Raw genomic sequence first — 41,466 nt, 5'->3', positions numbered from 1 at the left:
CCGGTGCTCCACGGCACCGGGGGCCGGCCGTTTCGCGTGGCCGTGCGGAAACCTGTTGCGGCCGGGGGAGCGGGGGTCGGAGAGTGACCGGATGACCCTCACCGTACGACCCGCCGGGCCCGGGGACGCGGCCGACATCTGCGCCCTCCTCAACGCCGTCGACGTGCTCGAGATCGGGCGTCCGGAGACCGATCTGGGCACCGTCGAGTCGGACCTCAACGCCCCCAACGTCGACCTGGCCACCGACTCGTGGCTCGCTTTCGAAGGCGGCCGGCTCGTGGCCTACGCCCTCGTGTGGGCGGACTCCGGGCCGGGTCGTGTCGACGGGGACCACTACGTGCTGCCCGGCCACCGGGAGGCCGCCGTCCGGCTGCTGGAGCACATGGAGGCCCGGGCCCGGGAGCTGGCCGCCGGGCCCGGCGTCCTGCGACTCCAGCTCAACGTGAAGCCCACCCTCGACCTCTCCCTCCTCACCGGTCGCGGCTATCGCACCATCCGCCACTACCAGGTCATGACCCGCTCCCTGTCCCCGGCCGCCGACCGGCCGCCGGCCCCGCCCGCAGGGCTCACCCTGCGTCACTGCGGTGACGACGAGGCCGACCGCCGACGGGCGCACGCCCTGGTCGAGGAGACCTTCGCCGCACACTTCGGCCATGTGGACCGCCCGTACGAGACCTGGCTGGACCACATCGACGGCCGCAAGCTCGACTGGTCCCTGGTGTGGATCGCGAGCCTGCCCGGACACGGCGACGCGGGCGTGCTGCTGACCCGGGACGACCGTACGAGCATGGGCTGGGTCAGCCACATCGGCGTACGCAAGGACGTGCGCGGACGCGGCCTCGGCGGGTTCCTGCTGCGCCACGGCTTCGCCGCCTACGCGGCGCGCGGCCGTGACACGTTGGGCCTCGGCGTGGACACCCGCAACGAGACCGGCGCACTCGCGCTCTACGAGGCGCACGGCATGGGCCTGCACTACGCCGTCGACACCTGGGAGCTGCCTTTGCACTCGCAGGGGTGACAGGCGCGTGACGCACGGGTGCAATCGGTCCAACCATGCGTGTGTGGTCCCGTACATAGGGTGACATTGGCCCCTAAGCGAGTCTTGGGATCCCTAGGAGGCACTCCATGCGCGGAGCCACCCACGCCAAGTGGGCCGCATGTGCGGTGGCCGTCGCCCTCGTGGCGACGGCCTGCGGCGGTGGAAGCGACAGCGGCGCAGAGCGCGACGGGGGAATCGTCAGCTCGTCGTGGGGTGATCCGCAGAACCCGCTGGAGCCCGCCAACACCAACGAGGTGCAGGGCGGCAAGGTCCTCGACATGCTCTTCCGGGGCCTCAAGCGCTACGACCCGAAGACCGGCGAGGCGGTGAACATGCTCGCCGAGAACATCGAGACGACCGACAGTCAGAACTTCACCGTCACGCTGAAGGACGGCTGGAAGTTCAGCAACGGCGAGCCCGTGACCTCCGCGTCCTTCGTGGACGCCTGGAACTACGGCGCGGACGTGCGCAACAAGCAGAACAACTCGCCCTTCTTCTCCGACATCGTCGGCTACGAGGACGTGCACCCGCAGTCCGGCGAGCCCAAGGCCAAGACGATGTCCGGACTGGTCGTCAAGGACGACAAGACCTTCACCGTCGCGCTGAAGGACAAGTTCTCCACCTGGCCCGAGACCCTCGGCTACCAGGCCTTCTCCCCGCTGCCCAAGGCCTTCTTCACCGACCACGCCGCATGGCTGAACAAGCCCGTGGGCAACGGCCCGTACCTGGTGGAGTCGTACACCAAGGGCACCGGCATGCAGCTGCGCAAGTGGGACGGGTACACCGGAGCGGACAAGGCGCAGAACGGCGGCGTGGACCTGAAGGTCTACACGGACAACAACACCGCCTACACCGACCTGATCTCCGGCAATCTCGACCTCGTCGACGACGTCCCGGCGCAGCAGCTGAAGAACGTCAAGAACGACCTCGGCGACCGGTACATCAACCAGCCCGCCCTCATCATCCAGACCCTCACCTTCCCGCTGTACGACCCGCAGTGGAGCAAGGGCGGCATGGAGAAGGTCCGCCTGGGCATCTCCCGGGCGATCAACCGCGACGAGATCACCAGGCAGATCTTCCGGGAGACCCGCACCCCCGCCAAGGACTGGACCTCGCCGGCCCTCGGGGAGAAGGGCGGCTTCTCGGAGACCATCTGCGGCGACGCATGCGTCTACGACCCGGCCGAGGCCAAGAAGCTCATCCAGGAGGGCGGAGGACTCCCCGGCGGCAAGGTCACGCTGACCTCCAACGTGGACACCGGCTCGCACCGCGACTGGATGGACGCCGTCTGCAACAGCATCAACAACGCACTGGGCGAGGGACCGGTCTGCACGGTCAACCCGATCGGCACCTTCGCCGACTTCAGGAACCAGCAGAGCAGCTTCAAGCTGACCGGCCCGTTCCGCTCGGGCTGGCAGGCCGACTACCCGCTGATCCAGAACTTCCTTGAGCCGCTGTACTACACCGGCGCCTCCTCCAACTACGGGAAGTTCAACAACGCCGACTTCGACCGGCTCGTCGACGAGGCCAACCGGGAGAGCGACACGGCCAAGGCGACCGCCACGTTCCAGGAGGCGGAGAAGATCCTCGCCGCCCAGATGCCGTCCATCCCGCTCTGGTACCAGAACGGCAGCGCCGGCTACTCCGAGCGGGTCTCCGACGTGGCCCTCAACCAGTTCAGCGTCCCGGTCTACGACCAGATCAGGGTCGTCTGACCCGACCCCGGATCAGGGCCCCCGTCCCGCGGGGGCCCGCCGCGCCCCCCGACGCGAGCCCATCGACAGGCATGGAGCACTCCATGGGACGTTATGTGATCCGGCGGCTGCTCCAGATGATCCCGGTGTTCATCGGCAGCACCTTCCTGATCTTCTTCATGGTGTACGCGCTCGGTGACCCGGTCGCGGCCCTCTTCGGCGACAAGGCTCCCGACCCCGCCACCGCCGCGCGCATCCGCAAGGACCTCTACCTCGACCAGCCCCTGTGGAAGCAGTACGTCCACTACATGGGGCAGATCTTCCAGGGCGACTTCGGCACGGCCTTCAACGGTCAGTCGGTCACCGACCTGATGGCCACCGCCTTCCCGGTCACCCTGCGCCTGACCGTCGTCGCGATCGTCATCGAGGTCGTGGTCGGCATCACGCTCGGGGTGATCAGCGGTCTGCGCCGCGGCAGAACCGTCGACACCTCCGTCCTGGTGATGACGCTCGTGGTCATCTCGGTGCCCACCTTCGTCACCGGCTATCTGCTCCAGTACCTCTTCGGCGTCAAGTGGGGATGGGTACGGCCCACCGTCTCTCCGGACGCCCCCTTCAGCGAGCTGATCCTGCCCGGGATCGTGCTGGCGCTGGTCTCCCTCGCCTACGTCACCCGCCTCTCGCGCACCTCCATCGCCGAGAACGTCAAAGCCGACTACGTCCGCACCGCCGTCGCCAAGGGCCTGCCCCGCCGCCGGGTCGTCACCCGCCACCTGCTGCGCAACTCCCTGATCCCCGTGGTCACCTTCATCGGCACCGACATCGGAGCGCTGATGGGCGGCGCCATCGTCACCGAGCGGATCTTCAACATCCACGGCGTCGGCTACCAGCTCTACCAGGGCATCCTGCGCAACAACTCGCCCACGGTCGTCGGTTTCGTGACGATCCTCGTCATCGTCTTCCTGCTGGCGAACCTGCTCGTCGACCTGCTCTACGCGGTCCTGGACCCGAGGATCCGTTATGCCTGATCCCGAGCGCCCCGAAGGCCCCGGCGGCTACGACCCCGTCGGCCCCCGCCCGCACGAGGCGATCTCCCCCACCGGCCAGGGCGGACCGATGGATCTGGCCCTGGAGGAGGCCGAGAGCCTGGAGGGCGTCGAGAAGACCGGGGGCCCCGCCGGCCCAGGGGAGAAGGCCCGCTCGCTGTGGTCCGACGCCTGGCACCAGCTGCGCCGCAACCCGGTCTTCGTCATCTCCTCCCTGATGATCCTCTTCCTGATCGTCATCTCGATCTGGCCCCAGCTCATCGCGAGCGGCGACCCCCTGCAGTGCGACCTGTCCAAATCACAGGAGGGCTCTTCCCCCGGCCACCCCTTCGGCTACGACACCCAGGGCTGCGACGTCTACACCCGCACCGTCTACGGAGCCCGCGCCTCCATCACCGTGGGCATCTGCGCCACCCTGGGCGCCGCCCTGCTCGGCTCCGCGCTCGGCGGGCTCGCCGGCTTCTTCGGCGGCTGGGGCGACGCGCTCCTCTCCCGGGTCGCCGACATCTTCTTCGGAATCCCGGTGATCCTCGGCGGTCTGGTCTTCCTGTCCGTCGTCACCAGCACCACCGTCTGGCCGGTGGTCGGCTTCATCGTGCTCCTCGGCTGGCCGCAGGTCGCCCGTATCGCGCGCGGCTCGGTGATCACCGCGAAACAGAACGACTACGTCCACGCCGCCCGGGCCCTGGGCGCGGGCAACGGCCGGATGATGATGCGGCACGTCGCGCCCAATGCCGTCGCCCCCGTCATCGTCGTCGCCACGATCGCGCTCGGCACGTACATCGCTCTGGAGGCGACCCTGTCCTTCCTCGGCGTCGGCCTGCGCCCGCCCACGGTCTCCTGGGGCATCGACATCTCCAACGCGGCCTCGCAGATCCGCAACGCCCCGCACATGCTGCTCTGGCCGGCGGGCGCGCTGAGCCTGACCGTCCTCGCCTTCATCATGCTCGGCGACGCGGTGCGCGACGCCCTCGACCCCAAGCTGCGCTGAGGAGCCCGCACATGCTGCTCGAAGTCCGCGACCTGCACGTGGAATTCAAGACGCGCGACGGCGTCGCGAAGGCGGTCAACGGAGTCGACTACTCGGTGGACGAGGGCGAGACCCTCGCCGTGCTCGGAGAGTCCGGCTCCGGCAAATCGGTGACCGCCCAGGCCGTGATGGGGATCCTGGACATGCCGCCGGGCCGGATCGCGGGCGGTGAGATCCTCTTCAAGGGCCGGGACCTGCTGAAGCTGAAGGAGGAGGAGCGGCGGAAGATCCGCGGCGCCGACATGGCGATGATCTTCCAGGACGCGCTCTCCTCCCTGAACCCGGTCCTGAGCGTGGGCGCGCAGCTCGGCGAGATGTACGAGGTCCACCGCGGGACGTCCCGCAAGGACGCCAGGGCGAAGGCCGTCGAGCTGATGGACCGGGTGAAGATCCCGGCGGCCAAGGAACGGGTGGGGGACTACCCGCACCAGTTCTCGGGCGGTATGCGCCAGCGCATCATGATCGCCATGGCACTGGCCCTGGAGCCCTCGCTGATCATCGCGGACGAGCCGACGACGGCCCTGGACGTCACCGTCCAGGCCCAGGTGATGGACCTGCTGGCGGAGCTCCAGCGCGAGCTGAACATGGGCCTCATCCTGATCACCCACGATCTGGGCGTGGTCGCGGACGTCGCCGACAAGATCGCCGTCATGTACGCGGGCCGGATCGTCGAGGCGGCGCCCGTCCACGAGATCTACAAGGCGCCCGCGCACCCGTATACGCGCGGTCTGCTGGACTCGATTCCGCGCCTGGACCAGAAGGGCCAGGAGCTGTACGCCATCAAGGGCCTGCCGCCGAACCTGGTGGCCATCCCGCCCGGCTGCGCCTTCAACCCGCGCTGTCCGATGGCGCAGCCCGTGTGCCGCACCGACGTCCCCCCGCTGTACCGGGTGACCGAGTCGCCCGTGGAGCGGACCAGCGCCTGCCACTTCTGGAAGGAGTGCCTCCATGGCTGAGTCCCTTCTGGAAGTGAAGGACCTGGTCAAGCACTACCCGCTGACCCGGGGCATCGTCTTCCGCAAGCAGATCGGCGCGGTCAAGGCCGTCGACGGGGTCTCCTTCGACCTGCGCGCCGGCGAAACGCTCGGCATCGTCGGCGAGTCCGGCTGCGGGAAGTCGACCGTGGCCAAGATGCTGGTCAACCTGGAGCGGCCGACGGCGGGCGCGATCTCGTACAAGGGCGAGGACATCACCCGGCTGTCGGGGCGAGCCCTGAAGGCCGTGCGCCGCAACATCCAGATGGTGTTCCAGGACCCGTACACCTCGCTGAACCCGCGCATGACGGTCGGCGACATCATCGGCGAGCCGTACGAGATCCACCCCGAGGTCGCCCCGAAGGGGGACCGGCGGCGCAAGGTCCAGGAACTGCTCGACGTCGTGGGCCTGAACCCGGAGTACATCAACCGCTACCCGCACCAGTTCTCCGGCGGTCAGCGCCAGCGCATCGGCATCGCCCGCGGCCTGGCCCTCCAGCCCGAGATCATCGTCGCCGACGAACCGGTCTCGGCGCTCGACGTCTCCGTCCAGGCCCAGGTCGTCAACCTGCTGGAGCGGCTGCAGAGCGACTTCGACCTGTCCTACGTCTTCATCGCGCACGACCTGTCGATCGTGCGGCACATCTCCGACCGGGTCGGCGTCATGTACCTGGGCCGGATCGTCGAGATCGGCACCGACACGCAGATCTACGACCACCCGACCCACCCGTACACCCAGGCGCTGCTCTCGGCCGTCCCGGTCCCCGACCCGGAGGCCCGCGCACACCGCGAGCGGATCATCCTGACCGGCGACGTGCCGTCCCCGGCCAACCCGCCGTCGGGCTGCCCCTTCCGCACCCGCTGCTGGAAGGCGGAGCCGCGCTGTGCGGTGGAGGTCCCGCTGCTCGCGGTCCCGCAGGTCTTCCCCTCGGGCCCGGCGGCCCACCCGTCGGCCTGCCACTTCGCGGCGGAGAAACAGGTGGTGCCCCCCTCGGCCCCACCGCCTCCCCCTCCGTCGGCCCCGCCGCCTCCGCCTCCGCCTCCCCCTCCGCCTCCGCCTCCCCCTCCGCCGTCGCCACCCACTCCGCTGACGAAGGATTAGCGGACAACCGATCATTTCCGGCCACCGCACGCACGTCCGGTGCGACAACGGCAGCCCGCCCCCAACGCGGTTTACACGGTGGCAACTTGACCGTTTCTGCCCCGAGATCTGAAGCATGCAGCCTGAGCGGCGTGCGGCCGTGCGGGTGCCGACAGCCGGCCGGGGAGGCGCACAGCCCCTCCGGCCGGCCTCCCCGTGACCCCGCACGCGCGCGGCATGCGCCCCTCGTGCTGCCGGATTTCGATCGATGCGCTGGCACGGATAGTTATGATCCGTAGCGCACGGTGGGTATGACTCTCGCCGAGCACGAATACGCGTACCGATATCCGCTCGACGTGGAGGTGAAACGCCGTGGCACTCTCGATCTCTGCCGTGGTGCTGCTGGCGATCATCGTCTTCCTGCTGGTCCGAAGGGCGGGCCTGAAGGCGGGACACGCGGTGGTCTGTGTGCTGCTCGGCTTCTACCTGGCGAGTTCCACCATCGCCCCGACCCTCAGCCAGCTCACCTCGAACGTGGCGAGCATGATCAGTGGCATCAAGTTCTAGGCCGCCTCGTAGGCTAGGCCCATGAACGGTCTTCCCGCCCGTCGTCTGCTGTTCGTGCACGCGCACCCCGACGACGAGTCGATCAACAACGGCGCCACCATGGCCAAGTACGCGGCCGAGGGCGTCCATGTCGCGCTGGTGACCTGCACCCTGGGCGAGGAGGGCGAGGTCATCCCGCCCGGACTCGCCCATCTGGCGGCCGACCGCGATGACACCCTCGGCGCCCACCGCGTCGGCGAGCTCGCCGACGCCATGGCCGAACTGGGCGTTCGCGACCACCGGTTCCTCGGCGGCCCCGGCCGCTACCGGGACTCCGGGATGATGGGCGCCCCGCAGAACCACCGGCCGGAGGCCTTCTGGTCCGCCGAGGTGGACGAGGCGGCCGCGTACCTCGTCGAGGTGCTGCGCGAGCTGCGTCCCCAGGTCCTCGTCACGTACGACCCCAACGGCGGATACGGGCACCCCGACCACATCCAGGCCCACCGGGTCGCCATGCGCGCCGCCGAACTGGCCGCGGAGACCGCGTACCGGCGCGACCTCGGGGAACCCCACGAGGTCGGGAAGATCTACTGGAACCGCGTCCCCCGCTCCGTCGTAGAGGAGGGATTCGCCGAGCTGCGCGCCACGGAGGGCACGCCCCCCTTCCCGGGGGTGGCCTCGCCCGAGGACGTGCCGGGGGTCGTCGCCGACGAGCGGATCACCGCCGAGATCGACGCCGACGAGGCGTTCGTGGCGGCCAAGGCGGCCGCCATGCGGGCCCACGCCACCCAGATCGCCGTGGACGGGCCCTTCTTCGCCCTCTCCAACGCCTTGGCGCAGCCGCTGTTCACCCGCGAGTACTACGAGCTGGCCGAAGGGCGGCCGGGCGTCCCGGCCGGCCGCCGCGAACACGACCTCTTCGCGGGGGTGGAGGCGTGAGCGCCCCGCTGACGGCGGGGCGGATCGCCGCCTGCCTGGGCCTGCTGGTCCTGGGCGCGCTCACCGGCGCGGCCGGCTGGCTGGTGGTGGACCTGTGGTTCCCCGGCGGCCTGCTGCTCGGACTGCTGGCCCTCTTCGGGCTGTTCCTCGGGGGCCGGATCGCCCTCGGCACCGGCCTCGGGGTGGGCGGGGCCGTGGTCGGCTGGTTCCTCGCGTACGTGATGCTCGGCGTCCCGCGCGCCGAGGGTGACTTCCTCCTCAGTTCGTCCGGAATCGGTATGTACGCCTACCTTTTGGGTGGAACGGTTCTCGCTGTGATGTGCGCCACGATGCGCGGTCCGCTGGATCGGCCGGTTTCAGCCGCGCCGCCTGCCAAGTGACGTGGTGTCGGACCCCGTAGGGAGTTCGGTGCAGGGGGTCGCGAGGGGGCACGCGGGCCGCTTCAGGGGGGTTTGGCGGGCGCTATGAGGAACCCCTGATTCCCGGCCGTCAGTTGCGCGCGGGCGTCGGCCAGTATGGTGGACGGGCCGCCGAGCTGCCCGCGCACGGTATGACGGGCGGCGGAGCCAACCGGGAGAACCTGCCTTGAGTCGTGAAACCGACAGTTCGTCCTCCGGGCCCACGGGGCACGGTGGAGCCGCATACCCCTCGGGTACGCCGCCGTATGGAACCGGCCAGTACCCGTCCACGGCTGTGCCAACCGGGCCTGGCGCGGCGACCGCTCCGGAGGAGAACCCTGTGACCTCGAAGCCGTCCACGCCCGACTCCGACGGGCCCAAGACCGAGACCACCCTGACGACCCGGATCCGGATCAACATCCCGGGTTCGCGGCCGATCCCGCCGGTGGTCGTACGCAAGTCGATGGGCACCAACTCCGGCTCGGCCGACACCGGGGCGCAGACCCCGCCGTCGCCCCAGCAGGGGCCCGAGCCGACGCCCGCGCCGCCGCTCTCGCAGCGCCCCCAGCCCCGGCCGACCCGGATCGAGGCCGAGCCGGAGCCGGCCCGGCCCGAGGGCCCGGCCGAGGCCGGCGAAGAGGCCGCCAGCAACTGGTTCGCCCCCCGCAAGCCGCCCGCTGCCGCCCCGGCGCAGACGCCGCCGGCCGCAGCCGCGCCGCCGCTCGCGCAGCGGCCCGTACCCAGCCCGACGCCGCCGCCCCCGGCCGGGCAGGGAGCGGGCTTCGCACCGCCCCCGCGCACCCAGGCCCCGCCGGTGGCGGACTCCGCCTACGCGCCGCCGCGCACGGCGCAGCCGCCCGTGCCGGAGTACGGCCAGGGCTTCGCCCAGGCCCCCGCGCCCGCCCCCGGGGCGCCGATGCCCGGCGGCCCGGGCGTCGGATCGACCCAGGGCTTCCCGGTGTACGGGAACGACCAGGGCGACGGCGGCCCCTCCACCGAGGCGTTCCCCGTCTACGGAAGCCAGCCCGGCGGCCCCGCCGGCCCCACCGGTTACGGGACCGGCCCCGTCGGCGGTCCGCCCGTCGGCGGTCCGCCCGTCGGCGGTCCGCCCGCCGAGGAGGAGCCGCGCTGGCCCGGCCCCGAGCTGGACGACCCGCTGCCGACCCCGGTACCGGCCCCCGCCCCGGCCGCCCCCCGCCCCGCGCCCGCCCGGCAGAAGGCCGCGGCCAAGCCCGCCAAGAAGGGCCGCTCCAAGCTGGTCCTCGTCGGCGGCGGCATCGTGGCCCTGATCGGCATCGCCTACGGCGCCGGCCTGCTCCTGAACCACTCCGACGTCCCCAAGGGCACCACCGTCCTCGGCGTCGACATCAGCGGCAGCCGCGACGAGGCCGTGTCCAAGCTCCAGACGGCCTTCGGCACCCGCGCCGCCGCCCCGATCCAGCTCAGCGTCGGCGGCAAGCAGGTGGAGCTGAAGCCCGAGAAGGCCGGCCTGACCCTGGACAGCCAGACCACCGTCCGCAACGCGGCCGGCAGCGACTACAACCCCGTCACGGTCATCGGCTCTCTCCTTGGCAACGAGCGCGTCGCCGACCCCGTGATGCCGGTCGACGAGGAGAAGCTGCAGGTCGCGCTGCAGGAACTCGCGGGCACGGCGGGCTCGGTCACCGAGGGCACGATCAAGTTCGACACCGGCAAGGCCGTCGCCGTCCCCGGCAAGCCCGGCACCACGGTCGACGTGGACGCCTCCGTCGAGCAGGTCACGAAGGCCTTCCGCGACCAGGTCGCCACCGGCAAGGCGGCCGTGGCCGAGCTGCCGACGACCACCAAGGCGCCGGTCATCGACCAGGCGGAACTGGATCGGGCCATGAAGGAGTTCGCCGAGCCGGCGATGTCCGCCAACGCCACGGTCAAGGCGGGGGGCAAGGTCATCGCCTTCGGCAGCAAGTCCCTGCCGAAGATCCTGAGCATGCAGCCGGTGGAGGGCCGCCTCACCGAGAAGTTCGACCTGGAGGCGCTCAAGGCGACCTACGGGAACACCTTCGACGGGGTCCTGATCACCCGCGGCACCGGCGACAAGACGGCGGTCACCCCGCAGGACGTCGCCGGCGCTCTCGGCAAGGCCCTGCGCGGCAAGACCGCGGCCGAGCGGACCGTCGTGATCGACACCAACCCGAGCTGACCCACCGCGTCCGTGTGCGGCGCCGCGGCGGGGCCCCCGCCCCGCACCGCCGCACCCCGCACCCGCAGTGCCTCGAACGCCGGCGGGGCTGAGCCCCGGCCCCGCCGGCGTCCGAGGCACGGGTTCCCGGGCGGCGCCCCGTCGGGCGAGGGTCAGTTCAGCAGAGCGCGGGCGGAAACGGCCTCCGCACGGATGCGGGCCGCCGCCTCGGCGTCCACCGCGGACACCACGGCGGCGTACGCCTCCAGCTCCGCCGCCCCCTCGCGGAAGGAGCCCCGCTCCACCAGCAGCCGCGCCCGCTCGTACCGCAGCGCCGCAGGGTGCGACGGCAGCAGCAGCGACAGCTCCAGCGCCCACAGGGCGACCCCCGAGTGCTCCGGGCGGGACGACGCCCACGCCCGGATGTTGGTCAGGATCCGCAGCCCGATGTCCAGCGTCCTGGCCGGCGTCCGCGGCCCCGACGCGAGTTCCGCGGGCCCGGCGCCCAAGGACGCGCCGCCCGCGAACGGGTCCACCACCACACCCTCCTCCGGGTCCCCGAAGCCCACCACGAAGTGCCCCGGCAGACCCAGCCCGTACACCGGCGCCCCGGCCCGCCGCGCGACCTCCAGCCACACCACCGACAGCAGGATCGGCAGCCCGCGCCGCCGCCGCAGCACCTCGTGCAGCAGCGAGGAGGACAGCCGGTCGTAGTCCGCCGGGGTGCCGTGGAAGCCGAGGCGCCCGCCCAGCAGCTCCGTCACCGCCGAGGCCCAGGCCCGCCCTCCCCGCAGCCCGTACGGCAGCATCCCGGCCAGCCGGTCCAGCTCGATCTGCGCCCAGTCCATGGCGCGTTCGTCCAGCTCCGGGTCGCCCTCCGTGGCCAGCAGCAGGCACAGCAGCGCAAGGTCGGGCCGCTCCGCCCGCGCCTCCGCGGCGAACTGCTCCCGCCAGGACGCCGAACTCACTGCGCCGCCCCGCGGTAGTGGTGGTACATGTGGTGCGTCGCGAAGCCCAGCCGGTCGTACAGCGCCAGCGCCCCCGCGTTGTCCGTCTCGACCTGCAGCCACGCCGCGGATGCGCCCTCCTCCAGCGCCCGCCGCGCCAGCGCGGCCATCACCGCCGTCGCCAGGCCCTCCCGGCGGTGCGCGGGATCGACCGTGACCGCCGCGAAGCCGGCCCACCGCCCGTCGACCACACACCGCCCGATCGCCCGCCCGCCGGGCAGCGCCGCGAACCACACCGAGGGCCCCTCTACCAGCATCCGCCGGGCCAGGTCCGGGTCGGAGACCTTCCCGTAGCGCCCGAGCCATTCCTCGTCCGGGACACGGGTCAGACGGACGGAGTCAGCCGCCGGCGCGTCCACGTCGCCCACCGGCGCCAGCGCCCCGACGCGAACCTCCGCCGACACCTCGGACACCCAGCCCCGCCGCGCCAGCTCCGCGCAGAGCAGCTCCTGCGTGCCGGCGGCCCCCGTCGCGGCCTGCACGTAAGCCGGAAGTGCTCGCTGCGCATACCAGGAGGTCACTCGCGCGAGTGCATCGTCCAGGGGTATCCCGGGGTCGCCGAGCGGCAGGACGGAGTTGGCCCGCCGGGTGAATCCGGCGGCCGCCCGCAGCGTCCAGCCGCCCAGCTGCTCGCTCTCCAGCGGCTGCCAGGCCCGCGCGGTGACCCGCGCCAGCTCCTTGAACGAGGCCGCAGGACCCCGCCGGCGGGCGGGCGCCGGAGGCACGATCTTGCCCGCCACCAGCGAGGATTCCGCGATCCGGACGGACTGCCCGTTCTTCTTTGTGATCAGCAGCACACCCTCGTTCCAGGATGTGAGAACACCGACCGTGTCCGTGAACTCGGGTGATCCGCTCAGTCCGGTCTCCACCCGTCGTACAGAGACTCGTTTACCCACGTCAGCCGGGGTGATTCGGACCTCCAGCAGTCCACCGGCAGTGATTTCCACAGCTCTGTCCGCCCCTCCTGTTCGGATCGTGCCCGGGAACGGAGATACTAGGTGCGGGCATCGACGACGCCGCGCTCCCGCGCGATATGGAAAGCCCTACCGAGGAGGAACGAGAGCGTGACCTACGTCATCGCGGAGCCTTGTGTCGACGTCAAGGACAAGGCATGCATCGAAGAGTGCCCCGTCGACTGCATCTACGAGGGCCAGCGGTCCTTGTACATCCACCCGGACGAGTGCGTCGACTGTGGTGCGTGTGAGCCGGTCTGCCCGGTCGAGGCCATCTTCTACGAGGACGACACTCCGGAAGAGTGGAAGGACTACTACAAGGCGAACGTCGAGTTCTTCGACGAGCTCGGTTCGCCCGGTGGTGCTTCCAAGCTGGGCCTGATCGAGCGCGATCACCCCTTCATCGCTGCGCTGCCCGCCGGCATCAACGGCGAGCACTGACCTTTCACGGCAGAGGCGCCCCTCGGTCCCGTACGGCCTTCCCGCCGCACGGGACCGAGGCGTTTTCCGACCCGTACCCCGCACTCCGCAACCAGCACTCAGAGAGAGCAGAGACCACCGTGGCCGCAGTATCCGACCGTCTTCCCGCCTTCCCCTGGGACAAGCTGGAGCCGTACAAGGCCACGGCGGCGGCCCACGCGGACGGCATCGTCGACCTCTCGGTCGGCACGCCCGTGGACCCGGTCCCGCAGCTCATCCAGCGCGCCCTCGTCGAGGCCGCCGACTCCCCGGGCTACCCGACGGTGTGGGGCACGGTCGCCCTGCGCGACGCGATCACGGGCTGGGTGCGCGGACGCCTCGGCGCGAGCGCCGTCGGACACCGCAACGTCCTGCCGGTCGTCGGATCCAAGGAGCTGGTGGCCTGGCTGCCGACCCAGCTGGGCCTCGGCGCCGGCACCGGGACGTCGAGGGACAAGGTCGCCTACCCCCGGCTCGCCTACCCGACGTACGAGGTCGGGGCGCGGCTGTGCGGCGCCGAGGCGGTCGTCTACGACGACCCGACGGAACTCGACCCGGCCGGCCTGAAGCTGCTGTGGCTCAACTCCCCGTCCAACCCCACCGGGAAGGTCATCCCGAAGGAAGAACTGATCCGGATCGTGGCCTGGGCGCGCGAGCACGGGATCCTGCTCTTCAGCGACGAGTGCTACCTGGAGCTGGGCTGGGAGGCCGAGCCCGTCTCCGTCCTCCACGACGACGTGTGCGGCGGCTCGTACAAGGGCATCGTCGCCGTCCACTCGCTCTCCAAGCGCTCCAACCTGGCGGGCTACCGGGCGGCCTTCGTCGCCGGTGACGCGGACGTCCTCGGTGAACTGCTGGAGATCCGCAAGCACGGCGGCATGATGACCCCCGCCCCGGTGCAGGCGGCCACCGTCGCGGCGCTCGGCGACGACGCGCACGTCGAGGAGCAGCGCCTGCGCTACGCGGCCCGCCGCACGGCCCTGCGCACGGCCCTGGAGGCCCACGGCTTCCGGGTCGAGCACAGCGAGGCGAGCCTCTACCTGTGGGTGACCCGGGACGAGCCCTGCTGGGACACCGTCGCCCACCTCGCGAGCCTGGGCATCCTGGTCGCGCCGGGAGACTTCTACGGCGAGGCGGGCGCGCGGTTCGTGCGCGTGGCCTTCACCGCCACCGACGAGCGCGTGGAGGCGGCGGTCAAGCGCCTCGGCTGAACCGTCGACGGGCCGGGACGGCCAGAGGGGGCCCCGGGAACAGCCCGAGGGGGCCGGGAACAGCCCGAGGGGGCCGGGAACAGCCCGAGGGGGCCGGGAGTTCGCACTCCCGGCCCCCTCGGACGTCCTGCGGTGTCAGCCGCCCAGCGGCGCGCCGGGCAGTCCACCCGGCAGGACGCTGCCCACGGGCGGCAGCGAGGACATCGGCAGCTCTTGCGTCGTGGGCAGTCCGCCGAGCAGGCCTCCGGCCTTGCCCGCCACGTCGGCTGCGGGCGCCGGGAGGGTCTTGGCGGTCTCGCCCACGGCGTCCGTGGCCGTCTCGGCGGTGGCGGCCGCGTCGGTGGCGTCCGGGGCGGTGAGGGCGCCCAGCTGCGGCACGGACTCCAGGCCGGCGGCGTTGGCCGCGCCGGCCGCACCGACCACGGGCGCTGTCCCGGCTGCGAGGAGCAGCGCGGCACGGGCGATCCGACGGGTCAGGGGGAGGGACATGTTGCTCCTAAGCGGTAGCGGCTGAGTACGCCGTGACTAACCGCTCGTGGGGCGGGTGAGGTTGCGGTGCCGGTAGGTAAAGGATCGGTAACGCATCGTTTAATCGGCTTCCGCGACAAGAGCATTGGATGCGCGTCACCAGGCATTCCGTGCCCATCCGGCCCCGACGGCCCACCGAACCGCGACCCCCGCGTGAGTGATCACTCGTACGCACGCCCGGGTGTCCTGAACGGGCGTGACCCGCCGCCCCCGGCCCGCCGTGGAGATCAGCGGGCCATGAAGATCCGCACCTCGCCCGGTGCCGCGTCGTGGGGGTCCTTGTCGCCGGCCTTCGCCCCCGCGCCGCCCTTGTCCTGCCACCGGCCCCGGTCCTGGCCCGCGATCCAGCCGCGCTGGGCGTAGGACACGCGGGAGATGCCCAGCTCCTTCGCGCTGGCCACAGCCCAATGGGCCATCGCCCGGCTGCGGCGGGTCGCGGCTTCGCCGCCGTCCCGCTTCTCCACCAGGGTGATCTCGGCCTCCTCGACGCCCCGGCCGCCGCCTCCGGTGTTCCGGCCGGCGTGGCCCGCCTGGCCGGCCTGCGAGGCGAAGGTGTGCAGCCCGTCCTCGCCGAAGATCCGGACGAGACCGTCTCGCACCCTCTGCGGATCACCCGGCCCCGTGGGCGCGGGCCCGCCGCAGTCCAGGGTGCCGCCGCCGGCGAAGGCCGCGGTCAGCACGGTGGCATCCGGCTCGTGCTTCGCGTACGCCTGCGGAAACCCGCTGCGCTGCACCTTCTGCGCGGCCACCGTCAGCGGCAGCCGCGAGTAGCCCGGTACGTCGACGAGGTGGTCGTAGAAGATCCCGGCCGAGTAGACGGGATCCGTGATCTGCGCCGGAGTGCCCCAGCCCTGCGAGGGACGCTGCTGGAAGAGCCCCAGCGAGTCCCGGTCGCCGTGGTCGAGGTTGCGCAGCGAGGACTCCTGCATCGCCGTCGCCAGCGCGATCGTCACCGCCCGGTCCGGCAGCCCCTTGGCGACGCCGACGGCGGCTATCGTCGCCGCGTTCGCCGCCTGCTCGGGGGACATTTCGTAGGATTCGGGGTCTCCGCCGCCCTCCGCCGCGTCCGCGCCGGCCACGCAGAACGGGGCACCGCCACCGCCGTTCGAAGCGCGCTGGACGGCGAAATAGCCGATCACCGCGAGGAGAACGAGCAGGCCGACGGCCGCACGCAGCGGGCGGCGGCGACGAGGACGGGGATCACGGTTCTCGGACACGCGGCCCACCGTACTTGAGGCATATGACGCGTCCACCGGCCGGACGTACGGGGCTTCGCCGCAGCCTGGGGCATTAGGGTCGGTTCCATGTCCGAATCCGAGCTGGACCTCACCCTGGACGCCGCCGAGCTGACCGCCCGGCTCGTCGACATTCCGTCCGTGAGCGGCGACGAGAAGGTACTCGCCGACCTCGTGGAGCAGGCGTTGCGCGGTCTGCCGCACCTCACCGTGGACCGCTTCGGCAACAACGTCGTCGCCCGCACGCACCTCGGCCGCCCCGAGCGCGTCGTACTCGCCGGCCACCTCGACACCGTGCCGATCGCCGACAACGTCCCCTCCCGCCTCGACGAGAACGACGTGCTGTGGGGCTGCGGAACCACCGACATGAAGTCCGGTGTCGCCGTGCAGCTGCGCATCGCCGCGACCGTTCCCGAGCCGAACCGGGACCTCACCTTCGTCTTCTACGACCAGGAAGAGGTCGCCGCCGACCTCAACGGCCTGGGCAAGGTCGCCGCGGCCCACCCCGACTGGCTGACGGGCGACTTCGCCGTGCTCCTGGAGCCCTCCAACGCCGAGGTCGAAGGCGGCTGCCAGGGCACCCTGCGCGTGCTGCTCCGCACGTCCGGCGAACGCGCCCACTCCGCCCGCAGCTGGATGGGCTCCAACGCCATCCACTCGGCGAGCCCGATCCTGGCCAGGCTCGCGGCGTACGAGCCCCGCAGGCCGGTCATCGACGGCCTGGAGTACCACGAGGGCCTCAACGCGGTCCGCATCGAGGGCGGCGTCGCCAACAACGTCATCCCCGACGCGTGCACGGTGACGGTCAACTTCCGCTACGCCCCGGACCGCAGCGAGGCCGAGGCGCTGGCCCACGTACAGGAGGTGTTCGCGGACTGCGACATCGCCGAGTTCGTGGTCGACGACTCCTCCGGCGGCGCCCTGCCGGGCCTCTCCCACCCGGCGGCCGCGGCCTTCATGGAGGCGGTCGGCGGCCGGGCCATGCCGAAGTTCGGCTGGACGGACGTCTCCCGCTTCAGCGGGCTGGGCGTACCGGCGGTCAATTACGGCCCCGGCGACGCCCTGCTGGCCCACAAGGTCGACGAGCGCGTCGAGACGAAGGCGATCCTGCACTGCGAGGAACGACTCCGCGCCTGGCTGACCTCTTGAATTCCGCTTCCGGTCACCTTTGTGCGCCTACCCTGATCCAACGATCAGCAGGAGGGAGCACAGCATGGGCAACCGCAGTAATCCTGACGGGTCAGCTCGTCACCGGCCCGAGGAGCAGCAGCTCGGGCCGGTGCTGAGGAGGCGGAGCCAGGTGCAGGCGGGCAGTACGACGGACCAGCGGCTGCTGGATTCGGCGGGGCCCTCCGAGTGGGTGCACACCGATCCCTGGCGGGTCCTGCGCATCCAGTCCGAGTTCATCGAGGGCTTCGGCACGCTCGCCGAGCTGCCGCCCGCGATCAGTGTGTTCGGTTCCGCCCGCACTCCGGAGGGTTCGCCGGAGTACGACGCGGGCGTACGGATCGGGAGCGCGCTGGTCGACGCGGGCTTCGCGGTGATCACCGGCGGCGGCCCGGGCGCGATGGAGGCGGCCAACAAGGGCGCCCGCGAGGCCAACGGCATCTCGGTCGGCCTCGGCATCGAGCTCCCCTTCGAGCAGGGGCTCAACCAGCACGTCGACCTCGGGCTGAACTTCCGGTACTTCTTCGTCCGCAAGACGATGTTCGTGAAGTACAGCCAGGGCTTCGTCGTACTGCCGGGCGGCCTGGGCACGCTGGACGAGCTGTTCGAGGCGCTGACCCTGGTCCAGACCCAGAAGATCACCCGCTTCCCGATCGTGCTGTTCGGCACGGAGTACTGGAGCGGCCTGATCGACTGGCTGCGGAACACGGTGATCGCCCAGGGCAAGGCTTCGGAGAGGGACCTGTACCTGTTCCACGTCACGGACGACGTGGACGAGGCGATCGCACTGGTGACGAAGGAAGTCGGGAAGTAGCTCCCGCCGCCCGTGGCCTGAGCCGGCCTCCGCCGGCTCAGGCCAGGCCGCGGCGGGCGACCGCCGGGGGGCGGTGGCCCTGGATGGAGCGGACCATGTCCAGGATCTGGCGGGTCTCCGCGACCTCGTGGACGCGGTAGACCTGCGCGCCCAGCCAGGCCGAGACGGCCGTCGTGGCCAGGGTGCCCAGCAGGCGTTCCTTGACCGGCATGTCGAGGGTCTCGCCGACGAAGTCCTTGTTGGACAGGGAGACCAGGACTGGCCAGCCCGTCGCCGTCATCTCGTCCAGCCGCCGCGTGGCCTCCAGCGAGTGGCGGGTGTTCTTCCCGAAGTCGTGACCCGGGTCGATCATGATGGCGTCCCGGCGGACGCCGAGCGCGGCCGCGCGTTCGGCGAGGCCGACGGTGACGCGCAGGATGTCCTCCATCACGTCCTCGTACGCGACCCGGTGCGGCCGGGTGCGCGGCTCCGCCTCGCCCGCGTGGGTGCAGACCAGGCCCACGTCGTAGCGTGCCGCGACCTCCGCCAGCCTGGGGTCCACCCCGCCCCACGCGTCGTTCAGCAGGTCCGCCCCCGCCTCGCACACGGCCTCGCCGACCTCGTGCCGCCAGGTGTCCACGCTGATCACCACGTCCGGGTGGCGGCGCCGGACCTCGGCGACGAAGCCGACGGTGCGCCGTGCCTCCTCGGCCGCGTCCACGTGCTCGCCCGGGCCCGCCTTGACCCCGCCGATGTCGATGATCGCGGCGCCCTCGGCGATCGCGTGCTCGACCCGGTCCAGCGCCGGCTCGTCGCGGAACGTCGCGCCCTGGTCGTAGAAGGAGTCCGGCGTCCGGTTCACGATGGCCATGATCACCGGCTCGTGGGTGTCGAACTCGCGCCTGCCCAGTCGCAGCATCCTGCTCTTTCCTCCTTCGGCGGCCCTTGCGCCTCGCCTGCGACCTTAACCTGGTGGCCGGAGTCTCTCAGGGGAGTTGATCGTGTTCTTCTTCTTGATGATCGCGCTGGTCGTGGTCGTGGCAGCGGTCACCCTCGCGGTGATCGGCGGTGGCTCGGAGGCCGTCCTGCCGGAAGCGGAGCCGGACCGGGTGGCGGACGGGCTGCCGGAGACCCGGCCCGTCGTCCGGGCGGACATCGACGCGCTGCGGCTGCCCGTGGCCCCGCGGGGCTATCGGATGGCCGAGGTGGACGACGTACTGGAGCGGCTCGCGGCCGAGCTGGCCGAGCGGGACGCCAGGATCGCGCAGCTGACGGCCGCGGCGGCCGGACCGGCCGCCCCTGCGGACGCGGCCGGGCACGTCGACCTCGGCAAGGGCGGCGAGCGGTGACCGGTCCGGTGGCCGGTCCGGTCGTGGGGCCCGACGGGAAACTGCGCTGCCCGTGGGCGCTGTCCACGGAGGACTACGTCGCCTACCACGACACCGAGTGGGGCCGTCCGGTCCACGGGGACGACGCCCTGTACGAACGGCTCTGCCTGGAGGCCTTCCAGTCCGGGCTGAGCTGGCTGACGATCCTTCGGCGCCGGGCGGGATTCCGCAAGGCCTTCTCCGACTTCGCGATCGCGGCGGTGGCGGAGTTCGACGAGCGGGACGCGGAGCGGCTGCTGGCCGACGAGGGCATCATCCGCAACCGGGCCAAGATCGAGGCGACCCTCGCCAACGCGAAGGTCCTCGCCGGGTGGGAGCCGGGCGAGCTGGACGAGCTGATCTGGTCGCACGTCCCGCAACGGCCCGGCCCGGCGCCGCAGACGGTCACCGAGGTCCCGGCGGTGACCCCGGAGTCCACCGCCCTCGCCAAGGCCCTGAAGAAGGCCGGTATCCGCTTCGTCGGCCCTACGACGGCCTACGCCCTCATGCAGGCCTGCGGCCTCGTCAACGACCACCTGGCGGCCTGCACCTCCCGCCACCCCGCCTGAAGCCCGGCCGCGGGGCCCGCGCAGCGCACGAGCCTGCGCGGGGGCCGGGGGCTCAGCGGCCGAGGTACTTCGGCGGCTGCTTCGCCAGGAAGGCCTGGACGGCGATGCCGTGGTCCTCGGAGGCGCCCGCGCGGGTCTGGAGGACGTCCTCGCGCTCCAGGGCGTCCGCGAGGGAGTGGGAGGCGCCGTAGGCCAGGGACTCCTTCAGGGCGGCGTACGCGACCGTCGGGCCGGCGGCCAGCGCCCGCGCCACCGCCTCGGCCTCGGCGTGCAGCGAGTCCGAGGGCACCAGGCGGTTGACGATGCCGAGGTCGTACGCCTCCTGGGCCTTGACCGACCGCGGGAAGAGCAGCAGGTCCGAGGCGCGGGAGGCGCCGATCAGGCGGGGGAGGGTCCAGGAGACCCCGGAGTCGGCGGTGAGCGCCACGCCGGCGAACGAGGTGTTGAAGGAGGCGGTGTCGGCGACGACCCGGAAGTCCGCCGCCAGCGCGAAGCCGAAGCCGGCCCCGGCCGCGACGCCGTTCACCCCGGCCACCACCGGCTTCGGCATCTCGGTGAGCGCCCGCACGATCGGGTTGTAGTGCTCCTTGACCGTGTTCATGGTCAGCGAGGAACCGGTCTCGCGGTCCGCCGCGAGGTTCCCGATGTGCTCCTTGAGGTCCTGTCCCACGCAGAAGGCCCGGTTGCCGGCCGCGGTCAGCAGGACGGCACGTACGGCGGTGTCGTCGGCCGCCGCCCGGACCGCGTCGCGCAGGGCGACCTTGGCCTCGGTGTTCATGGCGTTCATCGCGTCCGGACGGTTGATCGTGATGGTCGCGAGTCCGTCGGTCACTTCGTAGAGCACGCTGTCGGCCATGGCAGGGGTCCCCCTTCGTCGCGGGCTTGACTACCGGCCGGTACCGGCCGGTGCAAGGGTCAGCATGGCGGACCGGAAGCGATGCGCACATGTGATGTGTGTCAAAGACAGCCGTTGCGGTTCCCGGGGCGCAGCGGCGAAGTATCGCAGGCGGATCCCCGAAATGAGTGGTTTTGGTCGAGCGCGTTGCCCAAGCGTTCCCGGGCGATGTTGGTCATCGGGTCCTGACATGCGGGATAATGGCTGGGAAGCAATGTGTTCGATGCCGGGTACTAGGCGCCTGAATGGGGCCGTCGGCTGACGATGAGCTGGTTTCAGGAAGGGGAACGAGCATGGCGGCCATGAAGCCGCGGACGGGCGACGGCCCGCTCGAGGTCACCAAGGAGGGGCGGGGCATCGTCATGCGCGTACCGCTCGAGGGCGGCGGTCGGCTTGTCGTCGAACTGACCCCTGATGAGGCGGACGCCCTGGGTGACGCCCTGAAGAAGGTCGTCGGCTGATCCCCTTGGGACGCTGACAGCACTTCCGCCTTCTGCATTCTGCATTCTCTGCGCTGCCCCGACCGCGATCAGCGGCCGGGGCAGCGTTGTGTCGTGTTCGAGGACATGAGCCGTTCCGGAGCCACGCCGTGACCTTCTCGCCGCCTGCGCCGCCCGCCTTCGCCGACTGCACGCCCCGCCAGAAGACGGCCCGGGTCCTCTCGGACGTCCTGGCGCCGGCGAACCTGGTGGTCGCCCTGCTCCTGCTCATCGGATGGCGCAGCACCTCGTCGTGGTCCGGCCTCGGCTGGGGGCTGTTCGCCGCCCTGTTCTGCGGCGTGGTCCCGATCGGCATCATCGCCCTCGGCGTCAGGCGGGGGGCCCTGACCGACCAGCACATACGGGTGCGGCGGCAGCGGGTCGTCCCGATGACGCTGAGCCTGGCCTCCGTCGTCGCCGGGATCACGCTCCTGCACGCCCTCGGCGCCCCCCGGGACGTCTTCGCGCTCGTCGTCGCGATGCTCGTCGGCCTCGTGGCGTCCCTGCTGGTCACGGTCGGCTGGCAGATATCCGTCCACATGTCGGTGGCCGGTGGCACGGTGATGATCCTGGCGCTCGTCTTCGGCCCGCAGGTGCTGCCCGTGGTCCTGATCGCCGCCGTCGGCTGGTCCCGCCTGGAGCTGAAGGCGCACACGGTGGCCCAGCTCCTCGCCGGCACCGCGCTGGGCGGCACGGCGGCCCTCACCTTCGCGCTCCTGAGCTGAGCCAGGGGGCTGCGGGACTACAGGACGGGGGGACTGCGGGACCGGGGGCTACGGGACTGAGCGAGGGGTACGGGGCTGACCGGGGCGGCCCGGACTCAGCGGCGCACGGCGCACAGCAGCCCGTCGCCCACCGGAAGCAGCGCGGCCTCCAGGGCCGGGCTCTCGCGGACGCTGCGCAGCAGCTCGCGAACGCGGAGCACCTCCACCGGCTGGGCCGCGGAGTCGACCGTACGGCCGTCGGAGAAGACCCCCTCGAAGCACACCAGCCCACCGGGGCGCAGCAGACGCAACGATTCGGCGAGGTAGTCGAGGGACTCGGCCGGGTCCCCGTCGCAGAAGACGAGGTCGTATCCACCGTCGGCGAGGCGGGGCAGGACGTCGAGGGCGCGGCCGGGGATGAAGCGGGCGCGGTTGCCCGCGAAGCCGGCGGCGCGGAAGGCCTGGCGGGCGAACGCCTGCCGGTCCGCTTCGGGATCGACCGTGGTCAGCACCCCGTCCGGGCGCATCCCGTGCAGGAGGTGGATGCCGGAGACGCCGGTTCCGGTGCCGATCTCGGCGACCGCCTTGGCGTCCGCGGTGGCGGCCAGCAGGCGCAGCGCTGCCCCGGTCCCGGGGGAGACGGACCGCAGGCCCGCTTCCCTGGACCGGTCGCGGGCCCATCGCAGAGCGTCGTCCTCGGCGACAAACGCGTCGGCGAACGCCCAGCTCGTCTGCCGGTTGCCGGTAATGACCCTCTCCTGTCCCCATAGTTGGCGCAACGGTGACTGTATCCGTTGACGTCGGGAACCCGCAGATGGGACCGGGCGTTGTGAAGGGTGGAGGCGGGATAAGAGGGGACGGTGCCGGGCAGATCGACGGCCGGGACCGCTCCGGGGCCTAAGTCCCGCGTAAAGATACTGCAAAAACGCTTATCCGGAGCTGACAGAGGGGGTGGCTATGGTAGGGACTCCACTGGACACCACCGGAGCCGACAGGGGAGGTGCGGCTGCGCCTGTGGATCGTCGGGGCACCTTCAGACGCCTCTTCCGGTCGGCGGGTGAGCCGAAATCCGTGACCTACATTGCTGACCGCTTCCACACCGCAGACACCGCAGCCACCGCGACCTTTGCCGCCGATGCGGGGTCCCAGGCGTGGACCCCTCCCTCCTGGGAGGAGATCGTCAGCACGCACAGCGCGCGGGTCTACCGCCTTGCCTACCGTCTGACGGGTAACCAGCACGACGCCGAGGACCTGACCCAAGAGGTCTTCGTCCGCGTTTTCCGCTCGCTGTCCACGTACACGCCCGGCACCTTCGAGGGCTGGCTCCACCGCATCACCACGAACCTCTTCCTGGACATGGTCCGCCGCAAGCAGCGGATCCGCTTCGACGCACTCGCCGACGACGCCGCCGAGCGGCTGCCGAGCCGTGAGCCGTCCCCGCAGCAGGTGCTGCACGACACCCACTTCGACGCGGACGTGCAGCAGGCCCTGGACACCCTCGCCCCCGAGTTCCGGGCGGCCGTGGTGCTGTGCGACATCGAGGGCCTGTCGTACGAGGAGATCGCCGCCACGCTCGGCGTGAAGCTCGGTACCGTGCGCAGCCGTATCCACCGGGGCCGTTCGCACCTGCGCAAGGCGCTCAAGCACCGGTCCCCCGCAGCCCGTGCCGAGCAGCGCGCCCTGGCCGGTGTGGCGATGGGCGCGCCCGGCGCCGGGGGAGAGGGCGGAGCCGAGTGAGCGCAGCCAGTCCGTCCCCCGCCGAACAGCACCTGGGCGACCGGCTCGCCGCCCTGGTGGACGGGGAGCTGAAGCACGACGCGCGCGAGCGGGTCCTGGCCCACCTGGCGACCTGTGCCAAGTGCAAGGCCGAGGCCGACGCCCAGCGGCGTCTGAAGACCATGTTCGTGGAGAGTGCGCCTCCACCGCTGTCCGCCGGCCTGCTGGCCCGGCTGCAGGGGCTGCCCGGCGGTGGTCTCGACGGCCCGTCCGGCCCCGCGGGCCCGCCCGGTCCCCCCGGCGCCGATCCCTTCGAGGCGTTCGCGTACGGGCTGCCGGTGGCCGCCCGGCCGCAGCAGGAGGGCTTCCGCATCCACGAGGTGGGTCGGCCGCGCCGCCGCTTCGCCTTCGTCGCCGCCGGAGCGGTGTCGCTGGCCGCACTCGCGCTGGGCGGTGCGCTGCCGCTGGAGGCCGTGGATCCGAACGGCCGGGGAGATTCACCCGCCCCCGCCACCAGGACGGGCCCCGCCCTGCCCGTGGCCGACGCGGCGGTGCGCGACCGGCTGCCCACCCCCGCGGCCGTCCCGACCCTTCTGTCGACCGTCGCGACCCCGCTCCCGCCGCTCCACCCCACCCCGCCGAGCCCGGCGCGTCCCGTCTCCCTGCTGCGCTGACCGCGGACCTGGTTGAATCTGCGGCACATGCGCACAGGTACGCGGGGAGCACCCATGGCCGACAGGCAGCAGACCGATCCGGCTCCACAGTGGTGGAGCCGGCCCGAGGGCACGGCCGACGGCCGCGGCGAGGCGCTGCCCGGTCCGCGGCCCGGAGCCGGGGACGGGGACGGAGCCGGGGACGGGCAGAGTGGAGGCCCGCCGGTCGCCGGGGCTCACGTGCCGGTCGAGGGTGCGGTCCCCGACCAGGGGATCCGCGCGGTGCGGTACGACCCCTGGGGCGAGCAGCCGTTGCAGGTCGTGGACCGGGGCATGGACCGGCGCGGGTTCCGGCTGTGGCAGGTGGCGGCCCTCAGCGCGGGAACGGCCCTGCTCGCCGGCGGAATCGGCGGCTACGCCGGCGTGCTCGCCGAGCGGCAGAGCAGCACCCGCCTGGAACTCCCCCAGTCCGCCGTCGCGGACACCGGCCGGGCGCCCGAGAGCGTGGCCGGGATCGCGGCCACCGCGCTGCCCGGCGTGGTGACCCTCCACGTACGGGGCGAGAAGGGCAGCGGCACGGGTACCGGCTTCGTACTCGACCAGCAGGGGCACATCCTGACCAACAACCACGTGGTCGCCGACGCCCGGGAGATAGCGGTCACCTTCAGCACGGGCGAGAGCGTCACCGCCCGGCTGGTCGGCCGCGACTCGGGTTACGACCTGGCCGTGGTCAAGGTCAGCGGGGTACGGGGACTGCGGCCGCTGAGCCTGGGCAACTCCGAGAACGTGAAGGTCGGCGACCCGGTCGTGGCCATCGGCGCGCCCTTCGACCTGTCCAACACCGTCACCGCCGGCATCATCAGCGCCACCGGCCGGCCGGTCACCGCGGGCGGCGACAAGGGCGACGGCAGCGACATCAGCTACGTGGACGCGCTGCAGACCGACGCCCCCATCAACCCGGGGAACTCCGGCGGCCCCCTCCTCGACGCCCAGGCCCGCGTGGTCGGCATCAACAGCGCCATCCGCGGGGCCGACAAGGACGATCCCAGCCGGCAGGGCGGCTCCATCGGACTCGGCTTCGCCATCCCCATCAATCAGGGCAAGCGCGTCGCCGAGGAGCTCATCAGCACCGGCCGCGCCACGCACCCCGTCATCGGGGTCACCCTCGACATGGACTACACCGGCGACGGGGCCCGGGTGGGGGACAAGGGCGAGGACGGCAAGCCGTCCGTGATCGCCGGCGGACCCGGCGCGCGTGCCGGGATCAAGCCCGGCGACGTGATCACCAAAGTGGACGGCCAGCGCGTACGCGGCGGTGACGAGCTGATCATCAAGATCCGGGCTCACCGCCCGGGCGACCCGCTGACCCTCACGGTGCTGCGCGAGGGCCGGGAACGCACGCTGGCCGTGGTCCTCGGTTCGGCGAACGGGTCATGAGCACCGGATGACGGCGGGGTCACCTCCCGGACGAAGTCCGGGGGCGAAAGGGCCAAGGAGGCGGCACGCAGGTATGGCCCGGGGACAACGCCGGGTACCGTGTGTCGGGGCCCGATGAGAGAGAGCCGAGGAGCGGCAAGGTGTTCAACGACATAGGCGCACTCGAACTGGTCACGATCGTGGTGCTCGCCATTCTCGTCTTCGGCCCGGACAAGCTGCCCAAGGTCATTCAGGACGTCTCCGGTGTCATCCGGAAGATCCGTGCGTTCTCGGACAGCGCGAAGCAGGACATCCGCTCCGAACTCGGCCCGGAATTCAAGGATTTCGAGTTCGAGGACCTGAATCCGAAGACCTTCATCCGCAAGCAGCTCGGCGAGAACGAAGACCTCAAGGACATCCGCAGCAGCTTCGATCTCCGCAAGGAACTCAACGACGTCGCCGACGCCGTCAACAACCCGGAGACCGAACCCGCCCCGGCCTCCTCGGCGGCCGCCGTCACCGGGCCGGACCTGCTGAAGAAGCCCGCCGCCCCGGCCCAGGACCAGCGCTCCCGCTTCGACGCCGACGCCACCTGAAACGCAGCCTGCCCGGCGATCCGGGGTCGGATGGCTATCCTCCATCTGTCCGGATCGCAGGACGCCCGAGGGAGGGGGTCCCCCCAGCACAGCGAGGGGGAGGGGCCGTTCCGGACCCCACGGAACGAGAGGCCGCCCACATGGAGACGACGAGCAGCAGCCGGGTAGGGGCGCAGACCGCCGAGGCACCCGCCTCCGCCGACGCACCCGCGCAGGAACCGGATACCAGCCCGCAGAGCGATACACAGCCACAGGAGCCCACCGCGCCCGTACCGGCGGCCCGCCGGACGGCCGAGGGGTTCCTGGCGGCCGACTTCCCCTGGTACGGGCTGGACGGGGCCTTCACCGGCCCCCGCTGGCTCATGCAGGTCGGCATCGCCGCCGACGGAACCGTGGAGCACGGCTCCACCGGCCACGGCGACGAGCCCTCCGCCCGGGGCGAGATCGCCACCGGTGAGAAGGAGCGCTTCGCGGTGGTGATCACCGTGGCGAGCAACCCGCTGCGCCGCAGCGGCGACGGCACCGGCGTCCTGGAGGCCACCTCGGTCTCCTCGGCGGCCTGGCTGGCCGGCTCCGGGCTGCTGGCCTACAGCTGGCCCGGACAGATGGACCACTCCCTGCGCGACGACTGGCTCGACCAGCAGACCGAGGCCGCCTGGGAACTCGCGGACGACCTCGCCGGCGAGGACTGGTCGACGCTGTCGCTGCCGGTGGACGGGGAGCCGACGCCGTTCCACTACCGCGAGTCGGAGTTCGGGTGGGTGCTGGCGGGCTCCACGGGGAGCGGTGTGCACCTGGGTGCGTACGGGCGGGGGATGAGCGCGTACGGGCTCGGCTTCGCGGCCATCGCGGACCTCGGCTCGTACGAATGACGCGCCACGGGTGACGTGCCACGGGTAACGCGCCGGAGGTGACGTGCCACGCGTAACGCACCACGGGTAACGCACCACGGGTAACGCGCCGCGGATGACCCGTGGCACGTGACCGGCCGCACGGGACCCGCCCCAGGTGACGGGTACGCGAAAGGGCGCCGCTCGGTGAGCGGCGCCCTTCGCGTGTGTCCGTACGGTCAGAACTTGTTGCGCGGGGTGATGCCCAGCGACATGCCCGACAGGCCGCGCGCACGGCCGCCCAGCTTGCCCGCGATCGCCCGCAGGGCCGCGCCGGCCGGGGAGTCCGGGTCGGACAGGACGACGGGCTTGCCCTCGTCGCCGCCCTCGCGCAGCCGGACGTCGATCGGGATCGAGCCCAGCACCGGCACGGTCGCGCCGATCGTCTTGGTCAGCCCGTCGGCGACCTTCTGACCTCCGCCCGAACCGAAGACGTCCACCATCTCGTCGCAGTGCGGGCACGGCAGGCCCGACATGTTCTCGACGACTCCGACGATCTTCTGGTGGGTCTGCACGGCGATCGAGCCGGCCCGCTCCGCCACCTCGGCCGCCGCCTGCTGCGGGGTGGTGACGACCAGGATCTCCGCGTTCGGCACCAGCTGGGCCACCGAGATCGCGATGTCGCCCGTGCCCGGCGGCAGGTCCAGCAGCAGCACGTCCAGGTCCCCCCAGAACACGTCCGCCAGGAACTGCTGGAGGGCCCGGTGCAGCATCGGCCCGCGCCACACCACCGGGGCGTTGCCCGGGGTGAACATGCCGATGGAGATGACCTTCACACCGTGCGCCGACGGCGGCATGATCATGTTCTCGACCTGGGTGGGACGGCCGTCCACACCCAGCATGCGCGGCACGCTGTGGCCGTAGATGTCCGCGTCGACCACGCCGACCTTCAGGCCGTCCGCCGCCATCGCCGCGGCCAGGTTGACCGTGACCGAGGACTTGCCGACGCCGCCCTTGCCGGAAGCGACCGCGTACACGCGGGTCAGCGAACCCGGCTTGGCGAAGGGCACCTCGCGCTCGGCGGTGCCGCCGCGCAGCGTGGCCGCCAGGTCCTTGCGCTGCTCGTCGCTCATCACGTCCAGGGTGACGGCGACCGAGGTGACGCCGGCGACCTTCTCGACGGCCTCGGTGACCAGCCGGGTGATGGTCTCGCGCATGGGACAGCCCGACACGGTCAGGTAGACCGTGACCGCGACCGCGCCGCCGTCACCGATCTCCACCGATTTGACCATCCCGAGCTCGGTGATCGGCCGGTGGATCTCGGGGTCGTTCACCGTCGCCAGAGCGTCCAGGATCGCGTCCTGCTCAGGTACGGCGGCGGAGCTTGTGTCGGTAGCCATGCCCCGATGGTACGGCTCGGTAGCAGGGCTCAGGAAAGCCTGTCAGCGGTCGCCTTCGTCACGTTCGGCGGGGAATAGACGCCGCTCGTCCATCTCCTTGATCAGGTCCTGGAACTCGGACCTGATCCAGTCGCGCGTGGCGACCTCGCCCAGACCCATCCGCAGGGCCGCGATCTCCCGGGTCAGGTACTCCGTGTCGGCGATCGACCGCTCGTTCTGCTTGCGGTCCTGCTCCAGGTTGACCCGGTCCCGGTCGTCCTGCCGGTTCTGCGCGAGCAGGATCAGCGGAGCGGCGTACGAGGCCTGCAGCGACAGCATCAGCGTCAGGAAGATGAACGGGTACTCGTCCCACCGCAGATCCGGCGGGGCGAAGATGTTCCACAGCACCCAGACGATGATGACCAGGGTCATCCAGACGATGAACCGGCCCGTGCCCAGGAACCGCGCCACCCGCTCCGACAACCGCCCGAAGGCCTCCGGGTCGTACTCGGGCAGCAGCGACCGGCGCGGCGCCCGCGGCAGGTCCAGGCGCACCCGCGAGCGCGTCAGCGCGCTCGACCCGGTGCTCTGGGCGGCCTTCGCCGCCCGCTCGGCGGCCCGGTCCGCCGCCTCCACGGCCATGCCCTGCTCACGCGCCTGCATCCGGGCCTGCTCCCGCCGCTCCCTGATCTGCTCCCGGCGCCGCTCGCGCGCCTGCTCGCCCCGCCCCCGGTCGAAGCGCCCTCGTTCAGCTGCCACGCACGGCCTCCTCGGAATGGAACTCCGTCTCCCGCCAGTCGTCAGGCAGCAGGTGGTCCAGTACGTCGTCCACCGTCACGGCGCCCAGCAGCGAACCGCTCTCGTCGACCACCGGCACCGCGACCATGTTGTAGGCGGCGAGGTGCGTGGTCACCGCAGGCAGTGAGGCGTCCGGCCGCAGCGGCGGAAGGTCCGTGTCCACGATCGAGCTGACCAGGGTGAACGGCGGGTCCCGCAGCAGCCGCTGGAAGTGGACCGTGCCCAGGTACTTGCCCGTCGGCGTCTCGTCCGGCGGCCGGCACACGTACACCTGGGCCGCCAGCGCCGGCGACAGGTCCGCCTGCCGTACGCGGGCCAGCGCGTCCGCCACCGTCGCGTCCGGCCGCAGGACGATCGGCTCGGTGGTCATCAGACCGCCTGCGGTGTTCTCCTCGTAGGACAGCAGACGGCGCACATCGGCCGCGTCGTCCGGCTGCATCAGCGTCAGCAGCCGCTCCTTGTCGTCCTCCGGCAGCTCGGAGAGCAGGTCGGCCGCGTCGTCCGGGTCCATCGCCTCCAGGACGTCGGCGGCGCGCTCCTCCTTCAGCTTGCCGAGGATCTCCACCTGCTCGTCCTCGGGCAGCTCCTCCAGCACGTCGGCGAGCCGGTCGTCGTCGAGGGCGTTGGCCACCTCGGCACGACGCTTCGGCGTCAGGTGGTGCAGCACGTTCGCCACGTCGGCCGGGCGCATCTGCTCGAAGGTGGCGACCAGGTTCTCGGCGCCCTGCCCGTGCTCCTCCAGCGAGAAGCCCGTCACCGCCGACCACTCCACCGTCAGGGTCTCGCCGCGTCGGCGCAGCGCCCCAGCCTTGCCCTTCCGTACGAAAATCCGGTCGATCTCCCAGTCCCGGCGGGCCGGCAGCTGCTGGATGGCCACGTCCAGGACGGTGACCTCCTCGCCGCTCGCGACCAGCGTCACCCGCCGGTCCAGCAGTTCGCCCAGGACCAGCCGCTCGGTGGGGCGTTGCTCGAAGCGCCGCATGTTCACGACACCGGTGGTGATGACCTGACCGGACTCCACGCCCGTGACCCGTGTCATCGGCAGGAAGATCCGGCGCCGGCTGACCACCTCGACCACCAGGCCCAGCAGCCGCGGCGGCCGGCCGCCGACGCGGAGCATCGCGACGAGGTCGCGGACCCGGCCGACCTGGTCCCCGTTGGGATCGAAGACGGGCACACCCGACAGATGCGAGACGAAGATCCGCGGGGCGCCTGCAACCATCCGAGCGCCTCCTAGAGCGTCAATCAACAGTCGTGCCGCCCCTCAGGCTAGCCCGTGCCCGGGGAAAGCGTCCTGGTGGGGCGGTCCGCCCGGGGCCGGCGCGGCCCCCCTCGCCGGCCGGGGAGCGGTCGCGGGCCGCGAGGTACGGACGGGTACGCTGCCTGCTGCTCGCAGACGACCGACGAGAGGCACCTGCCCGTGACCGCCTACTTCCCTGCCGCGCGGCTGCGCCGGGCCGCGTTCATCGGTGTGCTGTGCGCGGGCCTCGCCGTCACCGGTACGGGCTGCGGGGAGGACCCCGACGAGGGCACGAACGGCATCGGCAAGCTGTCCGCCGACAAGATCGAGGAGAAGGCGAAAGCGGCCGCCACGGAGGCCGACTCGGTCCACCTGTCGGGCACGCTCGTGAGCGGCGGCAAGTCCTTCACCCTTGACATGCGCCTGAAGTCGGACGGCGGCTCCGGCGAGGTGAAGTCGCAGGACTACACCTTCCAGCTGCTGCGGGTGGGGGAGCAGCTGTACCTGAAGGCGAGCGCGGGTTTCTGGGGCCAGTCGGACTCGGCCGGCAAGCTCGGCGACAAGTACGTCAAGGTGCCCGAGGGCGACCCCTCCTACAAGCAGTTCCGCGGCTTCACCGACATGGACGTCCTGCTGGACGGGCTGCTCGGGCTGGAGGGCAAGCTCGCCAAGGGCTCCTACACCAAGGTCGGGCACACCCGCGCGGTCCAGGTCACGGCGGACGAGGGCAAGGGCGGCAAGCTCTCGGTGTCCCTGGAGGGGACCCCGTACCCGCTGCTGATGGAGCGCGCGGGCGGCGCCGGCCGGGTGGAACTCGCGGAGTGGGGCAAGGCGTTCCCGCTCGACCCGCCCGCCCAGGACCAGACGGTCGACTACGGGTCCCAGCTGCCGACGACCAAGGGCGGCGACCCCGCCCCCGCCCCCTCCAAGGGCACCGGCCAGGGCGCCGACCCGAAGAAGCCCTAGCGCGCGGGCGGCAGACGGCTCAGCCGCGCGCGGCCTTCCTGCGCTTCAGCAACAGCTTCGGCAGGCCCGCCGGGACGGCCCTGCGGGTCGTCACCGGGGACGCCAGCGGGGCCGCGGCCAGCGAACCGTCCGGCAGCTCCGCCCGGACCGACTCCGGCTCCAGCCGCAGCAGCCGGCACTCCCGCGCCCACCGCTCGGTCATGTCCTCGGAGTCGGGCGCGTTCAGGCGCTTGCCCTTGAGCTCGGCGACCGCCGCCGCCCATTCCTCGCCGCGCGGCGTCAGCTCCCTCACCGTGGCGGTCCAGGCCACCAGCCGGCCGCCCTTGTCCTTGCTCCGCACCGTCACCTCGGCGGCCGCGCCGTCCGCCAGCCCCGGGAACGGCTGCTCACCGGGCCCGTCGCCCAGCACATGGGCCGCGCCGTCCACCCAGGCGTGCCACAGGGCGCGGTCGGCCCCGGCGCCGCGGACCCAGATGAGGCCGGACTTCTTGGTGGCCTCCTCGACGAGGGCCAGGTCGAGCGTGCTGAGAGTCATGCCGACAGGGTAGGGGGTCGGCTCCCGGCCGCGAGAGGCCGTCCTGATCCGCCCTGATCCGCCCTGATCCGCCCTGACCGGCAGGACGCTGCCCAGGGGGCGTCCTGCCGGTCAGGCCGCGCTCCCTAGAGCCAGCCGTGACGGCGCAGTGCCCGGTGGATGGTGAAGCAGATGCCGACGATCGAGGCCATCACCATCGGATAGCCGTACTTCCACTGGAGCTCGGGCATGTGGTCGAAGTTCATCCCGTACACCCCGCAGATCATCGTCGGCACCGCGATGATCGCCGCCCAGGAGGTGATCTTGCGCATGTCCTCGTTCTGGGCGACCGTCGCCTGCGCGAGGTTGGCCTGGAGGATCGAGTTCAGCAGCTCGTCGAAGCCCACCACCTGCTCGTGCACCCGCGCCAGGTGGTCGGCGACGTCCCGGAAGTACTTCTGGATGTCCGGGTCCACCAGCCGCATCGGCCGCTCGCTCAGCAGCTCCATCGGACGCAGCAGCGGCGAGACCGCCCGCTTGAACTCCAGTACCTCGCGCTTGAGCTGGTAGATGCGGCCCGCGTCGCCGCCGCGCGTACTGCCCTTGGCGGGGGCGGCGAATACGTCGCTCTCCACCTCGTCGATGTCGTCCTGCACCGCCGCCGCGACCGCGATGTACCCGTCGACGACGTGGTCGGCGATGGAGTGCAGGACCGCCGAGGGGCCCTTGGCGAGGAGGTCGGGGTCGCCCTGGAGACGGTGGCGCAGCCCCTTGAGGGAGCCCTGACCGCCGTGCCGGACGGTGATGACGAAGTCGGGTCCGGTGAAACACATCACCTCGCCGGTCTCCACCACCTCGCTGGTGGAGGTCAGTTCGGCGTGTTCGACGTAGTGGATCGTCTTGAAGACGGTGAAGAGGGTGTCGTCGTAACGTTCCAGCTTCGGCCGCTGGTGCGCGTGCACCGCGTCCTCCACGGCCAGCGGGTGCAGGCCGAAGGTGGCGGCGATCCCCGCGAACTCGGCCTCGGTCGGCTCGTGCAGCCCGATCCACGCGAAACCGCCGTCCTCGCGGACCCGTCGGATCGCCTCACGGGGCGTCAGGCACGCGGGGCCCAGCATCCGCCGGCCGCCGCGGTACACCGCGCAGTCGACCACCGCGCTGCTCGCCGACGGGTCGCGGGTGGTGTCATAGCCGGGCTGTGCGGGGTGGGACTTGCGCAGGGACGGGCGGACGGCCGCACGCAGGTAGGGCAGCATCGACATGGCAGGCTCCTTCGCACGCACGGCTGCGGACCGTACGGGTGGGAGACCCTCCACCCACGCGAGCGGGCAGGCTCGGACCAGGCGGAGGGAACAGGACGGGAGGACAACGTTCTGCCGTCGCTCTTCTACTGATCAGGAGATCAAACGGGGCGGGAGGCACCCGTCACAGAAGCGGAAGAGCGATTGGTACTGCACGATCGACTTCGATCCATTGCAGCCCCACCTCCTCCGGCCGGTCCCCCGTGGGGGAGGTCCTGTCTCCGGAGCTTCAGGCATGCTTCGGCATGCGGCCCCGAACAGCTGTCAACACTATCAGCCGACGGATGGTCAAGACCCGCCCTTTACCCGGCTGATACGAGTTCTATGCTCGCTCCATGGCAGAAATTCTGGCCCTCGTCGAGGCCCGGCTGCGCACCGCGTTCGGTGAACCCGACGCACGCGCGGCCGTCACCTTCCTGGGCACCGACCGCATCGAGGTACTCCGCTTCGCCGAGGGCGACCTCGTGCGGTACGCGACCCTCGGGATGTCCGCACACCCGATGACCGATCCGACCGCCGTGGTCGCCGACCCCGTACGGGGCCCCCGCGCCGAGCTGGTGCTGACCGTACGCGCAGGGCTCGCGGCCACCGACAAACTGCTCAGGCCGCTCGCGGTACTGGCCGCCTCTCCCCAGGTCGAGGGGCTGATCGTGGCCCCCGGGGCCTCCCTGGACGTGGGCGAGCCGCTCTGGGACGGCGCGCCGTTCAGCTCCGTCCTCGTGGCCGAACCGGGCGGTCTGGTGGAGGACCTGGAACTCGACGAGCCCATGGATCCGGTGCAGTTCCTCCCCCTCCTGCCGATGACGGCGAACGAGGCGGCCTGGAAGCGCGTCCACGGCGCGGCCGCCCTCCAGGAACGCTGGCTCGCGCGGGGGACGGACCTGCGGGACCCTTTGCGTACGGCCGTCGCGTTGGACTGACCGACAGCCCGGACGGGTGACCGCTCCTTGACTGGGGCCCGGGCGGGGAGGAGCGTTGCTTCCTATGAGGGGTGAACCAAGTTGCCCGAAGTGCGGTGGCCGGGTCAGGGCGCCCGGACTCTTCTCCGACTCCTGGCAGTGCGCGGTGCATGGCGCTGTCCACCCCTTGCAACCCGTCATCCCGCCCAGTGTCGAGGGTTTGAGCGTCGTGGTGCACCGGACGCGGGTGCCCGTGTGGATGCCGTGGCCGCTGCCGGTGGGTTGGCTGTTCACGGGGGTCGCGTCCGCGGGTGACGACCGCAGCGGCGGCCGGGCGACCGCCGTGGCCTGCTCGGGTCCCGGACCGCTGGGCGGTATCGGTGAGCTGCTGCTGATCGCGGAGGAACTGGGCGTCGGCCTGGGCGCGCGGTTCGCGGGGATCGACGGCCCCGACCCCGGCGCGTCCATCAACGTGTCGGCGCCGCCCCACGCCAAGGTCGTCGCGGCGGGCCGCCCGACGCCGCTGTGGCACGTCAACGGCGGCCCCGACGACCGGGCCGTCTTCGCCGGCGAGGCGAGGGGCCTGTGGCTCTGGGCGATCGTCTGGCCGGAGCAGTCCAGCCTTCTGCTGTACGACGAGCTCGTCCTCACCGACCTCCGCGACGCGGGAGCCGAAGTCGAGCTCCTTCCGTGCGGGGCCCTGAGCCCGCGCATCCTGGGCGGCCACTGATCGGCGGGACGGGCCCGGGGTCGCGAACGGGTGGCCCGGCCCGGTTATCCTGGAGTGTCCCCCGTCCGTTCGACCCATGGAGTTCGGCTGTGCGCATCGACCTGCACGCCCACTCCACGGCCTCCGACGGTACGGACACCCCCGCCGAGCTGATGCGCAACGCCGCCGGCGCCGGGCTGGACGTGGTCGCGCTGACCGACCACGACACCGTGGGCGGATACGGCGAGGCGCTCGCGGCCCTGCCCGCCGGACTGACGCTGGTGACCGGGGCCGAGCTGTCCTGCCGGCTCGACGGGGTCGGCGTGCACATGCTCGCGTACCTCTTCGATCCCGAGGAGCCCGAACTCGCCCGCGAGCGGGAGCTCGTCCGCGACGACCGCACCCCGCGCGCCCAGTCCATGGTCCGCAAGCTCCAGGCGCTCGGTGTGGGCGTCACCTGGGAGCAGGTGGCCCGGATCGCCGGGGAGGGCTCGGTCGGGCGGCCGCACATCGCCACGGCCCTCGTCGAGCTGGGCGTCGTGCCCACCGTCTCCGACGCCTTCACGCCCGACTGGCTCGCCGACGGCGGTCGCGCGTACGCCGAGAAGCACGAGCTCGACCCGTTCGACGCGATCCGCCTGGTCAAGGCGGCCGGCGGCGTGACCGTCTTCGCGCATCCCGCCGCCGTCAAGCGCGGGCAGTGCGTGCCGGAGTCCGCGATAGCCGAGTTGGCGGCCGCGGGGCTGGACGGCATCGAGGTGGACCACATGGACCACGACACGGGCACCCGCGCGCGGCTGCGCGGCCTGGCGGCGGACCTGGGACTGCTCACCACCGGCTCCAGCGACTACCACGGCAGCCGCAAGACCTGCGGCCTCGGGGAGTACACGACCGACCCCGAGATCTACGGCGAGATCACGCGCCGCGCGACCGGGGCCTTCCCGGTGCCCGGCGCCGGCGGACGCGAGCGCTGATCGGCCCGGTTTCGACCCGGGTCCGGACCGCTCCACCCGTCCCGCACTTCTTCTTCGCGACACTCCTCTCTCCTGCAAGGCATCACTGTGTTCGACTTCGCCGTCTTCGGATCCCTTTTTCTCACCCTTTTTGTGATTATGGATCCCCCTGGGATCACGCCGATCTTCCTCGCCCTGACCTCGGGCCGTCCCGTCAAGGTGCAGCGCCGCATGGCCTGGCAGGCCGTGTGCGTGGCTTTCGGTGTCATCGCGGTCTTCGGTCTCAGCGGCCAGCAGATCCTGGACTACCTGCACGTGTCCGTCCCGGCGCTGATGATCGCCGGTGGTCTGCTGCTCCTGCTCATCGCGCTGGACCTGCTCACCGGCAAGATGGACGAGCCGAAGCAGACCAAGGACGTGAACGTCGCCCTGGTCCCGCTCGGCATGCCGCTGCTGGCCGGGCCGGGTGCGATCGTGTCCGTCATCCTGGCCGTGCAGAAGGCGGACGGGGCGGCCGGCCAGATCTCCGTCTGGGCCGCGATCGTCGCCATGCACATCGTGCTGTGGATCACCATGCGCTACTCGCTGGTGATCATCCGGGTCATCAGGGACGGCGGCGTCGTCCTCGTGACGCGGCTCGCCGGCATGATGCTCTCGGCGATCGCCGTCCAGCAGATCATCAACGGCGTGCTGCAGGTCGTGCAGGGAGCCTGACGCCCGACCGCACGGCCCGGGACACGAGAACGCCCCCGCACCGGTGTCGGTGCGGGGGCGTCGCGTGTGTGTGGTGTGGGACGCGTCAGCAGGACGCCGTCCCGGCCGGTCGGATCAGAATGCGCTGGCCGACTGACGCGGCGTGCTGCACGATCCGGTTGACGGAGGCCGCGTCCACGACGGTGCTGTCCACGGCGGACCCGTCGACGTCGTCCAGGCGCAGAATCTCGAAGCGCATGGGGCTTCTCCCTTCGTCGGTGTTTCTCCTTGCATGGGGTTCAACCGAGTGTAGAAGAAAAACATTCCCTACGCTAAGGAAATTTTTTCACTCGCTAACGACTAAGCGGTGCAGGAGTCCCAGAACGCGGCGAGCGCATTGGCTGTGACCTGCGGATTCTCGGCATTGGGGGAGTGCTCGGCGCCCTCCACGAGCACGCGCAACGCACTCAAGCGATGCGCCATGTCATCCATCAGCGGCACGGGCCACGCGTAGTCCACCTCTCCGGACAGAACCAGTTTGGGGAGCGGTACGGCCGCCAGCTCCTCCACCCGGTCCGGCTCGGAGATCAGTGCCCGGCCCGTGACGATCAGCTGCTCCGGCACGGTGGCCAGCCACCGGTCCCGCAGGAAGTCCGCCAGCTCGACGGAGTCGCGGGCCGCGTCCTGCGCATCGTGGGCCCGCATCGCCGCCCAGATCCCGGGCATGTCGCCGCCCATCGCCTCCAGCGCGGCGACCAGCAGCTTCGTCCGCGCCTGCTGGCCCTCGGAGATGGCGGCCGGCCCGCTGCTGAGCAGGGTGAGCGAGGCGAACGGCGACGGGTCGCGCAGCACCGCCGCGCGCGAGATCAGCCCGCCGAGCGAGTGGCCCACCAGGTGTACGGGGCCCGACGCCAGCGCACGGGCCTGCGCGAGGACGTCCCGCGCCAGCTCCTCCAGCGCGTACGCCGACTCCTCGCGCGGGCCGGCGCTCTCGTACTGGCCGCGCCCGTCCACGGCGACCACCCGGTACCCGGCGGCGGCCAGCGGCTCCAGGAGGCCGATGAAGTCCTCCTTGCTGCCCGTGAAGCCGGGGACCAGCAGAGCGGTGCCGCGCAGCGGCTCACCGGCTTCGTGCACGGCGAAGCCGCCGCGGTCGGTGGCGAGGCGGTACGCGCGGGCGACGGACGGCAGGGTGAGGCGCGGCGGCTTGCTCATGGCCCGAGGTTACCGGCCCGTAGATTGCGGCACAGCCCGGGAACGCCGATGGCCCCGGCCCCCTCGGAAGGGGATCGGGGCCATCGGCGTACGAACCGGGTCCTACGCCTCCGGCGCGGCCGCGACCTTGCGGGTGCGGGTGCGCTTCGGCTTGGCGGGGGCCTCCTCGGCCACCACGACGGCCTCGGCGACCGGAGCGGCCTCCGCCACCTTGCGGGTGCGGGTGCGCTTCGGCTTGGCGGGGGCGTCCTCGGCCACCACGACGGCCTCGGCGACGGCCGGAGCCGCCTCCGCGACCTTGCGCGGACGGGTCCGGCGGGCCTTCACGGGCTCCACCGGAGGCGCCATCTGGAAGTCCGGCTCCGGAGCGGTCGCGACGATCTTGCGGACCCGGGCCCGGGGGGCCTTGACCGGCTCCAGGGGCGCTGCCGTCTGGAAGTCGGGCTCGGGGGCGGCCTCCGCCACCTTGCGGGTGCGGGTGCGCTTCGGCTTGACCGGAGCCTCCTCCGCCACGGCGACCGGGGCGGCCTCGACGACCGGGGCGGCCACGGACACCACGGCGACCGGAGCGGCCTCGGTGACCGGAGCGGCGTCCACGGCCTGAGCCGGCACCGCGCCCACACGGGTGCGGCGGCGTCGCGGCCTGCGCGGCTCGTCGACGGCCGGGGCCGCGGGGGTCTCGGGAGCCTCGGCCGGGGTCACGGCCGCCGCGCCCTCGGCGAGCTCCGTCCCGCCCCGCGTACGGCGACGCTGACGCGGCGTACGGGTACGGGCCGGACGCTCCTCGGTCACCACGGCGGCGGCGGCCGGACCGCGGCCGCCACGGCCACCGCGGCCGCCCGTCTCGCCCAGGTCCTCGAGGTTCTCGGCCTTCAGACCGGCCCGCGTGCGCTCTGCGCGCGGCAGGACGCCCTTGGTGCCGGCCGGAATGTTCATCTGCTCGAACAGGTGCGGCGACGTGGAGTACGTCTCCACCGGGTCGTGGAAGTCCAGCTCCAGCGCCTTGTTGATCAGCTGCCAGCGCGGGATGTCGTCCCAGTCGACCAGGGTGACGGCGATGCCCTTCTTGCCCGCGCGACCGGTGCGGCCCACGCGGTGCAGGAAGGTCTTCTCGTCCTCCGGCGTCTGGTAGTTGATGACGTGGGTCACACCCTCGACATCGATACCGCGCGCGGCGACGTCGGTGCACACCAGCACGTCGACCTTGCCGTTGCGGAAGGCGCGCAGCGCCTGCTCGCGGGCGCCCTGGCCCAGGTCGCCGTGGACGGCGCCGGACGCGAAGCCGCGCTTCTCCAGCTGCTCGGCGATGTCGGCCGCCGTGCGCTTGGTACGGCAGAAGATCATGGCGAGGCCACGGCCCTCGGCCTGCAGGATGCGGGAGACGAGCTCCGGCTTGTCCATGTTGTGCGCACGGAAGACGTGCTGCGTGGTGTTGGCGACGGTCGCGCCCTCGCCGTCCTCCGAGACGGCGCGGATGTGCGTGGGCTGCGTCATGTACCGGCGGGCCAGACCGATGACCGCGCCCGGCATGGTCGCCGAGAACAGCATCGTCTGACGCTTCGGGGGCAGGTAGCCCATGATCCGCTCGACATCGGGCAGGAAGCCCAGGTCGAGCATCTCGTCGGCCTCGTCCAGGACGAGCGCCCGGACGTGCGACAGGTCGAGCTTCTTCTGACCGGCCAGGTCGAGCAGGCGGCCCGGGGTGCCGACGATGATGTCGACGCCCTTCTTGAGCGCCTCGACCTGCGGCTCGTACGCGCGGCCGCCGTATATGGCGAGGACGCGGACGTTGCGGACCTTGCCCGCGGTCAGGAGGTCGTTGGTGACCTGGGTGCACAGCTCGCGGGTCGGAACCACCACGAGGGCCTGCGGGGCGTCGGTCAGCTGCTCGGGCTTGGCCCGGCCCACCTCGACGTCCGCGGGGACGGTGACCCGCTCCAGCAGGGGAAGGCCGAAACCGAGCGTCTTGCCGGTTCCGGTCTTGGCCTGGCCGATGACGTCCGTGCCGGAAAGGGCGACGGGGAGGGTCATCTCCTGGATCGGGAAGGGGGACACAATGCCGACGGCCTCGAGGGCTTCGGCCGTCTCGGGAAAGATCCCGAGGTCTCGGAACGTAGTCAGGGTGCTGCCTCTTCTGTGAGACGCGGCGCGAGGCGGCGAGGGGGGTCGTACCGTGCCGTGCTTGCAGTACTGCTACGTACGAAGCTGCGCGGGACCACTAGCCTTCGCTCAGGCGCATCTGCCGCTGAGGGGGCCCCTCGGGGGAGGCGGTACGCATGAACGTACGCACCACACCGAGGGCGGTCGGTTGGAGCCGATCGGGCCACCGACCGGGCATCCTCATTCGGATGGCCCGCCGAGTGCTCGGCAGGCGCATTACCACTGTACCCCGGAATCGCGCAGGTGTGTCGGGTGAATTCACCGGGCAGACGCGTTTAGCTGGACAGCCGGGGAATCGCCGTGGTGACTTGGAGCGGCATTCGGCGGGCTATTGTGCGGAGCATGTCGACCGTAGAAAACGCCTCGCCCGCCGACGACAGCGCGCCCGCCGGAGCCGCGGGCATCGCCTCCCAGGACTGGGCGACCGCCTCTGCCTCGCCGCAGTACCGGGCCGCCGTCGTGGACCTGCTCGGCGCACTCGCGTACGGAGAGCTCGCGGCCTTCGAGCGCCTCGCGGAGGACGCGAAGCTCGCGCCCACCCTGGACGACAAGGCCGAGCTCGCCGCGATGGCCTCCGCCGAGTTCCACCACTTCGAGCGCCTGCGGGACCGGCTCGCGGCGATCGAGGCCGAGCCCACCGCCGCCATGGAGCCCTTCGCGAAGGGCGTCGACGACTTCCACCGCCAGACCGCGCCGTCGGACTGGCTGGAGGGCCTGGTCAAGGCCTACGTCGGTGACTCCATCGCCAGTGACTTCTACCGCGAGGTCGCCTCCCACCTGGACAACGACACCCGCGCCCTCGTGCTCGGTGTGCTCGACGACACGGGCCACGGCAACTTCGCCGTCGAGAAGGTGCGCGCGGCGATCGAGGCGGACCCGCGCTGCGGGGGCCGGCTCGCGCTGTGGGCCCGGCGGCTGATGGGCGAGGCCCTCTCGCAGGCCCAGCGCGTGGTCGCGGAGCGCGATGCGCTCTCCACCATGCTGGTCGGCGGCGTCGACGGGATGGCGGCGGGCTTCGACCTGGCGGCCGTCGGCGAGATGTTCACCCGGATCACCCGGGCGCACACCAAGCGGATGGCCGCCCTCGGCCTCGCCGCCTGACCGGACGGCTCCGCACAACGACGTCGGCCCCGGCGCGCTTCGTGCGCACCGGGGC

The 41,466-nt window shown here is 71.7% G+C and carries 44 protein-coding genes; 29 read left to right on the top strand and 15 right to left on the bottom strand.

Annotation, left to right across the window (positions count from 1 at the left end):
• Positions 1-91: 91 nt before the first annotated feature.
• The 10 genes from ACWGIF_RS26855 to ACWGIF_RS26810 all read left to right on the top strand — a co-directional run bounded on the left by ACWGIF_RS26855 (position 92) and on the right by ACWGIF_RS26810 (position 10,926).
• Positions 92-1,018, top strand: a complete 927-nt coding sequence (locus ACWGIF_RS26855) for a GNAT family N-acetyltransferase (RefSeq protein ID WP_453501236.1) — start codon at positions 92-94, stop codon at positions 1,016-1,018.
• Positions 1,019-1,125: 107 nt separating this feature from the next.
• On the top strand, positions 1,126-2,754 hold the full coding sequence (locus tag ACWGIF_RS26850) for a peptide ABC transporter substrate-binding protein (RefSeq protein WP_453501234.1): 1,629 nt from the start codon (positions 1,126-1,128) through the stop codon (positions 2,752-2,754).
• 83 nt (positions 2,755-2,837) lie between these two features.
• Entirely contained in the window at positions 2,838-3,761 is a 924-nt protein-coding gene (locus ACWGIF_RS26845) for an ABC transporter permease (protein ID WP_453501232.1), read from the top strand.
• Positions 3,754-4,770 carry an ABC transporter permease gene (locus ACWGIF_RS26840; RefSeq protein ID WP_453501230.1) on the top strand — a complete coding sequence of 339 codons (1,017 nt, stop codon included), beginning with the start codon at positions 3,754-3,756 and terminating at the stop codon, positions 4,768-4,770. Before ACWGIF_RS26845 ends, ACWGIF_RS26840 begins: the two co-directional genes overlap by 8 nt.
• 11 nt (positions 4,771-4,781) lie before the next feature.
• Positions 4,782-5,765 (top strand): ABC transporter ATP-binding protein, encoded by a 984-nt coding sequence (locus ACWGIF_RS26835; protein WP_453501229.1) that lies wholly within the window; start codon positions 4,782-4,784, stop codon positions 5,763-5,765.
• Positions 5,758-6,885, top strand: a complete 1,128-nt coding sequence (locus ACWGIF_RS26830; RefSeq protein ID WP_453501227.1) for an ABC transporter ATP-binding protein — start codon at positions 5,758-5,760, stop codon at positions 6,883-6,885. The genes ACWGIF_RS26835 and ACWGIF_RS26830 overlap by 8 nt, the downstream gene beginning before the upstream one ends.
• 351 nt (positions 6,886-7,236) lie before the next feature.
• Positions 7,237-7,431 (top strand): hypothetical protein, encoded by a 195-nt coding sequence (locus ACWGIF_RS26825; RefSeq protein WP_030036986.1) that lies wholly within the window; start codon positions 7,237-7,239, stop codon positions 7,429-7,431.
• A 21-nt stretch (positions 7,432-7,452) separates the two neighbouring features.
• Positions 7,453-8,349: an N-acetyl-1-D-myo-inositol-2-amino-2-deoxy-alpha-D-glucopyranoside deacetylase gene (gene mshB / locus ACWGIF_RS26820; protein WP_453501226.1), complete on the top strand. Its 897-nt coding sequence runs from the start codon at positions 7,453-7,455 to the stop codon at positions 8,347-8,349.
• Positions 8,346-8,729 carry a DUF6113 family protein gene (locus tag ACWGIF_RS26815; protein WP_453501225.1) on the top strand — a complete coding sequence of 128 codons (384 nt, stop codon included), beginning with the start codon at positions 8,346-8,348 and terminating at the stop codon, positions 8,727-8,729. The genes mshB and ACWGIF_RS26815 overlap by 4 nt, the downstream gene beginning before the upstream one ends.
• A 205-nt stretch (positions 8,730-8,934) precedes the next feature.
• Positions 8,935-10,926 (top strand): peptidoglycan binding domain-containing protein, encoded by a 1,992-nt coding sequence (locus tag ACWGIF_RS26810; protein ID WP_453501224.1) that lies wholly within the window; start codon positions 8,935-8,937, stop codon positions 10,924-10,926.
• A gap of 152 nt (positions 10,927-11,078) precedes the next feature.
• Here the strand turns inward: ACWGIF_RS26810 and ACWGIF_RS26805 are convergent, their stop codons facing one another.
• Both ACWGIF_RS26805 and ACWGIF_RS26800 read right to left on the bottom strand, forming a co-directional pair.
• Complete coding sequence (locus ACWGIF_RS26805; protein ID WP_453501222.1) at positions 11,079-11,873, bottom strand: transglutaminase-like domain-containing protein; 795 nt, start codon at positions 11,871-11,873, stop codon at positions 11,079-11,081.
• Positions 11,870-12,859 (bottom strand): GNAT family N-acetyltransferase, encoded by a 990-nt coding sequence (locus ACWGIF_RS26800; RefSeq protein WP_453501221.1) that lies wholly within the window; start codon positions 12,857-12,859, stop codon positions 11,870-11,872. Before ACWGIF_RS26800 ends, ACWGIF_RS26805 begins: the two co-directional genes overlap by 4 nt.
• A 117-nt stretch (positions 12,860-12,976) precedes the next feature.
• Between ACWGIF_RS26800 and fdxA the strand changes: the two genes are divergently transcribed.
• The gene (fdxA, locus tag ACWGIF_RS26795; RefSeq protein ID WP_030713714.1) at positions 12,977-13,306 is read left to right on the top strand and encodes a ferredoxin; all 330 of its coding nucleotides are present in this window, start codon (positions 12,977-12,979) and stop codon (positions 13,304-13,306) included.
• A 119-nt stretch (positions 13,307-13,425) separates the two neighbouring features.
• A complete protein-coding gene (gene dapC, locus ACWGIF_RS26790; protein WP_453501219.1) occupies positions 13,426-14,535 on the top strand; it encodes a succinyldiaminopimelate transaminase in 1,110 nt (369 codons plus the stop codon).
• Positions 14,536-14,670: 135 nt separating this feature from the next.
• Here the strand turns inward: dapC and ACWGIF_RS26785 are convergent, their stop codons facing one another.
• Positions 14,671-15,024: an ATP-binding protein gene (locus ACWGIF_RS26785; RefSeq protein ID WP_453501217.1), complete on the bottom strand. Its 354-nt coding sequence runs from the start codon at positions 15,022-15,024 to the stop codon at positions 14,671-14,673.
• A gap of 266 nt (positions 15,025-15,290) precedes the next feature.
• On the bottom strand, positions 15,291-16,280 hold the full coding sequence (locus ACWGIF_RS26780) for a hypothetical protein (protein WP_453501215.1): 990 nt from the start codon (positions 16,278-16,280) through the stop codon (positions 15,291-15,293).
• A gap of 87 nt (positions 16,281-16,367) precedes the next feature.
• On the opposite strand from ACWGIF_RS26780, the gene dapE reads away from it, so the two are divergent.
• Together dapE and ACWGIF_RS26770 are read left to right on the top strand one after the other, a co-directional pair.
• Complete coding sequence (dapE, locus tag ACWGIF_RS26775) at positions 16,368-17,447, top strand: succinyl-diaminopimelate desuccinylase (RefSeq protein WP_453501213.1); 1,080 nt, start codon at positions 16,368-16,370, stop codon at positions 17,445-17,447.
• A gap of 64 nt (positions 17,448-17,511) precedes the next feature.
• Complete coding sequence (locus ACWGIF_RS26770) at positions 17,512-18,279, top strand: LOG family protein (RefSeq protein ID WP_453501211.1); 768 nt, start codon at positions 17,512-17,514, stop codon at positions 18,277-18,279.
• A gap of 37 nt (positions 18,280-18,316) precedes the next feature.
• Here the strand turns inward: ACWGIF_RS26770 and folP are convergent, their stop codons facing one another.
• A complete protein-coding gene (gene folP / locus ACWGIF_RS26765; protein WP_453501209.1) occupies positions 18,317-19,177 on the bottom strand; it encodes a dihydropteroate synthase in 861 nt (286 codons plus the stop codon).
• A 76-nt stretch (positions 19,178-19,253) separates the two neighbouring features.
• On the opposite strand from folP, the gene ACWGIF_RS26760 reads away from it, so the two are divergent.
• On the top strand, positions 19,254-19,607 hold the full coding sequence (locus ACWGIF_RS26760; protein ID WP_453501207.1) for a DivIVA domain-containing protein: 354 nt from the start codon (positions 19,254-19,256) through the stop codon (positions 19,605-19,607).
• Positions 19,604-20,194, top strand: coding sequence for a DNA-3-methyladenine glycosylase I (locus tag ACWGIF_RS26755; protein WP_453501205.1), 591 nt, complete (start codon positions 19,604-19,606; stop codon positions 20,192-20,194). The genes ACWGIF_RS26760 and ACWGIF_RS26755 overlap by 4 nt, the downstream gene beginning before the upstream one ends.
• 52 nt (positions 20,195-20,246) lie before the next feature.
• Here ACWGIF_RS26755 and chcB read toward each other — a convergent pair whose 3' ends face one another.
• Positions 20,247-21,050, bottom strand: a complete 804-nt coding sequence (gene chcB / locus ACWGIF_RS26750; protein ID WP_453501203.1) for a 2-cyclohexenylcarbonyl CoA isomerase — start codon at positions 21,048-21,050, stop codon at positions 20,247-20,249.
• 332 nt (positions 21,051-21,382) lie between these two features.
• Here chcB and ACWGIF_RS26745 point away from each other — a divergent pair, with 332 nt between their 5' ends.
• Positions 21,383-21,550 carry a DUF3117 domain-containing protein gene (locus tag ACWGIF_RS26745; RefSeq protein ID WP_003966491.1) on the top strand — a complete coding sequence of 56 codons (168 nt, stop codon included), beginning with the start codon at positions 21,383-21,385 and terminating at the stop codon, positions 21,548-21,550.
• Positions 21,551-21,678: 128 nt separating this feature from the next.
• Positions 21,679-22,293, top strand: a complete 615-nt coding sequence (locus tag ACWGIF_RS26740) for a hypothetical protein (RefSeq protein ID WP_453501201.1) — start codon at positions 21,679-21,681, stop codon at positions 22,291-22,293.
• 95 nt (positions 22,294-22,388) lie between these two features.
• Here ACWGIF_RS26740 and ACWGIF_RS26735 read toward each other — a convergent pair whose 3' ends face one another.
• Positions 22,389-23,051 (bottom strand): O-methyltransferase, encoded by a 663-nt coding sequence (locus ACWGIF_RS26735; RefSeq protein WP_037919526.1) that lies wholly within the window; start codon positions 23,049-23,051, stop codon positions 22,389-22,391.
• Positions 23,052-23,229: 178 nt separating this feature from the next.
• Here ACWGIF_RS26735 and sigE point away from each other — a divergent pair, with 178 nt between their 5' ends.
• From sigE to ACWGIF_RS26710, 5 genes are all read left to right on the top strand, one after another.
• Positions 23,230-24,009 carry an RNA polymerase sigma factor SigE gene (gene sigE, locus ACWGIF_RS26730; RefSeq protein WP_453501198.1) on the top strand — a complete coding sequence of 260 codons (780 nt, stop codon included), beginning with the start codon at positions 23,230-23,232 and terminating at the stop codon, positions 24,007-24,009.
• The gene (locus ACWGIF_RS26725) at positions 24,006-24,662 is read left to right on the top strand and encodes a zf-HC2 domain-containing protein (protein WP_453501196.1); all 657 of its coding nucleotides are present in this window, start codon (positions 24,006-24,008) and stop codon (positions 24,660-24,662) included. The genes sigE and ACWGIF_RS26725 overlap by 4 nt, the downstream gene beginning before the upstream one ends.
• Positions 24,663-24,716: 54 nt before the next feature.
• On the top strand, positions 24,717-26,078 hold the full coding sequence (locus ACWGIF_RS26720) for a S1C family serine protease (RefSeq protein WP_453501194.1): 1,362 nt from the start codon (positions 24,717-24,719) through the stop codon (positions 26,076-26,078).
• A 140-nt stretch (positions 26,079-26,218) separates the two neighbouring features.
• Complete coding sequence (locus ACWGIF_RS26715; protein ID WP_453501192.1) at positions 26,219-26,653, top strand: sec-independent translocase; 435 nt, start codon at positions 26,219-26,221, stop codon at positions 26,651-26,653.
• A gap of 140 nt (positions 26,654-26,793) precedes the next feature.
• Positions 26,794-27,525, top strand: a complete 732-nt coding sequence (locus ACWGIF_RS26710; RefSeq protein ID WP_453501190.1) for a hypothetical protein — start codon at positions 26,794-26,796, stop codon at positions 27,523-27,525.
• A 197-nt stretch (positions 27,526-27,722) separates the two neighbouring features.
• On the opposite strand, the gene ACWGIF_RS26705 is transcribed toward ACWGIF_RS26710, so the two are convergent.
• The 3 genes from ACWGIF_RS26705 to ACWGIF_RS26695 all read right to left on the bottom strand — a co-directional run bounded on the left by ACWGIF_RS26705 (position 27,723) and on the right by ACWGIF_RS26695 (position 30,882).
• Positions 27,723-28,883 (bottom strand): Mrp/NBP35 family ATP-binding protein, encoded by a 1,161-nt coding sequence (locus ACWGIF_RS26705; RefSeq protein ID WP_453501188.1) that lies wholly within the window; start codon positions 28,881-28,883, stop codon positions 27,723-27,725.
• 42 nt (positions 28,884-28,925) lie between these two features.
• Positions 28,926-29,504 carry a DUF1003 domain-containing protein gene (locus ACWGIF_RS26700; RefSeq protein ID WP_453501238.1) on the bottom strand — a complete coding sequence of 193 codons (579 nt, stop codon included), beginning with the start codon at positions 29,502-29,504 and terminating at the stop codon, positions 28,926-28,928.
• A 106-nt stretch (positions 29,505-29,610) separates the two neighbouring features.
• Positions 29,611-30,882, bottom strand: a complete 1,272-nt coding sequence (locus tag ACWGIF_RS26695) for a magnesium transporter MgtE N-terminal domain-containing protein (RefSeq protein ID WP_453501186.1) — start codon at positions 30,880-30,882, stop codon at positions 29,611-29,613.
• A 198-nt stretch (positions 30,883-31,080) separates the two neighbouring features.
• Between ACWGIF_RS26695 and ACWGIF_RS26690 the strand changes: the two genes are divergently transcribed.
• Positions 31,081-31,866, top strand: coding sequence for a hypothetical protein (locus ACWGIF_RS26690; RefSeq protein WP_453501184.1), 786 nt, complete (start codon positions 31,081-31,083; stop codon positions 31,864-31,866).
• 19 nt (positions 31,867-31,885) lie between these two features.
• Here the strand turns inward: ACWGIF_RS26690 and ACWGIF_RS26685 are convergent, their stop codons facing one another.
• The gene (locus ACWGIF_RS26685; protein ID WP_453501182.1) at positions 31,886-32,401 is read right to left on the bottom strand and encodes a hypothetical protein; all 516 of its coding nucleotides are present in this window, start codon (positions 32,399-32,401) and stop codon (positions 31,886-31,888) included.
• A gap of 125 nt (positions 32,402-32,526) precedes the next feature.
• Positions 32,527-33,642, bottom strand: coding sequence for a magnesium and cobalt transport protein CorA (locus ACWGIF_RS26680; protein WP_453501180.1), 1,116 nt, complete (start codon positions 33,640-33,642; stop codon positions 32,527-32,529).
• A gap of 374 nt (positions 33,643-34,016) precedes the next feature.
• On the opposite strand from ACWGIF_RS26680, the gene ACWGIF_RS26675 reads away from it, so the two are divergent.
• The 4 genes from ACWGIF_RS26675 (at position 34,017) to ACWGIF_RS26660 (ending at position 36,956) form a co-directional block, all read left to right on the top strand.
• Entirely contained in the window at positions 34,017-34,601 is a 585-nt protein-coding gene (locus tag ACWGIF_RS26675; RefSeq protein WP_030385895.1) for a suppressor of fused domain protein, read from the top strand.
• 64 nt (positions 34,602-34,665) lie between these two features.
• Positions 34,666-35,310, top strand: a complete 645-nt coding sequence (locus ACWGIF_RS26670) for a DUF6758 family protein (RefSeq protein ID WP_453501178.1) — start codon at positions 34,666-34,668, stop codon at positions 35,308-35,310.
• An 89-nt stretch (positions 35,311-35,399) separates the two neighbouring features.
• On the top strand, positions 35,400-36,263 hold the full coding sequence (locus tag ACWGIF_RS26665; protein ID WP_453501176.1) for a PHP domain-containing protein: 864 nt from the start codon (positions 35,400-35,402) through the stop codon (positions 36,261-36,263).
• 87 nt (positions 36,264-36,350) lie between these two features.
• Positions 36,351-36,956, top strand: coding sequence for a MarC family protein (locus ACWGIF_RS26660; protein ID WP_453501174.1), 606 nt, complete (start codon positions 36,351-36,353; stop codon positions 36,954-36,956).
• An 85-nt stretch (positions 36,957-37,041) separates the two neighbouring features.
• On the opposite strand, the gene ACWGIF_RS26655 is transcribed toward ACWGIF_RS26660, so the two are convergent.
• The 3 genes from ACWGIF_RS26655 to ACWGIF_RS26645 all read right to left on the bottom strand — a co-directional run bounded on the left by ACWGIF_RS26655 (position 37,042) and on the right by ACWGIF_RS26645 (position 40,181).
• A complete protein-coding gene (locus ACWGIF_RS26655; protein WP_374775695.1) occupies positions 37,042-37,194 on the bottom strand; it encodes a hypothetical protein in 153 nt (50 codons plus the stop codon).
• A 101-nt stretch (positions 37,195-37,295) separates the two neighbouring features.
• On the bottom strand, positions 37,296-38,150 hold the full coding sequence (locus tag ACWGIF_RS26650; RefSeq protein ID WP_453501172.1) for an alpha/beta fold hydrolase: 855 nt from the start codon (positions 38,148-38,150) through the stop codon (positions 37,296-37,298).
• Positions 38,151-38,252: 102 nt separating this feature from the next.
• Positions 38,253-40,181: a DEAD/DEAH box helicase gene (locus ACWGIF_RS26645; RefSeq protein ID WP_453501170.1), complete on the bottom strand. Its 1,929-nt coding sequence runs from the start codon at positions 40,179-40,181 to the stop codon at positions 38,253-38,255.
• 471 nt (positions 40,182-40,652) lie between these two features.
• Here ACWGIF_RS26645 and ACWGIF_RS26640 point away from each other — a divergent pair, with 471 nt between their 5' ends.
• Positions 40,653-41,411, top strand: coding sequence for a ferritin-like fold-containing protein (locus ACWGIF_RS26640; protein ID WP_453501168.1), 759 nt, complete (start codon positions 40,653-40,655; stop codon positions 41,409-41,411).
• Positions 41,412-41,466: the final 55 nt, after the last annotated feature.

The sequence above is a fragment of the Streptomyces sp. NPDC054849 genome, assembly GCF_053610945.1.
The sequence above is the reverse complement of the archived record's forward strand: the minus strand, read 5'-3'. Positions and strand labels throughout refer to the sequence as shown.

Excerpts from the sequence above, each read along its gene's own strand:
- ACWGIF_RS26685 (WP_453501182.1), bottom strand. The coding sequence starts at position 32,401 with ATGACTCTCAGCACGCTCGACCTGGCCCTCGTCGAGGAGGCCACCAAG.
- sigE (WP_453501198.1), top strand. The coding sequence starts at position 23,230 with ATGGTAGGGACTCCACTGGACACCACCGGAGCCGACAGGGGAGGTGCG.
- ACWGIF_RS26645 (WP_453501170.1), bottom strand. The coding sequence starts at position 40,181 with ATGACCCTCCCCGTCGCCCTTTCCGGCACGGACGTCATCGGCCAGGCC.
- ACWGIF_RS26850 (WP_453501234.1), top strand. The coding sequence starts at position 1,126 with ATGCGCGGAGCCACCCACGCCAAGTGGGCCGCATGTGCGGTGGCCGTC.
- ACWGIF_RS26695 (WP_453501186.1), bottom strand. The coding sequence starts at position 30,882 with ATGGTTGCAGGCGCCCCGCGGATCTTCGTCTCGCATCTGTCGGGTGTG.
- ACWGIF_RS26785 (WP_453501217.1), bottom strand. The coding sequence starts at position 15,024 with ATGTCCCTCCCCCTGACCCGTCGGATCGCCCGTGCCGCGCTGCTCCTC.
- mshB (WP_453501226.1), top strand. The coding sequence starts at position 7,453 with ATGAACGGTCTTCCCGCCCGTCGTCTGCTGTTCGTGCACGCGCACCCC.
- ACWGIF_RS26675 (WP_030385895.1), top strand. The coding sequence starts at position 34,017 with ATGGCAGAAATTCTGGCCCTCGTCGAGGCCCGGCTGCGCACCGCGTTC.
- ACWGIF_RS26705 (WP_453501188.1), bottom strand. The coding sequence starts at position 28,883 with ATGGCTACCGACACAAGCTCCGCCGCCGTACCTGAGCAGGACGCGATC.
- ACWGIF_RS26720 (WP_453501194.1), top strand. The coding sequence starts at position 24,717 with ATGGCCGACAGGCAGCAGACCGATCCGGCTCCACAGTGGTGGAGCCGG.
- dapE (WP_453501213.1), top strand. The coding sequence starts at position 16,368 with ATGTCCGAATCCGAGCTGGACCTCACCCTGGACGCCGCCGAGCTGACC.
- ACWGIF_RS26835 (WP_453501229.1), top strand. The coding sequence starts at position 4,782 with ATGCTGCTCGAAGTCCGCGACCTGCACGTGGAATTCAAGACGCGCGAC.
- chcB (WP_453501203.1), bottom strand. The coding sequence starts at position 21,050 with ATGGCCGACAGCGTGCTCTACGAAGTGACCGACGGACTCGCGACCATC.
- ACWGIF_RS26770 (WP_453501211.1), top strand. The coding sequence starts at position 17,512 with ATGGGCAACCGCAGTAATCCTGACGGGTCAGCTCGTCACCGGCCCGAG.
- ACWGIF_RS26700 (WP_453501238.1), bottom strand. The coding sequence starts at position 29,504 with ATGGCCGTGGAGGCGGCGGACCGGGCCGCCGAGCGGGCGGCGAAGGCC.
- ACWGIF_RS26830 (WP_453501227.1), top strand. The coding sequence starts at position 5,758 with ATGGCTGAGTCCCTTCTGGAAGTGAAGGACCTGGTCAAGCACTACCCG.
- ACWGIF_RS26650 (WP_453501172.1), bottom strand. The coding sequence starts at position 38,150 with ATGAGCAAGCCGCCGCGCCTCACCCTGCCGTCCGTCGCCCGCGCGTAC.
- ACWGIF_RS26855 (WP_453501236.1), top strand. The coding sequence starts at position 92 with ATGACCCTCACCGTACGACCCGCCGGGCCCGGGGACGCGGCCGACATC.
- ACWGIF_RS26845 (WP_453501232.1), top strand. The coding sequence starts at position 2,838 with ATGGGACGTTATGTGATCCGGCGGCTGCTCCAGATGATCCCGGTGTTC.
- ACWGIF_RS26640 (WP_453501168.1), top strand. The coding sequence starts at position 40,653 with ATGTCGACCGTAGAAAACGCCTCGCCCGCCGACGACAGCGCGCCCGCC.
- ACWGIF_RS26670 (WP_453501178.1), top strand. The coding sequence starts at position 34,666 with ATGAGGGGTGAACCAAGTTGCCCGAAGTGCGGTGGCCGGGTCAGGGCG.
- ACWGIF_RS26745 (WP_003966491.1), top strand. The coding sequence starts at position 21,383 with ATGGCGGCCATGAAGCCGCGGACGGGCGACGGCCCGCTCGAGGTCACC.
- ACWGIF_RS26680 (WP_453501180.1), bottom strand. The coding sequence starts at position 33,642 with ATGTCGATGCTGCCCTACCTGCGTGCGGCCGTCCGCCCGTCCCTGCGC.
- folP (WP_453501209.1), bottom strand. The coding sequence starts at position 19,177 with ATGCTGCGACTGGGCAGGCGCGAGTTCGACACCCACGAGCCGGTGATC.
- ACWGIF_RS26840 (WP_453501230.1), top strand. The coding sequence starts at position 3,754 with ATGCCTGATCCCGAGCGCCCCGAAGGCCCCGGCGGCTACGACCCCGTC.
- ACWGIF_RS26655 (WP_374775695.1), bottom strand. The coding sequence starts at position 37,194 with ATGCGCTTCGAGATTCTGCGCCTGGACGACGTCGACGGGTCCGCCGTG.
- ACWGIF_RS26710 (WP_453501190.1), top strand. The coding sequence starts at position 26,794 with ATGGAGACGACGAGCAGCAGCCGGGTAGGGGCGCAGACCGCCGAGGCA.